Here is a 57,671-nt window from a genome sequence, read left to right on the forward strand (position 1 = left end):
GGCTGGCGAATGGCGGCCGGCGGGGCGATGGCGGCATTCTCCCGGCCGGTAAGGGCGGGCGCGGGACGCCGACATATCGACGACGCTTTACGGGCGACAGGGTTTCAGTAATAATTGCGCACATACCGGACGTCCGTCTCGCCGCACTATCGGCCTGGGCGTTTTCCCGGCAGGTCGTTTCGAAGCATCCAGGTCGCGCCGCCGTCACTACGACCGAACACAAAAGGGCGCGCGCTTATGCGAAGCGGTTACGACCGTTTCTCGTGTTCCAAGCATCCATTTATTCCTGATACCGGGTCGCCAAGCCCCCGGTCTGCTTAGTCGCACATGAATACCCAAGAGGCGAAACTCGTCCTCGAGACCGCGTTGATTTGCGCGCAAGAGCCGCTGAAAGTCGGCGATCTGCGTAAGCTTTTCAATGACACCGTGTCTGGCGATACGGTGCGCGCGCTACTCGAGGAAATCCGCGTGCAATGGGATGGCCGAGGTGTGGAATTGGTGGCTCTGGCCACCGGCTGGCGTTTCCAGAGCCGTCCGCGCATGCGTGAATATCTCGACCGCCTCAATCCGGAAAAGCCGCCGAAGTACTCGCGGGCTGTGATGGAGACGCTGGCGATCATTGCATACCGTCAACCGGTGACGCGTGGCGATATTGAAGAAATTCGCGGCGTGACGGTCAATACACAGATCATCAAGCAGCTTGAAGATCGTGGCTGGATCGAAGTGATCGGCCATCGCGACGTGCCGGGACGCCCCGGTCTGTACGCGACAACCAAGGATTTCCTGGACGATCTCGGCTTGCGGGCACTCGACGCTCTGCCGCCGCTGGAAGACCCGGCCGCGCAGGCGCAAATCGATTTGCTCGCGCAACAGAACATCGAATTCGGCGAACGTGCCGAAGGCGAAGACAGCAACAACGAGGCGACCTCGGACGATGCGCCGGTCGCCGACGCCGAAGCGCTGGCCCGGTTGGCCGAAGCGCGTGCCGACGATCTGCCGCTCGCCCAAGGCGTGCCGGAAGATCAGCGGCCGGTGTCGGAGGCGGCGCAGGCACTCACCGACGACGCACTGCTCGACGCCGTCATTGCCGAGGGCGACGACGGTGTTTTGCCGGTATCGACGGAACTCGCGGGCGTTGAGCACGTCAGTGAGCAGAGCAATGTGCACGTCGTTGGGCACGTCGTTGGGCACGTCGATGGGCACGTCGATGAGTCGGTCGATGCGCTGGACAGCGATCCGGTCGATGCCGAACAAATCGCCGCTGTTGAGCAGAACGAGGAATATTCCGAAGACTCGGAACCTGCGGCACCGGTCGACAACGATCCGCCGCAAGATATGCAGCACGTGACGACGCAGGCGGCCGATCCCGCCGCGCCGGCAACGCAAGATGTGGCCCCGCACGCTGCCGACACGGCGGCGAACGAAGCCGCATCCGGGCAGCCCTTGCCCGGAGCGGACGAGGACGACGACGAAAACGGCGGGGACGACAAGAATCTCGTCACCGGTACCTGAGGCTCCGGCGCATCGCGCCGGGTTCGCACAGGGCCGTTAGCGACAAAAACGAAGCCGCGGCATTGGTTTGCCGCGCATTCATGGTGCGAACACGGATCAGGGCAGCGATAGTTGCCTGCCCGCCACGATCCCGTTTTCCAATGAGGTTGTGTTGAAACAAAACGAAGAATCCCAGGACCTGCACGCACGCGATGCCGGTGCCGAAGCACGCGCGCCGGAAGGCGAGGGCGGCGATGATAAGGCGTCGCGCCGCGGTTTGCGCCGTGGTCCGCGTAGTCTGATCGCCCGCCGTCGTGCGGCCCAGCAAGCCAAGCGAGAAGGCGATGAAGGTGGCCCGGGCGAAGCCGACTCGGCCGACGCCCCGCATGGCGACGCGCCGCAAGCGCAAGAAGCGGCCGCCGATGGCGCCGCGTCTGCCGCTCAAGGCCGCGGCCGCAGTGGCAACGGCACCAGCACTCGCAAGCCGCGCGCCAAGCGCGATAGCACGGGCCAAGGGTCGCAAGGTACGCCCGCTGGTAACGCTGCCAATGGCGGCAATGCGGGCGCTGCCGGTAACGGCGGCAGTGCCGGTGCTGGCGCAGGTGCAGGCAAACCTCAAGGCGCAAGCAAGGGCCGCGGCCGCAAGGCGACCGGCGGTGCCGGTGCCGGCCCCCGTGGCGGAAAAGCTGGCGACGACGACCTGTTCGCATTCGTGACGTCGGGCGGTTTCGATAGCGAAGAAGCCGAAGGCGACGCCAAGCGTGGCGGTGCCCGCAAGTCGGCCGATCGCCGCGTGCTGTCGCCGGACGACGAAGCCCCCAAGCTGCACAAGGTGCTCGCCGAAGCGGGTATGGGCTCGCGCCGCGAGATGGAAGAATTGATTCTTGCCGGCCGCGTGTCGGTCAATGCCGAGCCGGCACACATCGGCCAGCGCATTCTGCCGACCGATCAGGTCCGTATCAACGGCAAGCTCGTCAAGCGCCGGATCACCAGCAAGCCCCCGCGCGTGCTGCTGTATCACAAGCCGTCGGGCGAGATCGTCAGCCATGCCGATCCGGAAGGCCGTGCGTCGGTGTTCGACCGTCTGCCGCCGATGAAGACCGCGAAGTGGCTGGCCGTGGGCCGTCTCGACTTCAATACGGAAGGTCTGCTGATCCTGACGACGTCGGGCGATCTGGCCAACCGTTTCATGCATCCGCGTTATGGCATCGAGCGTGAATACGCCGTGCGTACCGTCGGTCAATTGAGCGAGTCGTCGCGTCAGCAATTGCTGCGTGGCATCGAACTCGACGACGGTAAGGCCAACTTCCTGCGCTTGCAGGATGGCGGCGGCGAAGGCTCGAATCACTGGTATCACGTGGCGCTGACCGAAGGGCGTAACCGCGAAGTGCGTCGTATGTTCGACGCGGCGGGGCTGATGGTGAGCCGTCTTATCCGTACGCGTTACGGCCCGCTCACGCTGCCGCGCGGTCTCAAGCGTGGCCGTTACGAAGAGTTGGACGACGCTCAAGTGCGCTCGCTCTTCGCTGCCGTCGGCATGAAGGTGCCGGGTGCCAGCGAAGCCGAAAAGGGTGGCAAGGGTACGCGTGGTGGGGCAGGTGCACCGAAAGAGCCGCGTCGTCAGCCGGACCCGATGCAGACCGCGCTTGGCGTGTTCACGCGCGAGCAGGGCTATGGTCAGGCACGTCGTCCGCGTGCCAATCCGCTCACCACATTTGTGGGTCCGAGCGGTGGTTTCCCGGCGCCGGCAGCGTCGCCGCGCGGTGAAGGCCGCCGCTTTGGTGGTGGCAATTCGTCGGGTGGCGGTTTCGGCGGTCAGTCGCGCGGCGGCAATTCCGCTGGCGGCGGTGGTTTCGGTGGCCAGTCGCGCGGCGGAAATTCTGCGGGCGGCGGTGGTTTTGGCGGTCAATCGCGCAGCGGCAATTCTGCGGGTGGTGGCGGTTTCGGCGGCCAATCCCGTGGCGGTAGCGGCGGCGGTCGTGGCGGTAATGCCAACGGCAATCGCAGCGGCGGCGGCAATCGTGCCGGCGGCGGTGGCGGCCAGGGCAACACGGGCGGCAACCGGGGCAATCGCGGCGGCAACCGCTCGCGCTGATGCCGCAAGGCGGGCCCGGTACGGTGGCTTGGATGCGCAGCATTCGCGACACCCCGGGCGCCCGTCTGATGCCATGGACAGCGGCCGACTTATTGCATTGCAGCGGCGTTGTGCAGAAGCCCGTCCCACGGGCATTTGCCATGCCAAGCGTTGCAAAATGGCCAAAAACCATATAAAATCAGTGAATAAGCTGGTTGGCGTGCCGGACTTTCTGTTGCGGCGCGCACCTCATGCGCAATGAGGATGTAAGAAATGGGCGTTTCGCCCATTTTTTTTTGCCGCGAGCGTTTTGCGCGGCCGATACCGCCGCGTTGGGGAGTGGGTGTGTCGACACAGGCACGCCGGCCCGGACGGTCGAGGCAGGTATCGTGCGGCGTCCCATGCGGGGCGCGCAGATATAGTCGGGCGCTGATGCGCACGAGTTTTTCTAGGGTGAGCAAAGTTGCAATTGCCAGAACTGATCGAGACCACGGTCGAAGGCCTGGGTTACGAGCTGGTCGATCTTGAACGCGCCGGCGGCGGTTTGCTGCGCGTTTATATCGACAAGCCTGAGGGCATCGGCATCGATGACTGCGAGACGGTAAGCCGTCAGCTCTCGCACGTGCTGATGGTCGAGAACGTCAACTATGACCGACTCGAAGTGTCGTCACCGGGGCTGGATCGTCCGCTGCGAAAGCTGCGCGACTTCGAGCGTTTTGCCGGTGTTGAAGTGAGTCTCACGTTGCGTGTGCCGCTGGACGGCCGCAAGCAGTTCCGCGGCATCTTGCAGGCGCCGCAAGGCGAAAATCTGAGCCTCGAGTTCGAAGGCAAGGGCGGCCCGGCGCTGCTCGAATTTACCCTCGCGGATATTGACCGTGCGCGCCTAGTGCCGCAGATTGATTTTAGGAGTCGCAAACGATGAGTCGCGAAGTATTGCTGTTGGTCGATGCGCTCGCGCGCGAAAAGAACGTCGACAAGGATGTCGTGTTCGGCGCGCTGGAAGCAGCATTGGCTTCGGCCACCAAGAAGCGCTACACCGAAGACGTCGACATTCGCGTGCACATCGACCGTGAGTCGGGCGAGCACGAGAGCTTCCGTCGCTGGTTGGTCGTGCCCGACGAGGCCGGCCTGCAAGAGCCGGACAAGCAGATTCTGTTGTTTGAAGCCAAGGAAGACAACGACGCGATCGAACTCGGCGAATTCGTCGAGGAGCCGGTTGAGTCGGTCGAATTCGGCCGCATTGGCGCGCAAGCCGCCAAGCAAGTGATTCTGCAACGCATTCGCGATGCCGAGCGCGAGCAGATCCTGTCGGACTTCCTCGAGCGCGGCGAAAAGATCATGACCGGTACGGTCAAGCGTCTCGACAAGGGCAACCTGATTGTCGAGTCGGGCCGTGTCGAAGCGCTGCTGCGTCGCGACCAACTGATTCCGAAAGAAAACCTCCGTATCGGTGACCGCGTCCGCGCGTACATCGTGAAGGTCGATCGTACGGCCCGTGGCCCGCAGATCGAACTCTCGCGCACCGCACCGGAGTTCCTGATCGAGTTGTTCGGCATGGAAGTGCCGGAAATCGAGCAGGGCCTGCTCGAGATCAAGTCCGCCGCCCGTGACCCGGGTGTGCGCGCCAAGATCGCCGTGGTGGCCTACGACAAGCGTATCGATCCGATCGGCACGTGCGTGGGTATTCGCGGTACGCGTGTGCAGGCCGTGCGTAACGAACTGGGCGGTGAGAACGTCGATATCGTGCTGTGGTCGGAAGACCCGGCGCAATTCGTGATCGGTGCCCTGGCGCCGGCGGCGGTGCAGTCGATCGTCGTTGACGAAGAGAAGCACAGCATGGACGTCGTCGTCGACGAGAACGAGCTGGCCGTGGCGATTGGCCGCAGCGGTCAGAACGTGCGTCTCGCGTCGGAACTGACCGGCTGGCAGATCAACATCATGACGCCGGACGAATCGGCCGAGAAGCAGAACGAAGAGCGCGGTACGTTGCGCACGTTGTTCATGCAGCGTCTGGATGTGGACGAGGAAGTGGCGGACATCCTGATCGAGGAAGGTTTCTCGAGTCTGGAAGAGATCGCCTACGTGCCGCTCAACGAAATGCTCGAAATCGAGGCTTTCGATGAAGACACGGTGCATGAGTTGCGCAACCGTGCGCGCGACGCACTGCTGACGCAGGCGATTGCCACCGAGGAGAAGGTTGAGGGCGTTGCGCTCGACCTGAAGAGCCTCGACGGCATGACGCCCGAGTTGCTGGCCAAACTGGCCGAGCATGAAATTCAGACGCGCGATGATCTGGCCGAGCTGGCCGTCGACGAACTGACCGAAATGACCGGTGTCGACGAGGAAGCTGCGAAGGCTTTGATCATGAAAGCGCGAGAGCACTGGTTCCAATGATGACCTGCCCCGGCATGCATATGGAACAGTGAACTTTGAAGTTAACCGCAAGGCGCGTGGCCTTGCTTGAAGAGGTTTGAATGGCGAGCATCAACGTAGCCCAATTTGCTGAAGAACTGAAAATGCCGGCCGGCGTGTTGCTGGAGCAACTCAAAGCCGCCGGTGTGGACAAACTCAGCGCCGACGATTCGGTAACGGAAGCCGACAAGGCCCGTTTGCTGGAACACCTGCGCCGATCGCACGGCGCTGGCGACGGCGACAAAAAGAAGATCACTCTGACGCGTCGCCAGACCTCGGAAATCAAGCAAGCCGACTCGACCGGAAAGGCGCGCACGATTCAAGTCGAAGTCCGCAAGAAGCGGACGTTCGTCAAGCGCGACGATGTGGCTGAGGGCGCTGAAAACGCGGCAGTTTCGGCCGAAGACGAAGCGCTGCGCCAACGTGAGGAAGATGCACGCCGTGAGGCGGAGCGTCTTGCTGCCGAGGCTGCGGAGCTGAAGCTTCGTCAGGAACAACTCGAACGCGAAGAGGCCGAGCGCCGCGAGCGTGAAGAGAAGGAAGCGGCTGAGCGTCGTGCCCGTGAAGAAGCGGAGCGCGCTGCGGCGGCGGCCAAGGCTGCGGCTGAGCAGAAGGCCAAGGCGGAAGCGAAAGCCGAAGCCAAGGTCGATGCCGAAGCCGATCAGGCCGCTCAGGCCGAGACGGAAAAGGCTGAGCAGGCCAAGCAAGCGGCTGCTCAGGAAGCTGACAAGGCAGCGGCCGCGAAGGCGGACGCCGAGCGCGAGCAGGCCCGCAAGGCCAGCGAAGAAGCGCGTGCAGCCGCCGAGAAGGCCAGTGCTGCGGCCGACAAGGCGCGTGCCGAAGAAGAAGCGATTCGCAAGCGTCGCGCTGCGGCGGAAGCCGAAGCGCGTGCCATTCGCGAAATGCTGAACGCACCGCGTCGCGTGCTGAAGGCGCCGGAACCGGCACCTGCTGCACCGGCAGCGGCGCCGGTCGCCGCCAAGACGGAAGCCAAGGGCACGTTGCACAAGCCGGCCAAGCCGGAAGGTTCGACGTCGGCCAAGCCGGCAGACAAGAAGCCGGCGACCACGGCGGCACCGTCGACGACGACTGCGGACAAGAAGGACAAGAAGCCGGGTCAATGGCAGAAGGACGCCGATAACCGCAACAAGCGTGGCGGCATGAAGACCCGTGGCGACACGAGCGGCGGTTCGGACGGATGGCGTGGCGGTGGCCGTGGCGGCCGTCGTGGCGATCGTCATGCGCAGGACAACCAGTTCCAGGCGCCGAGCGAGCCGATCGTACGTGACGTGCACGTGCCGGAAACCATCACGGTGGGCGATCTGGCTCACAAGATGTCGGTGAAGGCCTCGGAAGTCATCAAGTTGATGATGAAGATGGGTCAGATGGTGACCATCAACCAGGTGCTGGATCAGGAAACGGCAATGATCGTGGTCGAAGAACTCGGCCACCGTGCAATTGCCGCGAAGATGGACGATCCGGAAACGCTGCTGTCGCTGGGCAATGACGCACCGGAAGGCGAAGCCTTGCCGCGTCCGCCGGTGGTGACGGTGATGGGTCACGTCGACCACGGTAAGACCTCGCTGCTGGACTACATCCGTCGCGCCAAGGTGGCGTCGGGCGAAGCCGGTGGTATTACGCAGCACATCGGTGCGTATCACGTTGAAACGCCGCGCGGTACGGTGACGTTCCTCGACACGCCGGGTCACGAGGCCTTTACGGCCATGCGTGCCCGTGGTGCTCAGGCAACGGACATCGTGATTCTGGTGGTGGCGGCCGACGACGGCGTGATGCCGCAGACGAAGGAAGCGATCGCTCACGCGAAGTCGGCCGGCGTGCCGATCGTGGTGGCGATCAACAAGATCGACAAGCCGGAAGCCAACGCCGACCGCGTGAAGCAGGAACTCGTGGCCGAGGGCGTGGTGCCGGAAGAGTACGGTGGCGATTCGCCGTTCGTGCCGGTGTCGGCGAAGACCGGTACGGGTATCGACGATCTGCTCGAGAACGTGCTGCTGCAAGCCGAAGTGCTGGAACTGAAGGCACCGGAAGCCGCCCCGGCCAAGGGTATCGTGATCGAAGCCAAGCTCGACAAGGGTAAGGGTCCGGTGGCGACGATTCTGGTGCAGTCGGGCACGCTTAAGCGTGGCGACATGGTGCTGGCGGGTCAGGCTTATGGCCGCGTGCGTGCCATGCTCGACGAAACGGGCAAGAGCGCGAAGGAAGCCGGTCCGTCGATCCCTGTGGAAATTCAGGGTCTGTCGGAAGTGCCGGGTGCCGGTGAAGAAGTGCTGGTCGTGCAAGACGAGCGCAAGGCACGTGAAATCGCCTTGTTCCGTCAGGGCAAGTTCCGCGACGTGAAGCTGGCCAAGCAGCAAGCCGCGAAGCTCGAGAACCTGTTCGAGCAGATGGCCGACGGCGAAGTCAAGACGCTGCCCCTCATCATCAAGGCAGACGTGCAGGGTTCGCAGGAAGCACTGGCGCAGTCGCTCAACAAGCTCTCGACGCCGGAAGTGCGTGTGCAGATCGTGCACGCTGCGGTGGGTGGCATCAGCGAAAGCGACGTCAACCTGGCAACGGCTTCGAAGGCGGTCATCATCGGCTTCAACACGCGTGCCGATGCACTGGCGCGCAAGCTGGCCGAGTCGAACGGTATCGACATCCGCTACTACAACATCATCTATGACGCTGTGGATGAAGTGAAGGCGGCCATGTCGGGCATGCTGGCACCGGAGAAGAAGGAAGAAATCACCGGTCTCGTCGAAGTTCGCCAGACGTTCCGCGTACCGAAGGTCGGTACGGTTGCCGGTTGTATGGTGCTCGACGGCTTCGTCAAGCGCTCGTCGAATGTCCGCGTGCTGCGCGACAACGTCGTGGTCTTCACGGGCGAGCTGGATTCGCTCAAGCGCTTCAAGGACGACGTCAAGGAAGTCAAGACGGGCTTCGAGTGCGGTTTGTCGGTGAAGAACTTCAACGACATCCAGGAAGGCGACCAACTGGAAGCGTTCGAAATCACTGAGGTTGCGCGTTCGCTGTAAGGCGCGGCGTTCAACGGATGTGGAATGGCCCACCAGGCCGGGTAACCGGTGGGGTGGGCCATTGCATTACTAGCGAGTGAGTCATGGCAAAGAAACGTAATATTCCGGGCGGCCGCAATCTGCGCATCAATGATCAGATCCAGCGCGACCTGTCCGAGCTGATCCAGCGTGAAGTGAAAGACCCGCGTATTGGTCTGGTGACGCTGCAAAGCGTGGAAGTCACGCCGGATTACGCGCACGCGAAGGTGTACTACACCACGCTGACGGGTGACCCCAAGCAGACGGGCGAAGCGCTCAACGAAGCCGCTGGTTTTCTGCGTAACATGTTGTTCAAGCGTTTGCACATTCACACGGTGCCGACGTTGCATTTCCACTTCGACCAGTCGATCGAACGTGCGATCGAAATGTCGCGCCTCATCGACACGGCCAACGCCACGCGGGCGAAGGAAGAAGAGGAAGGCGGCGCCGACGGCGAAGAAGAACAAGACACGAACGACGTTGATAGCGACGTTGATAGCGACGGAAGTAACGAAGGTCAGGACGAAGGTAAGGGCGACGGCCGCAAGTAAGCGGTGGTCTCCGTGGTCCCGGGTTCGACCGACTGAGCCCGCCGGGCTGCCGAAAGGCCGGTCCGGCGGCGCACGAAAGCCTGCTGGCGCATGACGCGCGGCGTGGCTGATTCTCCACGAATATCTCAAGCACTCCCGCATCATGACGGACCCGCGTTCGCAGGCACCCCGCCAAAAACTTCCCCGATTCGCCCTCGATGGCGTGTTGCTATTGGACAAGCCGTTGGGTCTGTCGTCGAACGACGCGCTCATCAAGGCCAAGCGCTTGCTGCAAGCGTTGAAAGCCGGGCATACCGGCACGCTCGACCCGTTGGCCACCGGCTTGCTGCCGCTGTGTTTTGGCGAAGCGACCAAGTTCTCGCAGGATTTGCTCGAAGCGGACAAGACGTATGAAGCCCGTGTCCGTCTGGGCGAGACCACCACGACGGGGGATGCTGAAGGCGAAGTGCTGCAAACCCGCGACGTGACCGTCGATGAAGCGGCCATTCGCGCCGTATTGCCGCAGTTCACTGGGCCGATTTCGCAAGTGCCGCCGATGTATTCCGCGCTCAAGCGTGATGGCAAGCCGCTGTACGAATACGCACGCGCCGGTCAGACGCTGGAGCGCGAGGCACGCCAGATCACGATTCATTCGCTCGAATTGCTGGATTGCTCGCTGCCCGGCGCCCCGGAGTTCACTTTCCGTGTGACATGCAGCAAGGGCACATACGTGCGTACGCTCGCGGAAGACATCGGGGAAGCGCTGGGTTGCGGGGCTCACCTGCGAGCACTGCGTCGGACGGCGGTGGGCCCGTTGACGCTTGACGGCGCGGTGACGCTTGAAGACCTCAACGCCATCGACCAACCACAGCGTGTGGAAAAACTCGCGCCGGTGGATGCGTTGCTCAAGACGCTGCCGACGGTATGGCTCGACGACACGCTTGCCAAGCGCTTCGGCCATGGTCAACGACTGCGGCTCGACGAGACGCGCTGCCCTCAGGCGCTGCGTGCCTGTGCCTCGACGCACGAGGAGGGTATCGAAGTGAAGGTCTATGCAGAGGCCGCCGATGACGTCGCCGCCCGCCTGCTCGGCGTCGCCCGCCTTGACAGCGAGGCACTGCTTACACCGCAGCGGTTGCTCAAGACGCAGTAATTCGATCGCAGGGGACTCGCGACCCATCTCCACGCCGTACGCAGTCGCTGGAGACGAGTAGCGAAACCCCTCGATAGGGCACCCCTAGTGGCTCCTTGTCGCGGTGACCTTGCCGCGCCTCACTCGGTATCCGTGACCTTCACGTTCTCCGCCGTCGGCCCTTTGGCCCCTTGCGCCACGTCATATTCGACAAGCATCCCGTCCACGAGCGTTTGACCCGCCACGTTGGTGAGTTTTGACGAGTGGACGAAAACAGCCTCGCTGCCGTCATCCGGTGTGATGAAGCCGAAACCTCTGTCGCTGTTAAAAAATTTGACTTTACCTCGTGCCATTTCCCGCTCCTTGAAAGGACGTGAGGACCGCGCGCTCAGAGCGTCGTCCGAGCGCCGCTCCACCAGTCCATACCGTCAAAAATCCTGCTCAGTCCCGGCTTTGCGAAACCGGGTGCCATCGCGCTTGTGGCGCTGCGGCAAAACAGACCGTCGACAACCTTGTAGTGATATCCGGCGCCGGCGAGGGCATCCATCACTTGGTCGAACGTGATTTGTTGCATGGGTAACAGGAGGTCGACGCCGTGCTGACGGTCCAAGTTGCCGAACAGGCCCCCTATGTCGAGCGACTTTGTGTTGGCGAGGCCCTGCATCTCCTTGGCGTAGGCTGCCGTCGAATATTCGGTAGACAGATAGTTGGACACTTTTGCCGCAGCGTCGCCGTACGGCGTTGCGCCATAGGCACCGTTGACCACGCCTGCGTAGCTGTTGCCCTTCGTGAGCGCTTTGAATCCCTTGTTGCCTTGGAGGCCCACTTTTTTCGTGGCGTTGCCGGCCAAGCCGGGCTTCACGCGGCCAAAGCGAGCGACCATCCGGCTATATAAGCCGCCGCCCCGAAGTCCCTGACCCGCAACCACCGCAGGCGCCCGCCGTGCCGTGCCCAATACGCCGGTGCCCAGATTGATCACACCAAACCCGAGTCCGAGATACCCCAGTACGCTCGCCAGCTCCGGATCACTCTCCTCCAGGACAATCGAGGAAATATCGAACGCACTGCCAACCGCAGCGAGCCCGGTCACGCCGATCGCAAGGGCGAGAGAACTGCCGCTGGTAAATGGCGTCGCCAGAAGGCCCAGCACGCTCGCCGCAATACGGAATTCCTGCGTGTACATGAGCGGCATCGTGTCGAGACGGCTGTACTGCGCAATCTCCACGTGCCCGCTGGGATCGTGATAGTTGATCGGGTCCCCGTGGCAATAGACGTAGGCGGCGATTCCCCCGATACCGAACGGACTCATAACGTCGGGCGACTGGAAGCGGCAATGCTCCGGGTCGTACATCCGGTAGCCGTTGCCGAGATGGTAGAACCCCACATAGTTCAGCGGTTCGCCTTTGAAGCCGAGCCACGTGACCACGCCGGGATCGACGTTCCGGTAGCCGTAGGGCGAATAGCGGTAGTACGTGATGGCCTTGGTGTCGAGGTCGATGCTGGCGAAGACGGTCCCCGCCTGATCGCGAAGTTCGAACGAACTGGTTGCCGTCGTCTTGTCGTCGATCGTCGTGGATGCCTCTTGCAGGAAGCATGACGGGCTGTCGTTCTTCAGGACGAGGGTGCGCTTGTTGAAACCGTGCTTCTTTGCATCGTCCTGCTGGCAAACGGCGTATCGCCGTTGCCCACGGTAGTGGTAAGTCTCGTTCCACTTTCCCTTGCCGGCAGAGCCCCCGCGAATTCGCCCAAGATCGTCATACGTGAAGACGAAATCGCCGTCTTTCCCGCCCGCCGTAGCGGAGCAACTCTTTGCCCGGCCGTTGCCATAGTAGGCGAGGGTGCGGTTCGACCGCTTGGTCAGCCGCCCGGCGTCATCGTTGTCGTAGGGCTTGCCGTCCAATGTGGTGAGCACACCGGGTTTGGCGTCGTAGGTGCGCGTCGTCGTCGACACCGAGAGCGCCTCCGGACGGCTGGTGCCAGTGTAGAACTCGTTGTCGCTCGACAGCACATTACCGAGCTTGTCGTAATCGAAGACCTGTTTGACGTATTGCTTGCCGCCATAACCTGCGAAACCCGCCTGCGAGCAGGACCAGGTTTTCAGGCGTTGTGAGGCGTCGTACTCGAAGTAGTCGGCGTTCGACGTCTTGTCGTCGACCTTGAGCATGATGCGGTCGATGCGGCCGTCGCCGATGCGTTGGCTTTCAATGACATGCGTCTTGACGCCGGTGCATTCGAATTTGCGCTTGATCTCGATCCCCGAACGGTTGTAGCTGTACTGCACCGTCATGGTGAGATTCTGTTTCGCGGCCTTGATCGTTTCTTTCGACAGCAGGCCGTTATCCGAATAGACGTACGTGGCTTCGCAGCTATCGTTGATGGAGCGCTCAAGCCGTCCGAAAGCGTCGTACTGGAAGGCCGTCTTCGCGCCGGTGATGTCCTCGAACGCGATGATTTGTTGCCGATGGCTGAAGTGTGTCTTTGATGCCCGCGTGCCAGCGTTGTCCGTCATGGTCTCGGTGTACCTCAGCCCGCTGGCGTCAATCTCGCTCTTGTAGCCCGTGACCGTTGCGGGACGCTCACCGGCATCGATTTGCTTGCCCCAGCGCGATGCGCCGTTGTACGTGAAGATGGCATCGGTGCCGTTGCTAATCTCTCGGGCGGGACGGCCGAGACCGTCGACCCGCTGTTCGCCCAGCGAGATCGTGCCCTTATCGTCCTCGACATAAGCCGTGACGGCGACACTGGCAAGTGTTTCGTCGGGAAAGATGTTGCTGATCTCGATGCCGTCGGTGGTCGACGTGAGCAAGCGGTCGAAGCGGTCGTAGGTAAAGGCCGTGGGAGCGCCTTTCGCAGGCGTCAGTGTCTTGAGGCGGCCTTGGCCGTCGTAGGCCATCGTGATCTTGTCTCCGGGGAGCGTTGTTCTGCTCCCGTCGATGGTCTCGGTGTTGACCGACGTCATGTTGCCGCCGGCGTCGAAGGTGGTGAGTTTCCTGAATGACGGGGCACCCGAAGCGCCGGCACTTTCAGTGAGCGTGCGTTCGGCAGCATCGTAGTTGCGCTGCGTTTCGGCGGCACCGACCAGCAGGGTTTCGCCCATGGCTTTGCTCGCGAGTGTCAGCGACTGGGTGTCGACCTCTTTCCCGCCGGCGTCCGTCTGAACTTTCTTGACGCTGCACGTGTTTTTGGCGTCGTCATAGGTCCAGTTCGTCGTCAGCATGCTGTGCTTTACGTTCGCGTAGTCGTAATCGTATTGCTCGTCGCTCGCCAGACGGCCTTGGGCATCGTAGGTGCATCGGGTCATCAGCAACCAGACCTTGCCATCGGGACTGGCCCAGCTCTCACAATCGCGCGCCAGTTCGTCTCGGATCACACGGGTGCGTTGCTTCGAAACCGTGTCGAGGGTTTCGTGCTGCCATCTCCTGCCCTTGAGCGGTGTGATGGTGTACTCGCGTTGCCCGGCAGTGACACCCGCTTGCGAGGCAGTTTCCTTGATCAGTGTGCCGACCTTGTCATAGCTGCACGTGGTCTTGACGCCCTCGCCATCGACAGATTCATCGATGCGTCCGGTTAGCGCGGAGCGTGTCTGGCTCAATGTGAACGTCGTTGCATCCGCCGTCTCGGTCGTCGTCAGGACGGTGATCTTTCGCTTGTTCTTGGCGTCGGTCTTGTAAGTGAACGAGGTCTTGATTTCCGAACCCCTGACCTTGCCGCCGCCCGCGCCGATCCGCCACGCCGAGGTTGTGCTGATCTGGCCAAACCCGGGGTCGTTGACGCTCGTCTGATAGGCGATGTCTTCGAGGTGCATCGAGCGTTCGGTCCACTTGCCGGCGCTTGGCTGTTTCAACTTAAAACCGCGGGCGTTGGTTTTGCTCTGCTGGACCAGGCTTTTGTTCAGTGTGTCGATGAGGCTCTGCGTCTGGTCCTTGGATTTCTTGTCGGCGGCGGTACTGAGTTGTTTGTCGAGACTATCGAGCAGTGCCTTGGCGGCCGCTTTGGCGATTTTCAGTTGTTCCGCGCTGACGTCGATTTCTTCGTATGACGGGTGCATCACGGTGAGTTTTCTGCCCGGCAGAAGCACGTATTCCCGGTCGACACCACTCACGGGTTTGCAGGTGAGACTGGCATAACCGTAGTACGTGAGACGTAGCGCATAGTTCTTGCCACCCTCCTGTCGATAAACAAGTTCGGATTCCACGTGCGAAGTGAAGCTCTTGGTATCGCCCGCGTAGCTCATGTCGAACGGGAGTTGAAAGGTGGCTTTCGCGTAGTCGTTGTTGGTGATCGACATCGTGACTGTCGAATCGATTCTTGTGCCCCATGTCAGCCCGCCGGAACCGAACGCGACGAAGCCGAGGCCAATCGGATTGGTGAAATCCACGACCTTCAACAGGATGCCGAAGAAGCTGGTGTCGTGATAGCTCGTCGCGTTTTCCTTGACCGTGTACGCGGCGTAGTTGTTGAAGTAGGTCCACTCGGTGATGGTGTCACCTTGAGTGGACTTGATGAGGTTGCCGCTGGCATCGTATTCGAGCGCGAGTTCGTCAACGACGACGTTGGCGATTTTCTTGATCGTTTTATGCGTCGCGGTGCCGCGCGCCTTGTCGATGCTGACGCTTTGTTCCGTGAGTACGGTGACATCGGCGGCGGTGACGGCTTCGGAGACTTGTCCGGTGTCATTGAACGAGTACACGCGCGAGAGAACGTTCTTGTTGCCTTGTGTGCAGGCGATGGTGGTCTTATTGGTGTCGTATTTGTAACTCTCGATCAAGGCGGTGACGGTCTCACCGGGCAAGGTGGTGTGCTTTACGATCTGCTTGTCGTTGAAGTCAATCAACTCGGCATGAGTTGAGGTTTCCAGCACATCTGGATCCCCTTTCTTCTCCGCCGGCAGTGACTGCTGGCGGCGCATTTCGAATTTCTTGATCGCGCCCTGATCATTTTCGAGAACGTAGATTGTCTTGGCGGTTCCGACCGCGCCTGTGACTTCAATGGTTTGCTCGAAGGCATAGCGCGTATTGGCATATGTGCAGGCGTAGCTCACTTGTTCGTCGCTACCGGGGAAAAGGGTGATGCTTTTCAGGACGGGCGCCGGGATTTTGACGCCGATATCGGCGAGCGGTGAATCTATCCAGTCTGCGTTTAGCAGACGACCGTCATCGTCATTGATGGCGACGACTCGCGGTCCGCCTCGGAACAATGTCCAGTCGAATTTCAGTGACCGGCCCGAGGGCAGGATGTAGTGAGTCGGGTATATCCATGATTTTTGAGCGCCTGCCTGCTGCCTGAGTAAATCACTAGTTCCGAATTTTTCTGAGACGCCATTCTTGTGATAGACGACCAAGGCATAACCCGGGCCCTCCACCAGAAAATCCCCGCCGTTGAATGATTCACCCGAGCGCAACTCGAAGTTAAGCGTGCGCCCGTCGCACAGCGGAAGATTCGCAAAAGTATCGTAGGGATCATCCGCTAGGCTTTCCCGAACTCTCGTGTAGATACCGCAAGGAAGAATATTGAGGTCGCCTTCGTGGGTCTTGCACGACAGACCGATATCTAGTGCCGGTGACGTACCGGCATCGGCGAAAAGACCTGCGATCGGAATTCTTAAAAGGCCCTGACCGCTTTTGGGGCTGACGACTACGTGCCGGTTCATCGACGCATAGGTTTCGAACGCCAGTTGCGCGTTGCTGCTGAAATGCTTGATCGGAGACATGTTGACGCTCCCACGAAGGCGGCGATATGCCGGAGTTGCCTTCATTGAAGCACTGCGAGGCGCGGGCAAACACTGTCAACGTTGACAGGCGACAGCCGTCAGTCGCTATGGGACGCTAACGTCAGAACGTGGGAGCGAGGGGAGGCAGGGCGGGGCGGGACGGAGGTAAGGCAAGCAAACGCTGGGAAAACAGCGTGGCGGGCGGGCGGTGTGACTACCGCCCGCATTGCCGACTTAGTTGGCGACGTTCTCGGGCTTGAGGGCGTCGATGGCGCCCAGCGCAGCACGAACGTCCATGGCGTACTTGGCGAGCGCTTTCTGCTCGTCGGTCTTCGGCTCGAACGACGGCACGCTGACCGGGTGATTGCTTTCATCGACCGCGACGAAGACCATCAGGCAGTCGGTGGTCTGACGCAGCTCGCCCCATTTCGGGTCACCTGCGTGCACCGACACATGGATGTGCATGCTCGTGCGCCCGGTGGCGACGATGCGCGCACGCAGTTCCACCAGATTGCCCACCAGAATCGGCCGGTGGAAGTGAATATTGCCCACGCTCACCGTGACGCAATAACGGCCCGACCACGTGGCGGCGCAAGCGTAGGCCACTTCATCGATCCATTTCATCAGCGAGCCCCCGTGCACCTTGCCGCCAAAGTTGACGGCAGCCGGTTCGGCCAGGAATCGGAAGGTGATCTCGGAGCGGTCGCTCTGGTTTTGCGGGGTATTCATGATTGTGCTGATTGCGTGGGGGAAATGTATCGTCGGGCGTCGCCCTTTGCAGAGCGTTCGGCCGTCAGAACGCCGATGATACTGCGAATGCGCAAAACGCGCGCCGGCGCGTCAAATTTCCTGTGTGGCACCTGCCCGGTCGGGTGAGTGCTGGGCGGTAATCGTTACCGGCCGCTTTCCCGCAGGTTTCGCCAGACGGAAAAAAACCCCGCTAACGTCAGCGGGGTTCAAGAAGTGCCCGGTAGTACAGAGCAGGGCCGGGCACTCGGGGGGAAGAAGGTTCCCGGGGGGGCGAGGTGGCTTAGTGAGCCCCCGCCGCAGCGTCGCCGCCGCCACCGCCGCGTATCGGGCGCGTAATCCACACCATCGCGATCATCAGCACGAACAACAACGCCGAGATCCAGAAGATGTCGTTCGCGCCCAGCATCGCCGACTGCTGCGTGACGATCCGGTCGATGTAGCCGTGCGCCTGCGGTGTCGACATGCCCAACTGATTGAGCGTCTGCACCGAGTCGTTGAACGTCGCATCGTACGGTGTCAGATGCTCGGTCAACTGCGCGTGGTGCAGTGTGATGCGGTTATCCCACACCGTGGTCGCAATCGATGTGCCCACCGCGCCGCACGTAATCCGCACGAAGTTCGACAGACCTGCCGCCGCCGGAATACGGTGTGCCGGCAGCCCCGACAAAATGATGGCCGTGAGCGGGATGAAGAACATCGACATCGGCACGCCCTGCAAGAACGTCGGAATCATCAGCGTGCGCGTATCCACCAGCGTGTTGAAGTGCGAACGCATCACGAAGACCAGCGCGAACAGCAGGAACGAGACTGTCACCACCCAGCGTGCATCGAGCTTTGGCAGCGTCTTGCCGATAATCGGCGACAAGATGATGGCGAATAACCCGACCGGCGCCATCACCAGCCCGGCTTCGGTTGCCGTATAGCCGAGATAGATCTGCAACCACTGCGGCAAGATCACCAGATTCCCGAAGAACAGCCCGTAACCGACCGAAATCGCCACCACGCCGCCCGTGAAGTTGACCCGCTTGAACAGCGTCAGGTCCACCACCGGATGCTTCTCGGTAATCTCCCAGATCACGAAGAAGCAGAACGCCACAAGTGCGACCAGCGCCAACGCGACAATGGTTGCCGAGTTGAACCAGTCGAGTTCCTTGCCCTTGTCGAGCATCACCTGCAACGAGCCGACCCAGATCACCAGCAAAGAGAGCCCGATCGTATCGATCGGTTTTCGCTGCGTGGGCGTTTCGCGTTTCTTGTAAATCATCCACGTCACATACGCAGCGGCAATGCCCACCGGAATGTTGATGTAGAAGATCCACGGCCAATGGTAGTTATCCGAGATCCAACCGCCCAGAATCGGCCCCATCACCGGGGCGACGAGCGTCGTCATGCCCCAGAGTGCAAGGGCCATTGAACTCTTGGCCGGCGGGTAACTCGAGAGCAGCAGCGACTGCGACAGCGGAATCATCGGGCCGGCCACGGCACCCTGCAACACACGGGCAGCGAGCAGAATTTCGAGCGTGGGCGCCATGCCGCACAGCCACGAGGCCAGCACAAACAACAGAATCGACGTGATGAACAAGCGCACCGCGCCGAAGCGCTCGGTGAGCCAGCCCGTCAACGGCACGGAAATGGCGTTGGCGACGGCGAACGACGTAATCACCCACGTGCCCTGACTCGACGACACACCGAGGTCACCGGAAATGGCAGGGATGGATACGTTGGCAATCGACGTGTCGAGCACGTTCATGAACGTGGCGAGCGACAGCGCGATCGTGCCGAGTACCAACTGGCCGCCCGAGAGCGGGCCAGGAGCGTTTTGAGTTGCCATGAGTTGTCAAAGGGGGTGGGGGCACCCCCCTCCGATTTACAGGGGACGCGCGCGAGCGGGCTGGTTGCGCGTGTCGTTGGCGGCGCCCGAAGCGCCCGAACCAGCAGCCGCGCCAGCGTTTTCAGTGATGATCTTCGCCACGATGTCGTCGGCGTCGTGCCCGACCTTGTCGTACACATCGGTCGAATACACCGGCAGCGTCGGCGCTTCACCCAGCTCCTTGCCGTCGGTGTTGCGCACGTTCACCTTCACCTGCATCGACAGGCCCACGCGCAACGGATGCTGTTGCAGTTGCTTCGGGTCCAGCGCAATACGCACCGGCAGACGTTGCACCACCTTGATCCAGTTACCCGTGGCGTTCTGTGCCGGCAGCAGCGAGAACGCGCTGCCCGTACCGGCCGAGAAGCCCGCCACGGTGCCCTTGTACTCGACCGCCGAGCCGTAGACGTCGGCCGTGAGCGTCACCGGCTGACCCACGCGCATGTGCGCAATCTGCACTTCCTTGAAGTTGGCATCCACCCAGACTTCGTTGAGCGGCACGAGTGCCATCAGCGGTGCGCCCGTTGCCACACGCTGGCCGACCTGCACCGAACGCTTGGCGACATAACCGTCCACCGGCGCCGGAATCGTCGTGCGGGCGTAGTCGAGGTACGCGGCACGCACTTGCGCGGCGGCCTGCTGCACGTTCGGGTGCGTGGTGACCGAGGTCTTGTCGGTCAGCGCCTTGTTCGACACCAACTGCGCACGGGCTTGCTCGAGCGCGGCTTGCGCCGACTTCACGGCGTCTTGGGCGTGGGCCAGTTCTTCGCGCGACACGGCGCCCGAGGCGATGGCCATCTCGCGGCGCTTCACGTCGGCCTGCGCCTTGGCCAGATCCGACTCGCGCATCGAGACCGTTGCCGCGTAGGCGTCGTTGTTCACGAAATACGTACGCACCTGACGCACGGTCTGCGCCAGATTCGCTTCCGACTTCAGCAGGGCCACGCGGGCATCGGTCTGGTCGAGCGTGACCAGCGGCTGGCCAGCCTTGACCATCTGCGTGTCATCGACCTTCACACCCGTGACGGTGCCGGAGACTTGCGGCGTGATCTGCACCACGTTGCCCGCCACGTACGCGTCGTCGGTGTCTTCGTAGTAACGCGCATAAAGCGCGTAGTAGGCGCCGTAGCCGATCGCCGCAATCGCGATCACTGCCGTCAGCGTCAGCATCATGCGGCGTCGCTTGCCGTTGTTCGGGGCCGGCGTAGCAGGCGCTTGTTGTTGGTTGTCGCTCATCATTCGCTCCGTACTAATCTCTCAATGTGCTTTTTGACGTTGTGTCTTGTGTGTCTTATGGGCTGCTGTGCGGTTCGCTGCCGGTCAGTGCGTTTGCGTTGCCGCATCGCCGTCGACGTCGGTTTTGGCCGGGCGCTCCTGCCCGACGACCAGACCGGCCGCCTGCGCGTCGAAACCACCGCCCAGTGCCTTGATCAGTCCGATCTGCTGGTCGCGGCGCGCGCCTTCGATATTCACGCGTGTCTGTTCTTGCAGGAGCAGCGACGACTCGGCCGTGAGCACCGTCACTTGCGGCGTGAGGCCCGCCTTGTAACGGTCGATGGCCAGATCGTAGGCGCGCTGCGCGGCGTTTTGGGCCACGCGCTGCGACACCATTTGTCGATCGGCGGAACGAATCGACGACATGCGGTCGGCGATATCGCCGAGGGCCTTGTTCAGCGTCGAGTCATAGTTCGCCACGGCGCTTTCATACGCGGCGTACTGACCCTTGAGGTTGGCGCGCAGGCGTCCGCCGTCGAAGATCGGCAGCGAAATCACCGGACCGGCCTGAATGTTCTGGCTGCTCGGATCGATCAGCTTGCCCAGCCCGAAGGTCGAAAAGCCAAAGGCGGCATTGAGGTTCACGTCCGGGTAGAAGCGTGCCTTGGCAACGTCCACACCCTTCAACTGGGCTTCCACACCCCAGCGGGCCGAAACCACATCGGGACGGCGGCCGAGCAGGGCGAGCGGCAGGTTGTCGGGCAGCGCCGGCGTCGGCAGTTGTGCGAGCGTCGGACGCTCGATTTCGAGACCGCGGTCCGGGCCCTTGCCGAGCAGCACGCCCAGTTGGTGGCGCGTGAGCAGGATCTGGCCATCGAGTTGGGCGAGCTGCGTTTCGATATCGGCGGTATTGCTTTCTGCCTGCTTCTGTTCGACTTGCGTGTCGAGTCCGGCGCGCACGCGGTCGCTCGTCAGCTTGCCCAGATTCTGGCGCTGCTTGCCGATGCGCTCCAGCACGTCATGCAAGGCGTATTGCTGCGCGAGCTGGTTGTACGAGCGAGCCACTGCCGTCGAGAGCGCGAGGCGCACTTCCTGATCTTCGGCCTCTTCGGCGCGCTCGGCGTTGGTTGCCTGCGCACGTGCCGAGCGGTTCTTGCCCCACAGGTCGAGTTCCCACGACAGCGTGGCGTTCAGGTCGCCCTGCGTGAACCAAGTGCCGCCGTAACCCGGCGGATAAATGGTGTTTTCCGTGAATTTCTCGCGATACACGTCGGCCTGAAAACCGACCGACGGCAGCAGCGCCGCAGCGGCGCCTTCCGTCTGGGCCTGTGCGGCCTTCAGACGTGCGGCTGCCGAGGCGAGATCGGGATTGGTCGCGAGCGCTTCGTTGATCAACGAGACGAGTTGCGGATCGCCAAAACGCTGGGCCCAGTCGGTGCCCGGCCACTGGCCGCCCTCGGAGGGCAGGCTGCGCTGGGTCTGATACTGATCGGGCGTGGAGATCTGCTTGTCGCTATGGATGCCGGCGAAATTCGCACAACCGGCAAATCCCAGCGTCACTGCCGCCAGACAAAGGGCGGAAATCGCTGAGCGGGCCCGCAGACGCGGGAGGAACGGTGAGGCCGCTTTCATCGCAAAACCTTTACGAGTGAAGTCTTCTACTGACAATAATCGGGGAATCGGGCACTTGCGAGTCCGTGCAATAGTGGACATGGCAAGCTTTATTTGAGGGGGATCCGGCGGTTATCCGCTCTCTCCGTTGGCAATGACACGCCGCAGGAGGCTCTTCAGAAAGCCCATTTCTTCGACGGAGAAGCCACGCATCAGGTGATCGGCGGCACGCACGAAGATATCCGGCATGCGGTCGGCCATCGCGTTACCCGCCTCGGTCGCACTCAGATCGACCGTGCGGCGGTCGGTCTTGCTGCGCTCGCGCACCAGCAGACCGTGCGCTTCGAGACGGTCGAGCAGCCGGGTCACGGCGCTCGCATCTATACAGTAGTCGCGCGCCAGATCGGCTGCCGTCTTGCTTTTGCCCGTGGCCACTTTATAGAGCATGGTGGCCTGCGTGCTGGTCAGCCCGTACTGCGAGGTTTCCTTCGTCAGCTCGGCCATGATCAGTTGACGCACCCGGGCCACCAAGTAGCCAAGGGAATCGTCGATGTTGTAACCGTTACGGGGCGGGTCGACGGCGGGCGCCACGTCGCTGGGCGACGTCGGCGTTGAATCGGTGAGGGAGGCGGGCGGCTCGGCCATTTTCGTGATGATGCAATAATTGACTTGTCACGATTATAGCGGGCACTTAATAAAAAGCAAGGCGATGCAATAGTTGACTAGGCATATATTTCACGCCGCACTAGAAAGAAGCCTCTAATTGGTGCGTGGCGGGAGGTTGGCGCGCGGGGAAAATTCGTGACGACGCGGTGTCAATGCGGTAAGCCGTTGTTGCATTGCAGAAATGCCATGACGTGGGACATGCGCAAGTGGTAGAATCGCGGATTCTCCAAAGGCTTTTTTCGAGCACCTTTTCATGACCCGCGCTCTCCGTAACATCGCTATCATCGCGCACGTCGACCACGGCAAAACCACGCTGGTTGACCAATTGCTGCGCCAGTCGGGCACCTTCCGCGAAAATCAGCACGTCGCTGAACGCGTGATGGACTCGAACGACATTGAAAAAGAGCGCGGCATCACGATCCTCGCCAAAAACTGCGCCGTCGAATACGAAGGCACCCACATCAACATCGTTGACACCCCGGGTCACGCGGACTTCGGTGGTGAAGTCGAGCGCGTGCTCTCGATGGTCGACAGCGTGTTGTTGCTGGTCGATGCCGTCGAAGGTCCGATGCCGCAAACCCGCTTCGTGACCCGCAAGGCCCTCGGCCTCGGTCTGAAGCCGATCGTCGTGGTCAACAAGATCGACCGTCCGGGCGCACGTCCGGATTGGGTGATCAACCAGACGTTCGATCTGATGGACAAGCTCGGTGCCACCGACGAGCAACTGGACTTCCCGGTTGTCTACGCTTCGGCACTGAATGGTTTCGCGAGCCTCGACTCGGACGTGCGTGAAGGCGATATGCGCCCGCTGTTCGATGCGATTCTCAAGAACGTGCCTGTGCGTGAAGCCGATGTCGACGCGCCGCTCCAGCTGCAAATCAGCTCGCTCGACTACTCGACGTTCGTCGGCCGTATCGGTATCGGCCGTATCACGCGCGGCAGCATCAAGCCGGGCCAGCAAGTGGCCATGCGCTTCGGCCCGGAAGGCGAAGTGCTCAAGCGCAAGATCAATCAAGTGCTGACGTTCCAAGGTCTGGAGCGCGTGATGTCGGACGGCGCGCAAGCCGGCGACATCGTGCTGATCAACGGTATTGAAGACGTGGGTATCGGCGCGACGCTGTGCGACATCGATACGCCGGAAGCGCTGCCGCTGCTGACGGTGGACGAGCCGACGCTGACCATGAACTTCTGCGTGAACACGTCGCCGCTGGCTGGCCGTGAAGGCAAGTTCGTGACGAGCCGCCAGATTCGTGACCGTCTGCACAAGGAACTGAACCACAACGTGGCGCTGCGCGTGAAAGACACGGCCGAAGACTCGGTCTTCGAAGTGTCGGGCCGTGGCGAACTCCACCTGACGATTCTCATCGAGAACATGCGTCGCGAGGGCTATGAACTGGCCGTGTCGCGTCCGCGCGTGGTGCTCAAGGAAATCGACGGCGTGAAGCACGAGCCGTACGAAATGCTGACCATCGACCTGGAAGACGATCACCAGGGCGCGGTCATGGAAGAAATCGGCCGCCGCAAGGGCGAAATGCTGGACATGGTCTCGGACGGCCGTGGCCGTACGCGTCTGGAATACCGCATTCCGGCCCGTGGCCTGATCGGCTTCCAAGGCGACTTCCTGTCGATGACCCGTGGTACGGGCCTGATGAGCCACATCTTCGATGCTTACGCACCGCTCAAGGATGGCTCGCTGGGTGAACGTCGTAACGGCGTGCTGATCTCGCAAGACGACGGCGCTGCTGTGGCCTACGCACTGTGGAAGCTGCAAGATCGCGGCCGCATGTTCGTCTCGCCGGGCGATGCGCTGTACGAAGGCATGATCATCGGTATTCACAGCCGTGATAACGACCTCGTGGTCAACCCGATCAAGGGCAAGCAGCTCACGAACGTGCGTGCGTCGGGTACCGACGAAGCCGTGCGTCTGGTGCCGCCGATCGCGATGAACCTCGAATACGCCGTGGAATTCATCGACGACGACGAACTCGTTGAAGTCACGCCGAAGACGATTCGTCTGCGCAAGCGTTATCTCAAGGAACACGAGCGCAAGCGCGCGTCGCGCGACGCGTCGTAAGGTTGTTGCCGGCGATAGGGTCGGCAGCCAGCGGGAGTCTCCTGTCCGGTTGCCGATGCCAGTCTGTTGGAAAGAAAGCCGGTGCTCAGCGCCGGCTTTTTTTATTCGGCGCGCCCGTGCGTTTTCGACTCGGCCGGTTCGCCTGAGTACGTTCCCACTTCATATCACCCCCCTCGATCTAGCTATTCGACATGACTGAGTTTGTTCGCACTGAGATTCGTGGCCGTATCGGTTTCATCACGCTCGCGCGCCCGAAGGCGCTCAACGCACTCTCGCACGACATGATTCGTGCGATCGCCAGCGCTTTGCATGTCTGGCGCGACGATCCGCAGGTGCTGGGCGTCGTGTTGCAAGGGGAAGGCGAGAAGGGTTTGTGTGCCGGCGGCGACATCCGCTATTTCCATGAAGTCGTCAGCCGCGGCGGCGAAGCGACGGCGGGCATCATGGATTTCTTCACCGACGAATACACGCTGAACTACACCATCGCCACTTATCCTAAGCCGTACATCGCGTTGATGGATGGCGTGGTGATGGGCGGGGGTATGGGGATCTCGCAAGGTGCGGCGTTGCGCATCGTCACGGAAGCCACGCGCATGGCGATGCCGGAGACGGCCATCGGCCTGTTCCCCGACGTCGGCGGCGGGTTCTTCCTCGCGAATCTTGCGGGGCACCTTGGTGAGTATCTCGGCATGACGGGCACGGTGTTCGGTGCTGTCGACGCCTGCGAGATCGGTTTGGCCGACGTGGTGATGCCGTGCGCGTCGCTGCCTGCGCTATGCGAGCAACTGGCAACGGGGGATTGGGAGGATAGCGACGCCGTGCTGAATGCGGCCCGCAATTTCGCGCGCGAAAGCTTGCCGCCGGCAGGGCTGGCTCAAGGCAAGTTGGCCGCGTTGCGCGATGTCATCGACGCGCACTTCGGGCATGCCGACGCCACGGCAATTCTGCATTCGCTGGCGCGTGAGGCGCGTTGCGAATACGCCGGCTGGGCGCAAGAAACCGAGGACCTGCTGCGTAACAAGCGCTCGCCGCTGATGGTGTGCGTCACGCTGGAGCAAGTGCGGCGTGCGCGCAAATTGTCGCTGGCGGAAGACCTGCGGGAAGAATGGCTGATGATGCGCTGCGTGTTCAATCTGGACGGGCGCACGGGGGCCGAAGGCGTTGAGGGCATTCGCGCGCTCGTGGTCGATAAGGACCACGCACCGCGCTGGCAACACGCCCGCATCGAAGACGTCAAACCGTCAGACGTTGCCCGGTTCTTCGATGGCGAGCGTGGTGGTGCCGATCACCCGTTGGCAACGCTGGGCGAGTGAAAGACGCCACACCAGACGCCACACCAAACGCCACTACATCCGGCGCCGCTTACACCGCTGCCTGACAAAACTGTTCGCCGACGGCCTGATCGAGTTTGCGGCAGATGTCGGCGATGCTGCCGACCATCACGATATGCGAGACGTCGCGATAGACACGCACATCGTCACGCCCATCAACGCGCCCATCGTCATGCGCGTCGCGCCGTGTCTGCAATTCACGCACATTGCGCGATGCCTTGACCGCTTGTGCGGCAGGGCAGGCGCGGCGCGCGGCCGAGCTGACCGCCGAGGCGATAACGCGGGGCAGGGCGGTGCTGCGAGCACGCGCCGGGACCGTGTAAGAGCGTGCGATGGCCGGTGCGGCCGCGAACGGCCCGGACAGGGCCGACAACCCATACACCGCAGAGAGACGGGCCTGTGCTGAGGCCGTAGCCGTACGAATGCGCGGTTGACCGAGGGACGTGGGCAGCAAACCAAAGAGTCGAGCCATGATGCGTTTCCTTCTTCCAATAGCGGTTGGAGAGAGGTGTCCTGTCGCATCGCTTCACAAATCGCAGGCGCAGCAGGGCACGGGCGCCGGACCCAGCCCGGCGCAAATCAGCGTTACTTGATCGTCAGGGAGTGGCGCGCGACGTGAAGTCGTTGCGCGCCTTTGGCTTACGCCTAGAGATCGTTATTGCGAATCAGACCGACCGCGATCCCTTCCAGCGCAAAATCACCACTGCCTTCGTTGACGTTGATGTTTTCGAAGTCAGGGTTCTCGGCAATCAGCTCCACGCCGCCCTTCACGCGGTGGAAGCGCTTGACCGTCACGTCGTCGCCGATACGCGCCACGACAATTTGTCCTTCGCGCGCATCCGCAGCCTTCTGCACGGCCAGCAAATCGCCGTCGAGAATGCCGGCATCGCGCATCGACATCCCGCGCACTTTCAGCAGGTAATCGGGCTGACGCGCAAACATGTTCGGATCGCACTGGAAATTGCGTTCGATATGCTCCTGCGCCAGAATCGGGCTGCCTGCGGCCACGCGCCCGACGAGCGGCAGCGAGAGTTGCATCAGCCCCATATGCGGCAGCGTGAACTGGTGCACACCGCCCGCCTCATCGAGACGTTTGAGCCGGATGCCGCGCGATTGCCCGGCGGAAAGCTCGATCACACCCTTGCGCGCCAGCGCCCGCAGATGTTCCTCGGCCGCATTGGCCGAAGAGAAGCCCAGCTCGGCGGCAATCTCTGCGCGTGTCGGCGGAAAGCCGGTGCGCTCAATGGCCTGGCGAACCAGTTCGTAGACCTGCTGTTGACGTGCGGTAAGTTTGATCATGGCATCACTGTATGGAAGCACAGGTGGCTGTATTTTTATACAGTGTTTCCAAAAGCGCAAGCGAAAACTTCAAGTACTTCATGAGCTTCGCCGTCATTTGCCCCGATTTCTGCCGCAAACCGGTGCCCCTCATCCCTCAGCACAAAATCTCTAATCCTTATTCCGGTATAAACAAAAGCCAAAATATTATTTTTAATTATTTAGCCGCCCCCCTAGACTGGCCTCCTACCACACGAAAGCAAAAAAGGAGCGAAAGTCATGAGCATTGCAGCACGGGGTTCGAAAGCTAAGAAACTGGCGACCGCACTGGGCGCTATCGCACTGTCCGTCGGCATGACGGTACAGGCACAAGCGGCAAGCTTTTCGCTGCTCAACGTGTCGTACGACCCGACGCGTGAGCTTTATGCCGATTACAACAAGGCTTTCGAAGCCCATTACAAACAGACCACGGGTGACACGGTCACGCTGAAGGCCTCGCACGGCGGTTCGGGCAAGCAAGCCCGTACGGTGCTCGATGGCGCACCGGCCGACGTGGTCACGCTCGGTATCTCTGCCGACATCGACGAACTCGCACAAGCCGGTCTGGTGAACAAAGACTGGCAGAAACGCCTGCCGGACAACGCCACGCCGTACACGTCGACCATCGTGCTGCTCGTGCGCAAGGGCAACCCCAAGAACATCAAGGACTGGGACGATCTGGCCAAGCCGGGCATCAGCGTCGTGACGCCGAACCCGAAGACCTCGGCCGGCGCCCGCTGGAACTACCTCGCCGCATGGCTGTTCGCGCTCAAGGCACCGGGCGGTAACGAACAGAAGGCGCAGGACTTCGTCAAGGCGATCTACAAGAACGTGGGCGTGCTCGACTCGGGCGCACGCGGCGCGACGACGACCTTCGTCGAGCGCGGCATCGGCGACGTGCTGATCGCGTGGGAAAACGAAGCGCTGCTGTCGGTGAAGGACCTCGGTCCGGACAAGTTCGACATCGTGGTGCCGTCCTCGTCGATTCTGACCGAGCCGCCGGTGGCCGTGGTCGACAAGAACGTCGACAAGCATGGCACGCGCAAGGTGGCCGAAGCCTATCTGCAATGGCTGTACTCGCCGCAAGGGCAGGAGATCGCCGCGAAGCACTTCTATCGTCCGCGTTCGCCGGAAATCGCCAAGAAGTACGCGTCGCAGTATCCGAAGCTCAAGCTGTACACGGTGGACGCCGATCTCGGCGGCTGGACCAAGACGCAGGCCAAGCACTTCGCTGACGGCGGCATCTTCGATCAGATCTACACCAAGAAGTAATTCAGAAAAAAAGGAACGAAGGGGACCATCGCATGAGTACCGCACTGTTTCCAATCTGGCGTAAGCCGAGTGCATTGCCGGGCTTCGGCCTGACGATGGGCTACACCGTGGCGTACCTGAGTCTGGTCGTGCTGGTGCCGTTGCTGATGGTCTTCATCAAGGCAAGCTCGCTCGATTGGGCGAGTTTTGTCACCGCCGTGAGTTCGCCGCGCGTGCTGGCGTCGTATCGCCTCACGTTCGGCATCTCGCTCGCAGCGGCGCTCCTGAACGCTGTGTTCGGTTTCATTCTGGCGTGGGTGCTGGTGCGCTACACGTTCCCCGGCAAGCGCATCGTCGATGCGCTGGTCGATCTGCCGTTCGCGTTGCCGACGTCGGTGGCGGGCATCGTGCTTGCCGCCATCTATGCGCCGAATGGCTGGATCGGCCGTTGGTTCGAGCCGCTGGGCATCAAGATCGCCTTCACGCCGCTGGGTATTTTCGTTGCGCTCACGTTCATCGGCTTGCCGTTCGTCGTGCGCACGCTGCAACCGGTGCTCGAAGAGTTCGAGCGCGAGCAGGAAGAAGCGGCGGCCTGTCTGGGCGCCTCGCGCTGGCAGACCGTGCGTCACGTGATTCTGCCGGCCGTGTTGCCGGCGCTGCTGACCGGCTTCGCACTGGCGTTTGCCCGCGCGGTCGGTGAGTACGGTTCGGTCATCTTTATCGCGGGCAACATTCCGATGGTCTCGGAAATCACCTCGCTGCTGATCGTCACCAAGCTCGAACAGTTCGACTATGCAGGCGCCGCGGCACTGGCCGTCGTCATGCTCGTGATCTCGTTCGTGCTGCTGCTCCTCATCAATACCCTGCAATGGTGGCTGCAACGCCGTCATTCGGGCCGGCGCGCCAGCGGCGCGTGATTCCAGAGAAAGATTCGATCATGTCCGATTCGCTAACTCTCCCGGCCGCCGCTGCGCATGTGCCGAAAGTGCGCAGCACCGATCCGACCGACGAGCCCAAGCTCGTCAAGGTCGTGTTGATCGGTCTGGCGCTGCTGTTTTTCGCCTTGTTTCTGGTATTGCCGCTCGCGTCGGTGTTCGTCACCGCGTTGGGCAAAGGCATTGGTGCCTATTGGGACGGCATGACCAACGACGATGCGCTCTCGGCCATCCGTCTCACGTTGTTGATTGCCGTGATTGCCGTGCCCGTGAATCTGGTGTTCGGTGTGGCGGCGTCGTGGGCGATCGCCCGCTTTGAATTCAAAGGCAAGAGCGTGCTGACCACGCTCATCGACCTGCCGTTCTCGGTCTCGCCGGTGATCGCGGGGATGACGTTCCTGCTGATCTTCGGCCGTCAGGGCCCGCTGTGGGACTGGCTCGACGCCAACAACCTGCGCATCGTATTCGCGCTGCCGGGGCTGGTGCTGGCCACGGTATTCGTGACGTTCCCGTTTGTGGCCCGCGAGCTGATTCCGCTGATGCAGGCGCAGGGCAGCGAAGAAGAAGAGGCGGCGCGCGTGTTGGGCGCCAGCGGCTGGCAGGTGTTCACGCGGGTGACGCTGCCGAAGATCAAATGGGGCCTGTTGTACGGCGTGATTCTGTGTAATGCGCGGGCGATGGGCGAGTTTGGCGCGGTGTCGGTGGTGTCCGGCCACATTCGCGGCGAAACGAACACGCTGCCGCTGCATGTGGAGATCGAATACAACGATTACCACACGGTAGGCGCGTTCGCGGCGGCATCGATTCTCGCGCTGCTGGCGTTGGCCACGCTGGGCCTGAAGCTGTGGGCCGAACGCAAGCTGGCACAGGACAAAGCCGCGCGCCGCATCGACGCGACCGCCGCCTGAATCCACCAATAAGCGATACGCAAGAACACCCACGAACACGAAGGCAGACGCGAACGCCGCCAACGCGGCCATCGCATCGAGGAGCAAGGCAAATGAGCATTCAAGTACAACAGGTTTCGAAGCGGTTCGGCGATTTCGCGGCGCTCGACGACGTGAGTCTCGAATTTCCCACGGGCGAGCTGGTGGCGTTGCTCGGGCCGTCCGGTTGCGGCAAGACCACGCTGCTGCGCATCGTGGCCGGCCTCGAGTTTGCCGATGCCGGGCGCGTCGTGCTCAACGGCGAAGACGTGGCGAGCGTGGGCACCCGCGAGCGTCAGGTCGGTTTCGTGTTCCAGCATTACGCGCTGTTCCGTCATATGACGGTGTTCGAGAATGTGGCGTTCGGCCTGCGCGTGAAGTCGCGCCGCGACCGTCCCTCGGACGCGCAGATTCGTACCAAAGTGCATGAGCTGCTCGGCCTCGTGCAACTCGACTGGCTGGCCGATCACTACCCGGCAGAACTCTCCGGCGGGCAGCGCCAGCGTATCGCGCTGGCCCGTGCGCTGGCGGTCGAACCGAAGGTGCTGCTGCTCGACGAGCCGTTCGGCGCGCTCGACGCCAAGGTGCGCAAGGAACTGCGCAGCTGGTTGCGCCGCCTGCACGACGAGCTGCACATCACGACGATTTTCGTGACGCACGATCAGGAAGAAGCACTGGAAGTGGCCGACCGCATCGTGTTGATGAACCGCGGCAAGGTCGAGCAGATCGGCGCGCCGCAAGACGTGTACGACACGCCCGAAAGTGCCTTCGTCTACGAATTCCTCGGTGCAGCAAACCGCCTGTCGGGGCAGTTGCAGACGCATGACTTCATTGCGGATGCCGGCGCGTATCGCGTGACGGTAGCCAAGGACGATCTGCCGGCACTGCCGCAGGACGGCCGTGCGATTGCCTACGTGCGTCCGCACGAACTCGCATTGCTGCCGGCGCACGATGGCGGGCCGGGCATCGACGTGTCGGTGCGCCGCGCGATTCCGCTGGGCGGCACCGTGCGTGTGGAGCTGGCAGCCCCGGGCGATGCGGTCTGGGAAGCGGAACTCACGCGCTCGGGCTGGCAGGCGTTGGGGGCAACGGCGGGCGAACCGCTGCGCGCCGTGCCGCGTCAGTTGCGCGTGTTCTCTGCGCAGGCATGAACGTACCCGGCAACGGGACGCCGGCAGCACTTGGGACAGCGCACAGAAAATCGATAAGCCGTTAAAGACAAGACGTACTAGGTAGATGTAACAGACAAGCGATAGGGCGGAGTGACACCATGAATTTCCAGCAATTGCGCTACGTGCGCGAAGCCGTACGGCAAAACCTGAACCTGACCGAAGCCGCGAGTGCGCTTTACACCTCGCAGTCGGGCGTGAGCAAGCAGATCAAGGACCTTGAAGATGAACTCGGCGTCGACGTGTTCGTTCGTCGCGGCAAGCGTCTCACGGGCCTTACCGAACCGGGCAAGGCCGTGCTGCAACTGATCGAGCGCATGCTGCTCGACGCAGAGAACCTGCGCCGCGTGGCGCGTCAGTTCGCCGATCAGGACAGTGGGCATCTGGTGGTGGCCACCACCCACACGCAGGCACGCTATGCGCTGCCGCAGGTCATCAAGCAATTCACCAGCGTGTATCCGAAGGTGCATCTGGCCCTGCGTCAGGGCAGCCCGCGCCAGATCGCGCAAATGGTCATCGACGGTGAAGCCGATATCGGCATCACCACCGAAGCGCTCGATCGCTTCCCCGATATCGTGACGTTCCCGTGCTACTCGTGGCATCACGTGGCCGTGGTGCCGAAGGACCACCCGCTGGTGGGCCGTGAGAGCGTGACGCTGGCTGACATTGCCGAATATCCGATCATCACGTACGACGGCGATTTCACCGGCCGCTCGCACGTGGACAAGGCGTTTGCCGACCAAGGTCTGGTGCCGGACATCGTGCTCACCGCACTGGATACGGACGTCATCAAGACGTACGTCGAGATCGGGCTGGGCATTGGCATCGTCGCGGCGATGGCGGTCGATCCGCGCAAGGATCAGGATCTGGCCGTGCTCGAACTCGACAACGCGTTCGAGCCGAGCACCACGCGTATCGGCCTGCGTCGCGGCGCGTTCCTGCGCTCGTATGCGTACCGCTTCATCGAGATGCTGGCACCCGCACTTAAAGAGCAGGAAATCTCGACGCAACTGCGCGAAGCGCTGGAGTTTGCGGCCTGAGATCAAAATTCCCCCGGCGCGCGTGCCCCGTGTGCCGGGGCACGCCGCCCGATGGGTTTTCCGCGATTGGGAACCTGAGCAGGATTCGATACAATCGCTGGCATGACTTTGACCTCGTTTAATCCGACCCCTCATTACACCGTGTCCGCCGGCGAATTGCCGCGCATTGTGCTGCTCGCCACGGGCGGCACGATCGCAGGCAGCGCCGCTGACGCCACGCGTACGGCCGGTTATCAGGCAGGTGCGCTCGGTGTACAGGACCTGCTCGCGGCTGTGCCGGCGCTGGGCAGCATTGCGCATATTCATGCCGAGCAAGTCGCGCAGATCGACAGCAAGGACATGAGCTGTTCGCTGTGGCAGAAGCTCGCCGCACGCCTGAACGCGTTGCTCTCGCAGCCCGACGTTGCCGGGGCCGTGATTACCCACGGCACCGATACGCTCGAAGAGACCGCGTACTACCTGCATCTGACGGTCAACAGCCGCAAGCCGGTAGTGATTACGGCCGCCATGCGTCCGGCGACGGCACTGTCTGCCGATGGTCCGCTCAATTTGCTCAATGCCGTACGTGTTGCCACCGATCCGATTTCGGCGGGGCGCGGCGTACTGGTCGCCATCAATAATCAGATTCACTGCGCGCGCGACGTTATCAAGACGAGCACGTATGCGGTGGATGCTTTCCTGTCGCCGGAAATCGGTGTGCTCGGCTGGGTGCAGGACGAGCGCGTCGCCTTCCAACGTGCTGCGCTGCAATACCACACGGTCGAAAGCGAGTTCGTCGGTCTGTCGGGTGAATTGCCGGCGGTGGAAGTGGTGTCGAGCTATGCGGGGGTTTCGCGCATTGCCGTCGACGCGCTGGTCGAGGCGGGCGTGCAGGGTATCGTGGTGGCAGGCACGGGCAACGGCTCGCTGCATTCGCTGCTGCAACAGTCACTTGCCGAGGCCGTGCAGCGGGGCGTGGCAGTGGTGCGCGCTGCGCGTGTCGGCAGTGGCCACGTGATGCATAACGGTGCGGCGCCCGACGATCAGTACGGTTTCGTGAGTGCAGGCAATCTGCATCCGTACAAGGCACGCGTGCTGCTGATGCTGGCCTTGCAGGCCGGTGTGCCGCGCGATCGCTTGCAGAGTCTGTTCGACGAGTATTGATCGCGGTGGGATCGTGACGTGATCGTCACGGCGAACACGGGCAAAAAAATACGGCGCCAGTCATGTGACTCGCGCCGTTACCGTTTCAGCGATGCGCCACTCGCGTGGTGTGACGCATTCACCTCCCCTGACTAGACCTGCTGGTCATGCTGGCAGCCTGTGGCGGCCGCTTCTTCATCTTCTCGCGAACTACCCGATGAATCACACCCCGCCCGAGGGCAGGGCGTGAGATTGGCAGACTGCGCTCAGGCAACCGTGTGGTTGGAGAGCAGTTCCAGCGCGCGCACCATACCCGAGTGATCCCAGCTTGCGCCGCCGTTGGCAGCACACGCGTTGAACAGCTCTTGGCACGTGGCCGTGTTGGGCAGCGACACGCCGAGGGCCTTCGCACTTTGCAGCGCCAGATTCAGGTCCTTCTGGTGCAGCGAGATACGGAAGCCCGGCTCGAAGTTGCGCTTGACCATGCGCTCGCCGTGCACTTCCAGAATGCGCGACGAGGCGAAGCCGCCCATCAGGGCTTCACGCACCTTGGCGGGGTCGGCACCGGCCTTCGACGCGAACAGCAGGGCTTCGCCCACGGCTTCGATGGTGAGTGCGACGACGATCTGGTTGGCAACCTTGCAGGTCTGACCGGCACCGCTCTCGCCCACGAGCGTGATGTTCTTGCCCATCAGTTCGAAGAACGGCTTCACATCGTCGAACGCGGCTTGCGAGCCACCGACCATGATCGACAGCGAGGCGGCCTTGGCGCCGACTTCGCCGCCCGAGACCGGCGCGTCGAGGTATTCGCAGCCCAGCGCCTTGATCTTCTTGGCGTATTCCTTCGTTTCGATCGGCGAGATCGAGCTCATGTCGACCACGATCTTGCCGGCCGACAGGCCTTCGGCCAGACCGTCTTCACCGAACAGCACGTTACCGACGTCGGGGGTGTCCGGCACCATCACGAAGATGATGTCGGCACGCTTGGCGACTTCCTTGGCCGACGTGCAGCACGTGGCCTGACCGTCGATCAGGTCTTGCGGGGGCGTGCGGCGCTCGTACAGGAACAGCTTGTGACCGGCGTTTTGCAGATGCTTCGCCATCGGCGCGCCCATGATGCCCAGACCAATAAAACCGAGTTGTGCCATTTCGAGACTCCTTGTTGCCAAAGTTTGAATGTTGTCGCTGCGGCTGCCGCTGCGGGTACCGGTCAGCGAGGCGGGCCGTCATTGCACGTGTGCCCGTGTCCCCGTGCTCCGGCCGCATGCCCCCTGCATGCGGCCGGCGGGGCCCTTCCTCGTCGAAACGCCGTCAGCAGCCTTGCTTGTGTCGTGCTTGTCTTTTGCTTGCTTGCGTGTTTGCTCGCGTGAAGGGGCGTCGAACTTACGCCGCTTCGCGCAGGCCCGCCGCCTTGAACCAACCCAGACCGTCGGTCGTGGTGGTGGCGGGCTTGTACTCGCAGCCGATCCAGCCGGTGTAGCCGATGCGATCGAGCAGGGCGAACAGGTAGGCGTAGTTGATCTCGCCCGTGCCCGGTTCGTTGCGGCCCGGATTGTCGGCCAGTTGCACGTGAGCGATGCGCGCCAGATTCGTCTCGATGGTCTTGGCGAGCTCACCTTCCATGCGTTGCATGTGATAGATGTCGTACTGCAAGAACAGGTTGTCCGAGCCCACGTCGTCGAAAATCTCCAGCGCCTGCTTCGTGCGGTTCACGAAGAAGCCCGGGATGTCGTACGTGTTGATCGGCTCGACCAGCAGGCGGATGCCTTCGGCCTTGAGCGCATCGGCGGCAAAGCGCAGGTTGCCGACGAGCGTTTCGCGGGCGATGTCGGTCGACAGATCGGCACCTTGCTTGCCCACGAGGCAATTCAGTTGCTTCACGCCCAGCGCCTTGGCGTAGGTGATGGCTTCGCCCACACCGTCGCGGAACTCGGCGATGCGCTCGGGGAAGATCGCGATACCGCGCTCACCCGCATCCCAGTTGCCGGCCGGCAGGTTGTGCAGCACCAGATCGAGCTGGTACTGGTTCAGTTTGTCGGCGATCTGGTCGCGATGGAACGCGTACGGAAACAGGAACTCCACGCCACGAAAACCCGCTGCGGCGGCCGCCTTGAAGCGGTCGAGGAACGGCACCTCGTTGAACAGCATGGTCAGATTGGCGGCAAATTTCGTCATTGCGCTGACTCCTCTCTTTCTTATAGGGGGTTGGTTTCGACGATTCGATTCAGGGTGATTCGGGTGATACGGGGTAATGCGGGTAACACGGGTCATGCAGGGATTGCAGGGCGCGTGCTGGGCCGATAAGGGGGTCTAGGTCTCATCGGAGGGGACGCACACGCCCCGCAAACCGTCACAGGCGGGCGGCTTACGCCGTCACTGCGCTGTTGTCTTCTTCCACGACGTCGATGATTTCTTCGAACTCATTGACGTTGTTGATTTCGGTGCCCATCGCAATGTTGGTCACGCGCTCCAGAATCACTTCCACGATCACCGGCACCGAGAACTCGGCCATCAGCTTGCGGGCCTGTTCGAAAGCGGGCTGGATGTCGTTCGGCTGATGCACGCGGATGGCCTTCACGCCGAGACCTTCGGCAACCTTCACGTGATCGACGCCGTAGCCGTTCAATTCCGGCGAGTTCACGTTTTCGAACGCGAGCTGCACGCAGTAATCCATGTCGAAGTTGCGCTGTGCCTGACGGATCAGACCCAGATACGAGTTGTTCACCACGACGTGGATGTACGGCACCTTGAACTGGGCTGCCACGGCCAGCTCTTCGATCATGAACTGGAAGTCGTAGTCACCCGAAATGGCCACCACGTCCGACGACGGCGACGCCACCTTCACACCGATCGCTGCCGGCACGGTCCAGCCCAGCGGGCCGGCCTGACCGCAGTTGACCCAGTGACGCGGCTTGTTCACGTGCAGGAACTGTGCGGCCGCAATTTGCGACAGGCCGATGGTCGAGACGTAACGCACGTCGCGGCCGAAGAAGGCGTTCATTTCCTGATACACGCGTTGCGGCTTGATCGGCACCTGATCGAAGTCGGAGCGGCGCAGCATCGTGCGCTTGCGCTTCTGGCAGTCGGCGACCCACTGCGAGCGGTCCGGCAGACGCCCGGCAGCCTTCAGTTCCTTGGCCACTTCGACGAACAGCGTGAGCGCAGCCTTCGCATCGGAGACGATGCCGTAGTCCGGGCCGAACACGCGGCCGATTTGCGTCGGCTCGATGTCGACGTGCACGAACTTGCGGCCCTTGGTGAAGACGTCGACGCTGCCGGTGTGGCGGTTGGCCCAGCGGTTGCCGATGCCCATCACGAAGTCCGAGGCGAGCATCGTCGCGTTGCCGAAGCGGTGCGACGTTTGCAGACCGACCATGCCGGCCATCAGCGGGTGATCGTCGGCGATGGTGCCCCAGCCCATGAGCGTGGGCACGACCGGCACGTTGACGGTTTCGGCGAATTCGACCAGCAGGTCGGCGGCGTCGGCGTTGATCACACCGCCACCCGACACGATCAGCGGACGCTCCGAGGCGAGCAGCATCTGGATCGCCTTTTCAGCCTGTGCGCGCGTGGCAGCGGGCTTGTAGACCGGCAGCGGCTCGTACGTATCGGGATCGAATTCGATCTCGGCGACTTGCACGTCGAACGGCAGGTCGATCAGCACCGGACCCGGACGGCCCGAGCGCATCAGGTGGAAAGCTTGCTGGAACACGCGCGGCACGAGGGCCGGCTCACGCACGGTCACGGCCCACTTGGTCACCGGCTTGGCGATCGATTCGATATCGACGGCCTGGAAATCTTCCTTGTACAGACGGGCGCGCGGTGCCTGACCCGTAATGCACAGAATGGGGATCGAGTCGGCTTGTGCCGAGTACAAGCCCGTGATCATGTCGGTGCCTGCGGGGCCCGAGGTACCGATACACACGCCGATGTTGCCGGCTTCTGCACGGGTATAGCCTTCGGCCATGTGCGACGCACCTTCGACGTGGCGCGCGAGCACGTGCTCGACGCTGCCGGCCTTGCGCAGTGCCGAATAGAACGGGTTGATTGCTGCGCCCGGCACGCCGAACGCGGTGGTGATGCCTTCCTTCTCCAGCACCCGAACGGCGGCCTCTACGGCGGTCATCTTGGCCATGTGACTCCTCCAATGTGTAATCGGTAATGATCTTGGAAGCCACTTTAAGCCGGTACGATTTGTTTGATAAGATCACAAAAGATCGTTTTTTTAATAACAAAAAGTATCGAATGGAGGCGGGATGGACCGTTACAAGCAGATCGAGACCTTCGTACAGGTGGCCGAAGCGGGCAGTCTGGCGGCGGCGGCGCTCAAGGAGGGCGTCTCGCCGGTGATTCTCGGGCGGCGTATCGACGCGCTCGAAAAGCGGCTGGGCATCAAACTCATGTACCGGTCCACGCGGCGGCTGGCGCTGTCGGAAGAGGGCGGCGCTTTTCTCGAGCGCTGCAAGCAGTTGCTGGGCGACTGGGACATGGCAGAGAACGAAATCAGCGCCGGGCGGCACGCGGTGTCGGGCCACCTGATCGTCTCGGCCCCAGCGGCGTTCGGGCGCAAGCACGTGGCGCCGCATGCGCCCACGTTTTTGCGCCAGCATCCGGAAGTGCAGATTTCATTCAACCTGACCGATCGCGTGGTGGACATCGTGCGCGAGGGTTACGACATGGGGATTCGTATCGGCGGCTCGGTCGACCCCAACTTCGTGGCGGTGAAACTGGCCCAGAACCGGCGGGTGGTGTGCGGCACGCCCGCGTACTTCGCGCGGCACGGGCGGCCCAAGACGCTGGAAGATCTGGCCAAACACAATTGTCTGGCGTTCAACCTGCAAGGCGGGCAGCAGCGCGGCTGGTATTTCAAGCGGCAGGGCAAGCTGGTCACCACCCGCGTGAACGGCAATCTCGACTGTAACGACGGCGAGTTGCTGCACCGCTGGGCGCTCGAAGGACTCGGGCTCGGCTGGCGCTCGACATGGGAAATTCAGCGCGAGTTGCTTTCGGGCGAACTGGAAACCGTGCTCGACGAATACGCCCTGCCGGATTACGACATCCTCGCCGTCTACCCCCAACAACGTTTCCAGCCCGCCCGCGTGCGACTGTTCATCGATCATTTGCGGCAGGTCTTTGCCCGGCCGAATTACTGGCTGGAGCAGGAGTAGGGGGTATTGGGTCAGCAGGCGATGCCTCAGGCGTGCGGCGACGTGCGGTGTCCCCAAGGGGTATGCGACGGGGTATAGCGTTGGTAAGTCGTTGATTCGCCTCGCACGATCCCGGCGACACGGCCGAATTGATCGGGATCGCGGGCATAGGCCAGCGTCGTAATCAGATGGGTCAGCGTATCGGCATGCTGCACGATGTTCCGGACGGCGTTGTCCCCCTGCTGATCGAGCATATCCGCGATATCCATTCGCAAGCCGTCGTAGACCATGTGATCGCGCACCATGAACTGATAACGCGGCGTGTCGGCGCGTGTGAGCACGTCTGGCGGATAGCCATATTCGCCAATGGCATCGGGGGGATGGTTGCCGATCGACGGCAACTCCTGCTGGGTCCGCAGGGCGGCAAGCATCGAAGCGTACATCCGGCGGCCATCCGGGAGCACGTCGCGGGTGGCCACGGTCGCGTGCGAAATCTCGTGAAGCAGCACGGATGCCAGCACCTCGTCGGATAGCGCGGCGAGAGCCGACGTCTCGAACCCGATCACGGGCCGCGGCAGATTGGCCGCGTACTCCGGGCGGCCAAGTACGCCGACCAGCGTTTGGGCGAGCGCCCCGTAGGCACTTTCCATGATCCCCAGCGCGGTCCCCCGGTGCTTGCTCACCGACATCAACCCCGCATGCATCTGCTCAAGCACCGGCTTGAGCGCATTCACCAAGGCTTCGGCGTTCTCCGGCGCAAAGCGTTCGAGCAGGTCTGACACCGCAGGGACGAGGTCGCTGCCGAGCGCCAGACGCGCGCCCGACAGGAGACTCTCCGCGCGCGTCAGGATGCGATCGAATTGAGACTCGAGGCGCGGGGAGTTCATTTCCCGGAGACTGCCGAGCATTTGCGTCTCACCGATCCAGCGTGCGTTCAGTTCGCTATGCAAATCCGTCTGAAACCGCCGGAATTCCTCCAGATCGCCCATCGTCATCAATTCAAGCGTTACGCCGTACGGTGGCTGCGAGCGGCCTGCCGTCCGAATCACGGGGAACCGATAGGCGGTGGTGCCGAGCAGTATCACGGCGGCATCGGCGGGGCCTTGCGGCAGCATTTCGGAATAGGGCAGTGCCGCCTTCATGAGGAATGCGCTTTCCGGGCGGTGCGGGCGTCCTTTTTGTCCTTTGCCACCGTGGTCTGACGTTTCCGGTGCCGATGGGATGCGCGAACCGCCGGGGGTCGTGGCGCGCGCCAGATACAGCTCGCATCGCCGTGCCAGATGCAATGGCTCCGAGAGCAAGTCGAGATTGACCGAGATGTCGACGCGAACGAAACCGCTTTTCGGGTAGGCGACACCAACGATCTCCGGCAGTTGAGGCAACTTGCCGGCAAACTGCTCCGGCTGCCTGACACCTGCCGTCGTCGCACGCCAGAACACATGGTCGCCTTTCAGAAAGTATTCGTCGCGCGCCCCCGGTACCGGCCACGTCACCTCGGCGATGAGTGCGGCCACATCGTTGGCGTCGACGTCGCGCCACTCCTTTGCCTCGGCATCGAACCGGCGCAACGCCGGTGGACGTGAATACAACGGCGTGACGATCAGTGACTTCGGGCCGCGTATCTTGGACAGCACGCCGCAGGCGCCGATGCCCTTGGGCAATGCGCGCCGCCGGCGCGATGTTCCGGACGATGGAGACGCTGGAGGCGGCGGGCACGCTTCGGGCACCCCGGATGCCCGCGACCCATCTACCTGCAATGCGGGGCTTAGCGTGTCGTCGCGGGCTGTGCGCGGGGTGGGTATCGGGCCGACGATTTTCCCGTGTTCGTCGCTCGCGAGCGGCGGCCCATAGGTCTTTCCGGAGTACGGATTCACCAGCCTTGCCCAGTGACCTTCGCGTCGTACGACGGCCTTGCCGTGCGCATTCCAATCGGTCAGGGCGAGCGCCGTGGCGTCGCGATCCGGTGCGGGCGGCTTGAGATGAAAGGCTTCACCCTCCGCATGCGGCACCTGCCACACGCCTGCGTGATGCACGAACGTCGCCTCGGTTTCGGCTTCGCGCGCCCAAGTGCCGGCGGCGCGCGAGACGAACTTCATGCCGCGAAGGTTATCGCTCAGCCGCCGCGCGAATGCCGGTAAATGCAGCGTGGCACGTGTCGCCAGCTCGAAACCCGGATCGACGAAGCGCAAGGCGGCCAGCCCGGTATCCGCCAGACGCAGATTGGCGATGTCGACGGCGGCAAGCACTTCCGGTGTCGCCAGCAGGTGTGGCACCACGCGCGCCGCGCCGCTTAGCCCGGCACGGCGGGTCACGCCGTGTGCCACATCGTCCAATGCGGCACGCACCAATATCCGGCTGGCCCGCCAAGTGGCTTTTTGCGCAACCACTGCTGCGCTGGCCAGCGGAATGGCCGCCGCGACATCCATGCTGCACCGCAGGGCCGCGGCGTCGATATCGCCGGCCGCCAACTGGTCGTGACATCCATAGAAGGGGACGAAGTTCAGCAACATCTCGCGAACGGCTTCGCGATGCGCTTGCGTGGTGGTCTTGTCGAAGGCGCCCGCCCGCACGGCGCCCAACCGCTCGGAAAACGCGGTGGCCAGCGCTTGCGCCACCCGGAAGTTGCCGTCGTGGGTGGGCGTCAGTGTGCGATGCATCGCAATATCGTCACGTTCGCGTTGCAGATCGGCGTAGCGGGCGCCGCTGAACAACGTTTCCGGATGCGCCGCCAACCAGTCTTCAGCATTGCCACTGAAGCGGGTGACGTTGAGCGGCGTGAAACTGATGGCGTAGTGCCGGATTTCGTCATCGAGCGTGAGTTCGATGAACACCAGTTGCGACGCTTCGACTTCGCCCGGCGGCCTCACATGCTTGGTTATCTGGCCGACGACGCTAAAGGCGTCAAACCCGGTAGCCTGCGCATCGTTCAGGTTCGTTGCGTGAATGCGCGGCACGCGCAGGCGCCAGTCACCGCAGGTCCAGAAGGGCTGATCATCGGCAGACAAGGTTTGTCCTAGCGTGTCGAGCGCCGGCAGCAGCACCGTGTCACGCAAGTGCGCAACGCTCTCGTCGAGCGTCGTCGCGAAACGTTCATTCAGCGACTTGGGGTCCAGCTTCGCGTCACGGATGCGTTGCGCCAGCGCCGGGTCCGCGCGTTCGATGTCGGCCATGCAATCGTCGAGCAGCAGATGCGCCAGCGTGAATGCATCGCCGCTCGGCATGCAGCCTTCGAACGCGTCGCCCAGCACGGTTCTCAGCAGCTCCGTGACAAAGTCGATGATCGATTCGGCGGCGAGCGGTGGAAATTTTGGCCATCCGGCCGAGTAGAAGATCCGGTTCGCGTCGTCGGGGAGCATCCGGTCAAGTTCGCGTTTGAGATACGCGGCGCGATGCGGAACGAGGTCGGTCAGTGCGTCGAGCCAGCCCGGGTGGTCGTGGCCGAAGGTGTTGCGCATCTGAAGATGGAACAGGCCGATGGCGTCCTTGATGGCGATGTTGGCCAGTGCCTCGCCGTCGCGCAGGTCGACCGTGCCCGTGCCGTGGGCGAACAGCAGCAGGATGTCGGCATTCGCGTGAAAAAACGCGGTCGCCGCGTCGACCGAGGTGTCGAGTGCCGTGAGGTAAGTGGTGGTAGCCAGCGTGGCCAGTTCAGGTGCGCTCAGACGCCACGCGTCCGGCCCTGCCATGCGCATGCCGATACGCTGCAACGCCCATGGCAGGGTGCCGGCACGCCATGGTAGCTCGCCGGAATGTGCCACGAGCGCGGGGTCGACCATCGCCCCCAGCAGCCGGTAGACCCAAGGTTTGGCGTCTCCCAGATCCGCACTTTCTTCGCCGAAGACGGCATCGCCCAGACGCACCAGCAATCGATCGGTGTCGGGGGCGTCGAAAACGCGGGCCTCATCCTCTGCGGTGCACGATGCGTTGCGAAAGCCGGGATGCAGCCATGTCAGCCATTCGGTACGCACGGGTTCGGGAAGTTGATCATTCCCGGCACGCAGATCGGGAAAGAACACGATGCGCATCAGGCGGATCAGCATCTGCTGCTGAAAGGCTGGGTCCTGTTGCGAGGCCGCGTGCGAACCGTAACCCGACGCCATGCCAAGGCGTTGCAGCAGGGCGTCGATGGCCCTGACGTCCTTGCCGAAGGCGTCCGTGGCTGTGCGGTTGAAGTTCGATGCGTCCCACGGCGAAACGCCGGTAATTTCCTGCGGGTCGAGGGCCTGATAGAGCGAGAACAGAAACGATGCCCGGGTGTTGCCGGGCTGCGCGCCGTTGCCGAACGTCGCGACGAAATCGGCGAAGGGCGGCCCGTCGAGAAAGGCGCTCAGGTCGCCCGACGTGAGCCAGGTGTCGTCGAGCGGGGCGGGTGACGATACCGCTGGCGATTCGGAATCGATGGCGGGGTGTTGCGGCGACACGGGGGACGTGCTCGTCACGCCGGGTGTGGCCGTCGTCACAACCTCGCCGGACCCGCCGGTCATCACCTCCGTGGCGCGCGGCATTGACGATGCGTCGCGCGAGGGGCGGGCGCGGGCGGCCACCCCCGGCGGGCAGGCGGCCATCAGCAGGGCCGCACCCATCAGCAACGTCTTCCACGACATCTCGCCCGGCCGGTCAGCCGAGGTATCCGATGGAGCGTTTGGTGATGTCACGCCGGACACCGCATGGGCCTTGGCCGGTACGTTTCCGGTGTCGGTAGTACCCCGCGCGTACCGGAAGTCTCCACGCCATTGCTGGGTGCGGCGGAAATGATCCACCCGCTGCATGTTTTCGCTGCCTGACACGGGTTGGGCGCGCTGCGGGCGCTGCGGCGGTGGCGTCCCCGAATTGGGAGAACGTCCTGCCGGACGCATCGCACAAGAAGATGCCTTGGACATATGACCTCGCATGAAGCGTGGTGCACTGGAACGGCCGATCCGGCCAGCACCCACGAAGTCATCATGTGAAGTTTGTTCTCCCGGCGGTTAGGCAAATGGCGGCGTCACGCTGGGATTTGGCAGATCGGCGCATCAATGCCCGCAGCGCCTTGTCCGATCCAAGAAATGACGTTGCGCGATGACACGCATGATGCCGCGCTGAGTGCCGGCCGGATGGACCGGCGGGCACTATCAACCGAGAGTCATCATGCCAAAGCCGTCGTTTTACATGGAAAGCCATCCCCGCCCACCGAGACGTACCCATCCACATGCGGGCGGGACTGCCGACGCGCTTCGCCATCTCGGGCAACGCCGCGAGGCCCAAGTCTGGACGGCAAGTTTGCAATGGGTGAAGCCGGTTCCTACGGGGCATGGGCCTGCGCCACTGGCATCACCCGCCTCACCGTCCCCAGCCCCGTCCCCATCGACGCATGTTCGGGCCACCGCTGAGGCGGCCGGCACGGGGGGATGGAAGACGTTACTCATGGGCGCGGCACTGCTGAGTGTTGCGTGTCCGGTGGTGATGGCACGCAGCATGCCTAGTTATCGCGGCAGTGCCCGATCGCGCGACGGGGCGTCGGTCAACAGCGATCTCGACATGAACATACGCCAGAGGTACGTGCCTCCCACAGTGCCGTCAGTGTTCGTCTCAAGCTCGCTTGGCGAGAGGCTCGGCGTTGCGACGGCGCTCACACGAGCGCCTCAATTGCCGCAGGCGGTCCAAGCACCGCAAGATCGCCTTGTGCTACGGGGGCCTCGTGCGGCGGCCAACGCCAACGACACTGTCGCGACGACAGATGCGGAGTCGTTGCTGAGTCAAGACTGGCTCAGCAGCGGCAACCTGACTGACTTTTTAGATGGCCCGCCATTCGCTGCGTTTCTGACGGAATTCTGCGGCGAGGCGTTGCCAGGCGAAGGGGTGGACCGGCTGAAAACGCGCGAGTCTGCGTTGCTCGCGCTACACGGTTGCCTGCGCCCCGCCAAGGCAGCCCATCGTTCGCCATGGGATTCGGCGAACTTCATTACGACGGCGTACGACGTGTTGGTCACCCGCGCCGGCATTTCGTTGGGATATGGCGCGCGTGCGACGTCTTTGCAAGACGACCCGGCATTTCTTCAGGCGACCTTCGTCCGCGTGCTGACGGCAATGATCTGGCCGGCACGTGGCGGCGATTCAGCGACGATTCCGCCGTCGTTGCGCAAGCAGTGGTTGACTTGGCTGCATCCCGATCATCAGAACCAGACCTGCGCGATCGAACGCGATGCCGGAAATGGCGAAAGTACGTTTGCCGTGGGCGTGCCCGATACCCACCTGCTACGGGCGCGCTTGGGGGACTGGGTGTTTGGCAGCGAGCGCTGGGAACTTGGCGATGCGCGGTCGTGGGTATACCGGCTGGTGGGCGCATTGATCGACCCGACGCTGGGTCTGCACGACGGCATGGGCAAGATGCGGGTGGGCGATTTGCCATGGGCGCTCACGCGCATCGGCATGACGATGGCGGGGCCGGACGCTTGGCAGATGTCGCCGCCGGAGTTGACGGCGTTGGCCGCGACGGCTTACCAAAGTGCGATCGAGAGTGCACACGACAACGGCACGGCCATCGAAGCGTTTTTCCATGTCAATGCGGAGCCGATTCTGCTTCACGCGCACGCGCAGGGACTCGTCGATCTGCGCGACGAGAATTTGCACGTTGCGACTGCCATGAAGACCGCCATCGAAGCGTTTGACCAGCGCATGCATCTGGTTTTCGGTGCGCCGGCGGCGAATGGCATCGAAGCCTTGCGCGGTGAGTTGCCAACACGCACGGCGTTGCTGTCGCGCGAGCTTGCCCGGCAACTGCCGGAAGACGAGTCGGTGTACTTCGCCGTTGACGAAGGGCCGCCGAGTATTCAGAACAGCGGTTCGCGGCTGCTTGTGAAGGCGGGCGCGACATTGCTCCGGGCGATGCGTGGCGACTGCGTCAAGCCCGGCGACCCCATCGCCATGGAAGACCTGATTCTCGATGGCTGCATGGACGATATCAACCGTATCGACGCCGAACTGGGCGAGCGGCTACGCAATGCTGGGCTTGACTCCGATGGGCTCACAGAACGCTTCAACACCGAGTTTGCCGCTGGCGTAGACCATGTCAGGGACACGATTTTGCTGCCCGCGCTTGAAGGGCTCGTGCGGGCACTGGCCCCGGACGACTTCCGGCACTGGACGTGCGGCGAGTGGCGGATCCGTGTGCCCAGCGTGAAGACGATCGTGCCTTCGGCCGCTGCGGGTTCCAATACGAGGCGGCATTTTGTCGGCGAGCGCCAGACGGACGTTGTTGACAGGGAGGCGACGAACGTCGTGTTCGTCGATGCCACGATGGCTGGGACCACGCGGCACTTCGCAGTGACGTTGTCGACGCTGAAGATCGAGGGCTATGACGGACGCACCGAAGCGTGGCTGCGGGCTTCGCCTGAAACGCTGTTCGGTCAGGGGGAAGGGGCGCCGAAACTCTCGCCAAGCAATATCGCGACGTATCGCACGATCACACCTGCGGCGGGCAAGCCGCACGAGTCACCGACGCGCGCGGTGACCCGGGCGTTCGGTGACCGGATGACGGCGTTCCGGGACGGTGCCTACGGCAAGACCCCAACGGAAGCGCATCGGGAAGCCGTCCGGCGCGCGTTGCTTGGATTCATCCCGTTCTACAACTGCGTCGACGATGTGACGTCGGGAAGTTACCGCATTGCGATGTTCGACTGCGGCATCGACGTTGCCAACGCCATTCCACTGGTGCACGCGGCGGTGATGGCGGAGAAGGCGGTGTTGCAGGTCGGCCGGACGCTGGTGGGTGCCGTACTCGACGACGTTTCGCAGAATGTCGTGCGCCGCGCTGGAGTGGCGGGCGGATTTACCCGCGTGTTGTCCGACCCGGCGGTGTCAGCCGCGATCGACGTTGCCAATACGCAGTTCAAGCACACGGGCGTTGCGCTCGCGCGCTTCTTCGATCCCGGTGTGGAACTCGGTGTGCGGGGCATGCTTCGCCTGCCGGGGTTCGGGCGACGTTGGTTGACGCGAATCGGCAGTCTGCCGCTCCTTTCGCGCGTCGCTGATCGCTGGGCACACGAAGCCCATACCGGCGCCGTCTTTCTGCCTCGCGACGGGGTTTGGTCTGTGCCGTCTGCGCAGGCGGACGAGTTTCGTGCCAATGGCGGGACGCTTGAGCTCGCCCGTCTGGGCGAACGCGAGCACGTCGTGGTGCGTCGTGACAGGGAGGGGGTACGGCTCGCCAATCCGCATACGGGGAAGATGTATGGCCCGTGGCTTGCGATGGATGACGCGGGGCGGCTGACATCAGGCTCGCCAGCGGTCAGGCCGGCAAATGCACGACGTGAAGCCGGGCCGGCAGATATCCGGGGGCAATCCGCAGCGTGTAGTGCACGGGTCAGGCGCTCCCCAGCGTCAAGCGCATGCGACGTCTTGCAGGGGCCGTCGCGCTTGCGGATGCGAATTCCGCAAGCCCCCAACCCACTTATGTTTCGCAGGCGCGATCTCAACGGCATATGGCAAGCGGTCGATCTCAATGACGTCGCCGTGCGTGTGAAGCGGGTCGACTGGCCTGACGGGATCACGCATGACGACTATTGGCTTGATGGTGACGACATCATGTGGCGCACGATGCTCGATGGGGAGTTGATTCAGTGCAAGGTCGACTCCCTGAGCCATGACCTTGAGCCGTTGGGGATGGCGTACCCGGACAATGGATATGCACGGGTCAGTTTTTACGTCGAGCTGGACAAAATCCGCGACACCGAGCATGCAAACCGACGTGCGATGCTGAGTGAGAAGATGCTTGAGAATCGCGACAAACCCAATCGTCCGTGGTTTAAAGATGAGTCCGTCGAGATCCAGATGGCGCTCCCCTACGCAGAGGGTGTGGATGCTTCAGGGCGGAGATTCGGCGTGGTCATGACCCGCGACCGAGCGTACCGGTTCGACATTCCGGAGAGCAACGGTAACGCGGTCAACATCGTCTTGAAACGCATGATGCCACCGGACGCTACGCGGTTTGGGCTCACACAACGCATGACGGATGGCACCTTGAGCGCGCGCGAATTCGATGGGCAGCCCATGTTGAAGAGTTTGCGCGACATCGGGGCGCCAGAGCTCATGGTTCGTATTGACAACATGTTCACGCGAGCGGGCGAGATACTCAGCGATGCACGTGCAGCCTTGAATTCGGGGCTGTCCAACGATGTTCGTTACGTGCTCGAGCGTTTTGTGCCCGGTCAGGCGCAGGAACTTGCCGAAGCGTTACGTCGCGACTTGGTGCGCGTGGACGCCGGGTTGCAGGCAGTGTCGGCGGCACGTCTGGACGTGATCGGCGTGATCGAACATACCGACGGCTCAATGGCGGAGACGTTGAGCGGGGTGCTAGAGCATCTCGATCTGATACCTCACCTGGGGCGTCCGGTCATTGTTTTCGATACCTCGTCCATCATTGGATACTCAACCGAGGTACTGGCGTCGACGTTGCTGCATGAATTGAGCCACGCCATATTGCGAACAAGGGATTCGCGGGTGATTGGTGGATCGAGCCTCTACCCTGAATTCAAGCCGGCCTTGTCGGCACATCGGGCGATTGAGCAAGTCGAGGGGATGAGCGACATCGTTGCGCAAGGCGAGCACTCGTGGGACGACCTCATGCGCAACACCAATACGCCCCGATATCAGTTACTTGCGCGGGACCGCATCGTCTACGATGGACTGGTGCCGGAAGTCAGCGCGTTGCTCGGGCAAAATGGGCAGGGCGCGGTCCAACGGGTGTTGGGGCATGCTGCCTCGCTCGAGCATCTCATTGGCATATTGGCCTACACGCATAGGGCGGGGCAACGCGTGCGCATCAACGATTTTCTCGACGGCGCCGACACTTATCAACGCTACACACCGGGGCACACCCCGTGGAATCGCCAGACCGTGCCCGACTGACGCTTCGCGGTGACCTTCCAGTCATGTCCGGCTGGCGGGAACGGCGGGCTTGATGGGAATGCGGCGGTTTCCGGTTGGTTTCCAGTTGGTTTACCGCCCGTTCTTGAACAGTCACCCGAAAGTCGCTATAATCGCGAGTTCTGCAACCTTGCTGCACTGATCTGACGCTCAGGCGGCTAATTCCAAAAGGAGCTACATATGCGTCACTACGAAGTCGTATTTATTGTTCACCCCGATCAAAGCGAGCAAGTGCCTGCGATGATCGAACGCTATCGCGGCATGGTGACGGCCAAGGCTGGTCAGATCCATCGCGTCGAAGACTGGGGCCGTCGTCAACTGGCTTACATGATCGAGAAGCTGGCTAAGGCTCACTACGTTTGCATGAACATCGAGTGCGACCAGGAAACCCTGGACGAACTGGAACATGCATTCAAGTTCAACGACGCCGTTCTGCGCCACCTCGTGGTTCGCATGAAGAAGGCCGAGACCGCACCGTCGCCGATGATGAAGGAAGTGGCCCGCGAAGAAGCCAAGAAGGCTGCCGCGACGCCCGTCACGGAAGCTGCCGCTTCGTAATTAGCGCCCCGGAACGCATCAGGGCGCCATTGGAACCATCGACCGCGTGAATCGCTTACGGCTAGAAGCCAGCATCGTCGAAATCGGCACGCTGCGCTATACCCCAGCCGGGCTTCCCGTGATCGACGTGACACTGGCCCATGCGGGAGCGACCGAAGAAGCGGGCATTGCCCGCCAGGTCGAGTTCTCGATTCCGGCAGTTGCGATCGGTCCCATCAGTGCCAAAGTGATGGCATTGGGACTCGAGAAACCGGCTCATTGGGCTGGGTTCCTCGCCAAGAAGCATCGCAATAGCCGAACCCTGGTGTTTCACATCACAGCATTGCAAGAGTTTGAAAAGGATTGTTGAACATGCCGCGTCCTAACGGTAAAAACAAGAAGTTTGATCGCCGCCGCCAACAGCAAAACCCGCTGTTCAAGCGCAAGAAGTTCTGCCGCTTCACCGTTGCCGGTGTCGAGCAGATCGATTACAAGGATGTCGAAACGCTGAAGGACTTCATCGGCGACAACGGCAAGATCACCCCGGCTCGCCTGACGGGCACCAAGGCGCACTACCAGCGCCAACTCGATACGGCTATCAAGCGCGCGCGTTTCCTGGCGCTGCTGCCGTACACCGATCTGCACGGTGCTTAATCGCCAGTCGACGAAGGAGAATAGATAATGCAAGTGATTCTGCTGGAAAAAGTCGTCAACCTGGGTAACCTGGGCGACATCGTGAAGGTCAAGGATGGTTTCGCACGTAACTTCCTGATCCCGAACAAGAAGGCTCGCCGTGCCACGAAGGACGCGATCGCCGAATTCGAAGTTCGCCGCGCCGAACTGGAAAAGGCTGCTGCTGAGAAGCTGGCCGGTGCACAAGCCGAAGGCGAAAAGCTGTCGGGTCTGACCGTGCAAATCTCGCAGAAGTCGGGTGTTGACGGCCGTCTGTTCGGTTCGGTCACCAACCACGACATCGCTGACGCCCTGGCTGCTCAAGGCTTCAAGATCGAGAAGATGCAAGTGCGTCTGCCGAATGGCCCGCTGAAGACCGTGGGTGATTTCCCGGTTCAGGTCGCGCTGCACACCGACGTCGTCGTCGATGTGACCGTCTCGGTCCTGGGCGAGCACGCCTAAGTATTACGCGTCAGCTTCCCGACGCGTTGAAAAGACGGAAGCCGGTCCGCCGGCTTCCGTTTTTTTATGTCCGTCTGTTCTGTCCGTGCAGTTTTCGTTGCTGCACAAAGATCACCGCTGTGATTGCCCGTCTGATCTCGCTCCCGCCGACCGCCTTCCGGTTGCGCGCTCCGTTCCACGTTCGTTACGTTCGATAGCTCCGACTTATGCTGCCTCCCGGGAAACTGCTGGACAAATCTCGTTCGGGAAAATCGTCGCGCAAGCGAGAATTTTCCGGTCAGGATCGCGACAATGGCGGATCGCACGAGCACGGTATAATGCCCGGCATGAACGCGCCCGATCCCCAGCTCGACTCTCTGAAGGTGCCGCCGCACTCCATCGAAGCGGAACAATCCGTGCTCGGTGGGTTGCTGCTCGATAACGGCGCCTGGGATCGCATCGGCGACTTTCTTTCCGAATGGGACTTCTACCGCTTTGACCACCGGCTGATTTATCAGCATATCGGCCGGCTCATCGCGAGCGATCGTCCTGCCGACGTGATTACCGTCTTTGAATCGCTCTCGAGCGCAGGCAAGGGCGAAGACGTGGGCGGTCTGGCTTACCTGAACGCCCTCGCGCAGAACACGCCGAGTGCGGCGAACATTCGCCGTTACGCCGAAATCGTGCGTGACCGTGCGGTGCTTCGCAAACTGGTGACGGTTGCCGACGAGATCGCGTCCGACGCTTTCAATCCGCAAGGCAAGGAAGTGCGGCAGATGCTCGATGCGGCCGAGGCGAAGGTGTTCGCCATCGCCGAAGAAGGCTCGCGCAGTGCCACCGGCTTCCTCGAACTGCAACCGCTGCTCACGCAAGTGGTGGAGCGCATCGACGAGTTGTACCACCGCGAAGGCGGCAGTGACATCACCGGCATTCCGACCGGTTTCGTCGATCTCGATCGCATGACCTCGGGCTTCAACGGCGGCGATCTGATCATCGTGGCTGGCCGTCCGTCGATGGGTAAGACGACCTTCTCGATGAACATCGGCGAACATATCGCCGTGGAAGAAGGGCTGCCCGTCGCCGTGTTCTCGATGGAAATGCCGGGAACGCAGCTGGCCATGCGTATGTTGGGTTCGGTCGGACGCCTCGATCAGCATCGTTTGCGTACCGGTAAGCTGGTCGATGAAGACTGGCCGAAGCTCACGCACGCGATGCAGAAGATGAACGAGACGCAGCTTTTCGTCGACGAGACGCCTGCGCTCAACCCGATGGAACTGCGCGCACGTGCGCGTCGTCTGGCGCGTCAGTGCGGCAAGCTCGGGCTGATCATCATCGATTACTTGCAGCTCATGAGCGGTTCGGGCAACGGTGAGAACCGGGCGACTGAAATTTCCGAAATTTCGCGTTCGCTCAAAGGCCTCGCCAAAGAACTGAACGTCCCCGTGATCGCGCTCTCGCAGCTCAACCGAAGTCTCGAACAACGCCCGAACAAGCGCCCGGTCATGTCCGACCTGCGTGAATCGGGCGCCATCGAACAGGATGCCGACATTATCCTGTTCATCTATCGCGACGAAGTGTATAACCCCGATACGCCCGACAAGGGCACCGCCGAGATCATCATCGCCAAGCAGCGTAATGGTCCTATCGGTGCGGTTCGCCTGGCGTTCATCGGTGCGTACACCAAGTTCGACAATCTGGCCGGCCCCCAATACTGACGCGAAATTACTGCCTGTTTGAGAAGGCGTGCGGTGGCGCACGCCCGCAACAGGGTAGAATGTGACGTTTTTGTGTCGACCAGTCCCCACTCAATACCCGGAGTTTCCCAATAATGTTCGGTCGCTTCATGCCCACCGAGGGCAAGTTCTTTGACCTGTTCAACCAGCACGCGGAGTGCATGATTGCCGGCAGCCGAGAGCTTGCCGCCATGCTCAACGACCTGCCGAACGCAGAGTCCCGTACCGTCGCCGTGCAGAACAGCGAGAAGAAGGCGGATCGCATCACGCACGAGACAATCGACCTGATGCACAAGACGTTCATCACGCCGTTTGATCGTGATGAGATCCATAAGCTGATCAGTACCATGGACGACATCCTGGATCTGATGGAAGACGTGGCGACGGCCGTCTGGATGTACGACATCAAGAGCGTGCCCACCGAGGCACGTCAGCTCGGCGAGATCTGCGTGAAATGCTGCGAGCGCGTGCAAAGCGCCGTGGCATTGCTCAACGACATGGATCGTGCCCGCGACATCCTGAAGTTGTGCGAAGAAATCGACGGTCTCGAATCGGAAGCCGACCGCCTGCTGCGTGGTTCGCTCTCGAAGCTGTTCCGCGAAGAAGCCGATGTGAAAGAGCTGATCAAGCAGAAGGCTGTGTCGGAATTGCTCGAGTCGGTGACCGACAAGTGCGAAGACGTTGCCAACATCATCGAAGGCATTGTGTTGGAAAACGCCTGAGCGGAGACGATTGATGGCAACGCTTCACATCAGCCTCTGGCTGGTCGGACTATTGGTCGCGCTGGCGCTTCTGTTCGACTTCATGAACGGCTTCCACGACGCCGCTAACTCGATCGCTACGGTGGTCTCGACGGGCGTGTTGAAGCCGCATCAGGCGGTGGCTTTCGCCGCCATGTTCAACATCATCGCGCTGTTCGTCTTTCACCTGAAAGTCGCGGCGACGGTGGGTAAGGGCACGGTCCATCCGGAGATCGTCGATCACTATGTGATCTTCGGTGCACTGGTCGGGGCGATCGCCTGGAACATCATCACCTGGTACTACGGTATTCCGTCGAGCTCCTCCCACGCCCTGATCGGTGGTCTGGTCGGCGCGGCAGTGGCCAAGGCGGGCACCGGTTCGCTCGTCGCGAGCGGTCTGCTGCAAACGGTCGCGTTTATTTTCGTGTCGCCGCTGCTCGGCTTCGTGCTTGGCTCGTTCTTCATGCTGCTGGTGTCGTGGCTGTTCTTCCGAACGCCACCGGCACGGGTCGACCGCTGGTTCCGTCGCCTGCAACTGGTTTCGGCCGGTATGTATAGCCTCGGGCACGGCGGTAACGATGCGCAGAAGACCATCGGCATTATCTGGATGCTGCTGATCGCTGCTGGCATGTGGCCGCAAGAAGCGGCTGAACCGCCCCTGTGGGTGATCGTCGGCTGCTATCTGGCCATCGGTCTGGGAACGATGTTCGGCGGCTGGCGTATCGTGCGCACGATGGGGCAGAAGATCACGAAGCTCAAACCGGTCGGCGGTTTCTGCGCCGAGACGGGCGGGGCGTTCACGCTGTTCTTCGCTTCGTGGCTCGGCGTGCCGGTCTCGACGACGCACACGATTACCGGCGCCATCGTCGGTGTCGGCGCCACGCGTAAGCTCTCGGCCGTGCGCTGGGGGGTGGCAGGTAACATCGTGTGGGCTTGGGTGCTTACCATTCCGGCGTCGGCATTCATTGCCGCCATCGCTTGGTGGGTCGGCAAGCAGATCCTGTAAGCGCGGTGACTGCAAAACAAAAAAGCGGCTTCGGCCGCTTTTTTGTTGCCTGTCGTCTGCTGCGTGGGCGGCATTGCGATGACCTATCGGCATCATCGCGACAATCAATTTCAATAGCTAATTGCAATTGATTATCATTTGTCCATAGCGTTTAATTGCATGGCAAAGGAGGCCAACATGACCACGATGATCCAACGTTCGCTGCGTATTCGCCCGCTGGCCACCTTGATGGGTGTCGCCATCAACGTCGGTGGTGCTGCAACGCTGCTTGCGCATTTGCACTGATCTGGCAAGACAAGGCCGAACGGGGTGCAATACCTCGTCGGCCAGACGTCGTTACATCGAGCTGTTGGCGAAACGGGCGATGGGATCGTCGTCCTGAGCGGGCGGCGTGGCCAGATTGGCCGTGCGGTTCGGTGGAGTCGTTTGTGGCGCCGCCTGCGGAGCCACTTGCGGTGTATCGAGCGGCGAGGGTGTCGCTGAAGTCAGCGGCCGGTTCGGTGCGGTATTCATCGGCACAGCGGGCAAGGGTGCGGCTGCTGGGGCCGGGGCCTGCGCTGCCACCGTATCCGGTGCGGTACGGTTCACGTAAGTCGTATTGCCTGCGGGCGCCTTGTTGGCCGCCACACGCCGGACACCATCGATACGGCGTGCCCAGTACGGGATATGCAGGCTTTCCAGCCGTACCGTCCCGCCGGTATTCGGCGCGTGCACGAATTTCCCCTGACCGACATAGATACCCACGTGCGAGTGGGCACGTCCCGTCGTATTGAAGAAAATGAGGTCGCCGGAGGCGAGGTCGTCGCGTTCGAGCGGCGTACCGATGCTGCTCATGTCTGCGGTCGTGCGCGGCAGATTCACGCCGGCCGCACGCGCGACGACATAGCGAACCAGACCGCTGCAATCGAAACCAGAATCTGGGGTATTGCCGCCGTAACGGTAAGGAATGCCGACGAGACTCATCGCCTCGATCGTGATTTCTTCCTGCCCGGCGCTACGCTCGGGGCCCATCGTGCGGTTGCCGTAGTTCGCGTTGCTGCCTTGGCGAACATTGGGACCGGAGGAGCAGGCGGCGACCAGTACGGTCACGGCCAGCGCGGCGACGCAACGTCCCGACAGCCACGCCAGTGACGGCAGCGTAGGCACACGCGGCAATGACGGATGTGCCGGGTGTGCGGCGGTGGCGCGATGAGTGCGGAAGGGGCGCTGGATTCGCATGCGCCGAGTTTACGACGCTTACCGGGCGAATGCATCGCATAAGTGCCGAAATCCGGACTTTTTGTGGCGTCGAGGTCACAAAACAGGCAATTCCCGGGCGATTTTGTCAGCGCAACGTCATGAATGCTGCGTTTGGACTGCGAGACGACGGGGCCTTCGACAATTTTTCAGTGCCCATAAAAAACGGCGCCCGAAGGCGCCGTCATCGCTGCGAGTGAAGCTTCGCCAGCGTTACAGAATTTCCGCTGCGTAATCGGCCAGACGCGAACGCTCACCGCGAGCGAGCGTCACGTGACCGCTGTGACCCCAGCCCTTGAAGCGGTCCACGACGTAGGTCAGACCGGAGCTGCCTTCGGTCAGGTACGGCGTGTCGATCTGTGCGATGTTGCCCAGACAGATCAGCTTGGTGCCGGGACCCGCGCGCGTCACAAGCGTCTTCATCTGCTTGGGCGTCAGGTTCTGCGCCTCGTCGATGATGACGAACTTGTTCACGAACGTGCGGCCGCGCATGAAGTTCATGCTCTTGACCTTGAGTCGCGAGCGAATCAGTTCCTGCGTGGCTGCGCGGCCCCATTCACCGGCGGAGTCGTCGGTCTTTTGCAGCACTTCGAGGTTGTCGTCGAATGCGCCCATCCACGGTTGCATCTTCTCTTCCTCGGTACCCGGCAGGAAGCCGATATCTTCACCGACGGGCACGGTTGCGCGCGTGATGATGATCTCGTTGTAGCGCTTCTCGTCGAGTGTCTGCGCCAGACCGGCGGCGAGCGCCAGCAGCGTTTTGCCGGTGCCTGCCTGACCCAGCAGCGTGATGAAGTCGATTTCCGGATTCATCAGCAGGTTCAGCGCAAAGTTCTGCTCGCGGTTGCGCGCCGTGATACCCCACACGTTGTTCTTGTGGTGGCCGTAGTCGCGCAGCGTCTGCAACAACGCCGTCTTGCCGTTGATCTCGCGCACCTGAGCGTAGAACGGCGCTTCGCCGTTATTCGTCTCGAGATACACGAACTGGTTGATGAGGAAGCTCGTGCACGACGGCCCGGTGATGCGATAGAACGTGGTGCCGGTGCGGTTGTCCTGCCAGCTTTCCATGCCCTTGCCGTGCTTCGTCCAGAAGTCCGGCGGCAGGGACATCACGCCCGAGTAGAGCAGATCGCTGTCCTCGAGCACCTTGTCGTTGAAGTAGTCCTCCGCCGGCAGACCGAGCGCATGCGCCTTGACGCGCATGTTGATGTCTTTCGACACCAGCACGACCTGACGATCGCGGAACTTGTCCTGCAAGGCACGTACGACGCCCAGAATCTGGTTGTCGGCCTTGCCCTGCGGCAGCCCTTCGAGCGGCGGCGGTTCGGGCAGGTCGGTCTGGAAGTACAGGCGGCCGGTGGCGTCCTTGTTGCCAAGGCGCGAGAGCGGAATGCCCTCGGACATCGACTTCGTGCCGCTCTCGGCGACCAGCCCGTCGAGCGTGCGGCTGACCTGACGCGCATTGCGCGCCACTTCCGACATGCCCTTCTTGTGATTGTCGAGCTCTTCCAACGTCATCATCGGCAGATAGACGTCGTGCTCTTCAAAGCGGAACAGGCTGCTCGGGTCGTGCATGAGCACATTCGTGTCGAGCACGAAGAGCTTGGCCGGTTCCTGATCTTTCACGCGCGCGCGTTTGGTGCCGTTGGTCGGCGCGGGCGCCTTCACCGCCTTGAGCGGCGTATTCGCGCCTGACGGGTCGGCCACAGGTGCCGAACGCGGCGAGCGTGCAACAGCGGGTGGCGACTGAGGTGCAGTCTGCGCCACGGGTGACGTCGTGGGGACGACCTTCAATTCGGCCGTACCAGCCGCACCAGACGATTCGCCCAGTGCATGTTGTTCAGACGAGGGGATCGGTTTCTTGGCCTCCGTGCGCGAAGGTTTGAGGCGAGTGGGGAATTGTTCCGGGGCAAGCAGCGTGCCCGGTTTGGTCGGCGCCGATGGCAATGGCATAGATTTCCCGTTCAAGAAAACACAACACTACTCGGCCGGGACAGACCGCAATACATCACATCCCGGCAACAAAAAAGCCGCCTGCCCGGACGCACCGGAGAGGCGGCTTGGCTGAAGGCGCCGCCGTGGCAACGCCTGCAATAGTCTCGTTCAATGCGCTTGATCATTACGACCGACTATAACGTCTCTGACGGTGCTTGTATAGCGTCGAATCACCTGACTGGCGGCGCCGTCGGCGCTTTGGCAACACGTGCGTGAATAGCGCTCGGACGCTGACGCTCAGGTCGGCCGGACGCCGCCCGGCACCGCTTCATCAACGCTTAGCTAACGCTTAGTCAACGCTGCATCAGCGCCGCATCGTCACTGCGCCGATGCGCCTTTTTCGCCCTCAGAGCGCCTTGACGGCAGCAAGCACGTCGCTGACGTGGTCCGGCACGCGCACGCCACGCCATTCCAGACGCAGCACGCCCTTTTCGTCGATCACGAACGTACTGCGCTCGATCCCCATATGTTCTTTGCCATACAGTTTTTTCAGCTTGATGACACCGAACAGCTTGCACACCGCTTCGTCGCCGTCGGAGATCAGCGGGAAGGGCAGTTCGAGCTTGCGCTGGAAGTTTTCAT

At 62.2% G+C, this 57,671-nt stretch carries 40 protein-coding genes and 1 pseudogene (1 of these 41 only partly in view); 24 read left to right on the top strand and 17 right to left on the bottom strand.

Translation table 11 applies throughout. The annotated features are described in order from the left end of the window. Window positions 1-327 precede the first annotated feature (327 nt). Window positions 328-1,512, top strand: a complete 1,185-nt coding sequence (gene scpB, locus PIN31009_RS17985; RefSeq protein WP_150791179.1) for an SMC-Scp complex subunit ScpB — start codon at window positions 328-330, stop codon at window positions 1,510-1,512. 256 nt (window positions 1,513-1,768) lie between these two features. Next, a complete protein-coding gene (locus tag PIN31009_RS17990; RefSeq protein WP_425495500.1) occupies window positions 1,769-3,586 on the top strand; it encodes a pseudouridine synthase in 1,818 nt (605 codons plus the stop codon). A gap of 89 nt (window positions 3,587-3,675) precedes the next feature. Here the strand turns inward: PIN31009_RS17990 and PIN31009_RS17995 are convergent, their stop codons facing one another. Beyond that, entirely contained in the window at window positions 3,676-4,026 is a 351-nt protein-coding gene (locus PIN31009_RS17995; protein WP_150686449.1) for a hypothetical protein, read from the bottom strand. 2 nt (window positions 4,027-4,028) lie between these two features. On the opposite strand from PIN31009_RS17995, the gene rimP reads away from it, so the two are divergent. The 5 genes and pseudogenes from rimP to truB all read left to right on the top strand — a co-directional run bounded on the left by rimP (window position 4,029) and on the right by truB (window position 10,713). Further along, the gene (gene rimP, locus PIN31009_RS18000) at window positions 4,029-4,487 is read left to right on the top strand and encodes a ribosome maturation factor RimP (protein ID WP_058379070.1); all 459 of its coding nucleotides are present in this window, start codon (window positions 4,029-4,031) and stop codon (window positions 4,485-4,487) included. Next, window positions 4,484-5,959 (top strand): transcription termination factor NusA, encoded by a 1,476-nt coding sequence (gene nusA, locus PIN31009_RS18005; RefSeq protein WP_058379069.1) that lies wholly within the window; start codon window positions 4,484-4,486, stop codon window positions 5,957-5,959. Before rimP ends, nusA begins: the two co-directional genes overlap by 4 nt. 80 nt (window positions 5,960-6,039) lie before the next feature. Then, the gene (gene infB / locus PIN31009_RS18010; protein ID WP_150686450.1) at window positions 6,040-9,012 is read left to right on the top strand and encodes a translation initiation factor IF-2; all 2,973 of its coding nucleotides are present in this window, start codon (window positions 6,040-6,042) and stop codon (window positions 9,010-9,012) included. A gap of 83 nt (window positions 9,013-9,095) precedes the next feature. Beyond that, window positions 9,096-9,464 (top strand): annotated as a pseudogene (gene rbfA / locus PIN31009_RS18015) (30S ribosome-binding factor RbfA); the annotation flags it as partial. 259 nt (window positions 9,465-9,723) lie between these two features. Next, window positions 9,724-10,713 carry a tRNA pseudouridine(55) synthase TruB gene (gene truB, locus PIN31009_RS18020; RefSeq protein ID WP_150791181.1) on the top strand — a complete coding sequence of 330 codons (990 nt, stop codon included), beginning with the start codon at window positions 9,724-9,726 and terminating at the stop codon, window positions 10,711-10,713. Between the two features lie 119 nt (window positions 10,714-10,832). Here truB and PIN31009_RS18025 read toward each other — a convergent pair whose 3' ends face one another. The 7 genes from PIN31009_RS18025 to PIN31009_RS18055 all read right to left on the bottom strand — a co-directional run bounded on the left by PIN31009_RS18025 (window position 10,833) and on the right by PIN31009_RS18055 (window position 22,493). Then, entirely contained in the window at window positions 10,833-11,045 is a 213-nt protein-coding gene (locus PIN31009_RS18025; RefSeq protein ID WP_150791182.1) for a cold-shock protein, read from the bottom strand. 35 nt (window positions 11,046-11,080) lie between these two features. Continuing rightward, window positions 11,081-16,402: an RHS repeat-associated core domain-containing protein gene (locus tag PIN31009_RS18030; RefSeq protein WP_174997268.1), complete on the bottom strand. Its 5,322-nt coding sequence runs from the start codon at window positions 16,400-16,402 to the stop codon at window positions 11,081-11,083. Window positions 16,403-16,636: 234 nt separating this feature from the next. Further along, window positions 16,637-17,131, bottom strand: coding sequence for an acyl-CoA thioesterase (locus PIN31009_RS18035; protein WP_058379063.1), 495 nt, complete (start codon window positions 17,129-17,131; stop codon window positions 16,637-16,639). 301 nt (window positions 17,132-17,432) lie between these two features. Further along, window positions 17,433-18,983 (bottom strand): DHA2 family efflux MFS transporter permease subunit, encoded by a 1,551-nt coding sequence (locus PIN31009_RS18040; RefSeq protein ID WP_150686455.1) that lies wholly within the window; start codon window positions 18,981-18,983, stop codon window positions 17,433-17,435. Window positions 18,984-19,019: 36 nt separating this feature from the next. After that, window positions 19,020-20,258 (bottom strand): HlyD/EmrA/EmrK family protein, encoded by a 1,239-nt coding sequence (locus tag PIN31009_RS18045; protein WP_150686456.1) that lies wholly within the window; start codon window positions 20,256-20,258, stop codon window positions 19,020-19,022. An 84-nt stretch (window positions 20,259-20,342) separates the two neighbouring features. After that, window positions 20,343-21,869 carry an efflux transporter outer membrane subunit gene (locus PIN31009_RS18050; RefSeq protein ID WP_150791184.1) on the bottom strand — a complete coding sequence of 509 codons (1,527 nt, stop codon included), beginning with the start codon at window positions 21,867-21,869 and terminating at the stop codon, window positions 20,343-20,345. Window positions 21,870-21,980: 111 nt separating this feature from the next. Further along, window positions 21,981-22,493 (bottom strand): MarR family winged helix-turn-helix transcriptional regulator, encoded by a 513-nt coding sequence (locus PIN31009_RS18055; protein ID WP_150686458.1) that lies wholly within the window; start codon window positions 22,491-22,493, stop codon window positions 21,981-21,983. Window positions 22,494-22,767: 274 nt separating this feature from the next. On the opposite strand from PIN31009_RS18055, the gene typA reads away from it, so the two are divergent. Together typA and PIN31009_RS18065 are read left to right on the top strand one after the other, a co-directional pair. Further along, window positions 22,768-24,588 (top strand): translational GTPase TypA, encoded by a 1,821-nt coding sequence (typA, locus tag PIN31009_RS18060; RefSeq protein WP_087688860.1) that lies wholly within the window; start codon window positions 22,768-22,770, stop codon window positions 24,586-24,588. A 191-nt stretch (window positions 24,589-24,779) separates the two neighbouring features. After that, complete coding sequence (locus tag PIN31009_RS18065; RefSeq protein WP_150791185.1) at window positions 24,780-25,901, top strand: enoyl-CoA hydratase/isomerase family protein; 1,122 nt, start codon at window positions 24,780-24,782, stop codon at window positions 25,899-25,901. A 49-nt stretch (window positions 25,902-25,950) separates the two neighbouring features. Here the strand turns inward: PIN31009_RS18065 and PIN31009_RS18070 are convergent, their stop codons facing one another. After that, the gene (locus tag PIN31009_RS18070; RefSeq protein ID WP_150791186.1) at window positions 25,951-26,391 is read right to left on the bottom strand and encodes a hypothetical protein; all 441 of its coding nucleotides are present in this window, start codon (window positions 26,389-26,391) and stop codon (window positions 25,951-25,953) included. Between the two features lie 173 nt (window positions 26,392-26,564). Beyond that, window positions 26,565-27,218 (bottom strand): transcriptional repressor LexA, encoded by a 654-nt coding sequence (gene lexA / locus PIN31009_RS18075; RefSeq protein WP_058379055.1) that lies wholly within the window; start codon window positions 27,216-27,218, stop codon window positions 26,565-26,567. A gap of 258 nt (window positions 27,219-27,476) precedes the next feature. On the opposite strand from lexA, the gene PIN31009_RS18080 reads away from it, so the two are divergent. The 6 genes from PIN31009_RS18080 to PIN31009_RS18105 all read left to right on the top strand — a co-directional run bounded on the left by PIN31009_RS18080 (window position 27,477) and on the right by PIN31009_RS18105 (window position 33,700). After that, the gene (locus PIN31009_RS18080) at window positions 27,477-28,508 is read left to right on the top strand and encodes a sulfate ABC transporter substrate-binding protein (protein ID WP_087688857.1); all 1,032 of its coding nucleotides are present in this window, start codon (window positions 27,477-27,479) and stop codon (window positions 28,506-28,508) included. Window positions 28,509-28,540: 32 nt separating this feature from the next. Further along, window positions 28,541-29,404, top strand: coding sequence for a sulfate ABC transporter permease subunit CysT (gene cysT / locus PIN31009_RS18085; protein WP_058379053.1), 864 nt, complete (start codon window positions 28,541-28,543; stop codon window positions 29,402-29,404). 20 nt (window positions 29,405-29,424) lie between these two features. Continuing rightward, complete coding sequence (gene cysW / locus PIN31009_RS18090; protein ID WP_150791187.1) at window positions 29,425-30,330, top strand: sulfate ABC transporter permease subunit CysW; 906 nt, start codon at window positions 29,425-29,427, stop codon at window positions 30,328-30,330. A gap of 92 nt (window positions 30,331-30,422) precedes the next feature. Beyond that, on the top strand, window positions 30,423-31,499 hold the full coding sequence (locus PIN31009_RS18095; RefSeq protein ID WP_058379052.1) for a sulfate/molybdate ABC transporter ATP-binding protein: 1,077 nt from the start codon (window positions 30,423-30,425) through the stop codon (window positions 31,497-31,499). 119 nt (window positions 31,500-31,618) lie between these two features. Continuing rightward, window positions 31,619-32,557 carry a CysB family HTH-type transcriptional regulator gene (locus PIN31009_RS18100; protein WP_058379051.1) on the top strand — a complete coding sequence of 313 codons (939 nt, stop codon included), beginning with the start codon at window positions 31,619-31,621 and terminating at the stop codon, window positions 32,555-32,557. Window positions 32,558-32,659: 102 nt separating this feature from the next. Then, entirely contained in the window at window positions 32,660-33,700 is a 1,041-nt protein-coding gene (locus PIN31009_RS18105) for an asparaginase (RefSeq protein WP_150791188.1), read from the top strand. 245 nt (window positions 33,701-33,945) lie between these two features. Here PIN31009_RS18105 and glxR read toward each other — a convergent pair whose 3' ends face one another. The 3 genes from glxR to gcl form a co-directional block, all read right to left on the bottom strand. Continuing rightward, window positions 33,946-34,848 (bottom strand): 2-hydroxy-3-oxopropionate reductase, encoded by a 903-nt coding sequence (glxR, locus tag PIN31009_RS18110; RefSeq protein WP_281355880.1) that lies wholly within the window; start codon window positions 34,846-34,848, stop codon window positions 33,946-33,948. Between the two features lie 214 nt (window positions 34,849-35,062). After that, complete coding sequence (gene hyi, locus PIN31009_RS18115; RefSeq protein WP_150791190.1) at window positions 35,063-35,854, bottom strand: hydroxypyruvate isomerase; 792 nt, start codon at window positions 35,852-35,854, stop codon at window positions 35,063-35,065. 190 nt (window positions 35,855-36,044) lie between these two features. Then, window positions 36,045-37,814, bottom strand: a complete 1,770-nt coding sequence (gene gcl / locus PIN31009_RS18120) for a glyoxylate carboligase (protein WP_087688852.1) — start codon at window positions 37,812-37,814, stop codon at window positions 36,045-36,047. A 121-nt stretch (window positions 37,815-37,935) separates the two neighbouring features. Here gcl and PIN31009_RS18125 point away from each other — a divergent pair, with 121 nt between their 5' ends. Then, window positions 37,936-38,847 carry a LysR family transcriptional regulator gene (locus PIN31009_RS18125; protein ID WP_058379046.1) on the top strand — a complete coding sequence of 304 codons (912 nt, stop codon included), beginning with the start codon at window positions 37,936-37,938 and terminating at the stop codon, window positions 38,845-38,847. A 26-nt stretch (window positions 38,848-38,873) separates the two neighbouring features. On the opposite strand, the gene PIN31009_RS18130 is transcribed toward PIN31009_RS18125, so the two are convergent. After that, a complete protein-coding gene (locus PIN31009_RS18130) occupies window positions 38,874-43,481 on the bottom strand; it encodes a hypothetical protein (RefSeq protein WP_150791191.1) in 4,608 nt (1,535 codons plus the stop codon). A 1,183-nt stretch (window positions 43,482-44,664) separates the two neighbouring features. Here PIN31009_RS18130 and PIN31009_RS18135 point away from each other — a divergent pair. The 8 genes from PIN31009_RS18135 (at window position 44,665) to PIN31009_RS18170 (ending at window position 53,858) form a co-directional block, all read left to right on the top strand. Next, complete coding sequence (locus tag PIN31009_RS18135; RefSeq protein WP_174997272.1) at window positions 44,665-48,711, top strand: hypothetical protein; 4,047 nt, start codon at window positions 44,665-44,667, stop codon at window positions 48,709-48,711. 198 nt (window positions 48,712-48,909) lie between these two features. Beyond that, complete coding sequence (rpsF, locus tag PIN31009_RS18140) at window positions 48,910-49,287, top strand: 30S ribosomal protein S6 (RefSeq protein ID WP_087688849.1); 378 nt, start codon at window positions 48,910-48,912, stop codon at window positions 49,285-49,287. 46 nt (window positions 49,288-49,333) lie between these two features. Further along, on the top strand, window positions 49,334-49,636 hold the full coding sequence (gene priB, locus PIN31009_RS18145) for a primosomal replication protein N (protein ID WP_150686467.1): 303 nt from the start codon (window positions 49,334-49,336) through the stop codon (window positions 49,634-49,636). Window positions 49,637-49,638: 2 nt separating this feature from the next. Then, complete coding sequence (gene rpsR / locus PIN31009_RS18150; RefSeq protein WP_010803800.1) at window positions 49,639-49,920, top strand: 30S ribosomal protein S18; 282 nt, start codon at window positions 49,639-49,641, stop codon at window positions 49,918-49,920. A gap of 27 nt (window positions 49,921-49,947) precedes the next feature. Further along, entirely contained in the window at window positions 49,948-50,400 is a 453-nt protein-coding gene (rplI, locus tag PIN31009_RS18155) for a 50S ribosomal protein L9 (protein ID WP_150686468.1), read from the top strand. A 326-nt stretch (window positions 50,401-50,726) separates the two neighbouring features. Then, the gene (locus PIN31009_RS18160) at window positions 50,727-52,094 is read left to right on the top strand and encodes a replicative DNA helicase (RefSeq protein ID WP_150686557.1); all 1,368 of its coding nucleotides are present in this window, start codon (window positions 50,727-50,729) and stop codon (window positions 52,092-52,094) included. Between the two features lie 113 nt (window positions 52,095-52,207). Beyond that, a complete protein-coding gene (locus PIN31009_RS18165) occupies window positions 52,208-52,834 on the top strand; it encodes a DUF47 domain-containing protein (RefSeq protein ID WP_058379040.1) in 627 nt (208 codons plus the stop codon). Between the two features lie 13 nt (window positions 52,835-52,847). After that, window positions 52,848-53,858, top strand: coding sequence for an inorganic phosphate transporter (locus tag PIN31009_RS18170; protein ID WP_058379039.1), 1,011 nt, complete (start codon window positions 52,848-52,850; stop codon window positions 53,856-53,858). Between the two features lie 336 nt (window positions 53,859-54,194). Here PIN31009_RS18170 and PIN31009_RS28475 read toward each other — a convergent pair whose 3' ends face one another. The 3 genes from PIN31009_RS28475 to PIN31009_RS18185 all read right to left on the bottom strand — a co-directional run. Next, on the bottom strand, window positions 54,195-55,076 hold the full coding sequence (locus PIN31009_RS28475) for a C40 family peptidase (protein WP_150791193.1): 882 nt from the start codon (window positions 55,074-55,076) through the stop codon (window positions 54,195-54,197). Between the two features lie 231 nt (window positions 55,077-55,307). Further along, on the bottom strand, window positions 55,308-57,047 hold the full coding sequence (locus PIN31009_RS18180) for a PhoH family protein (protein WP_150791194.1): 1,740 nt from the start codon (window positions 57,045-57,047) through the stop codon (window positions 55,308-55,310). A 388-nt stretch (window positions 57,048-57,435) separates the two neighbouring features. Beyond that, window positions 57,436-57,671: the 3' portion of a peroxiredoxin gene (locus PIN31009_RS18185; RefSeq protein WP_058379037.1), read on the bottom strand. The gene runs 226 nt beyond the window's last position; only the last 236 of its 462 coding nucleotides appear in the window; its start codon lies beyond the right edge, outside the window; its stop codon occupies window positions 57,436-57,438.

Origin of the sequence: Pandoraea iniqua, assembly GCF_902459685.1 — a bacterium.
GTDB lineage: Bacteria > Pseudomonadota > Gammaproteobacteria > Burkholderiales > Burkholderiaceae > Pandoraea > Pandoraea iniqua.

What these genes read in the sequence shown, in the direction of transcription:
- scpB (WP_150791179.1), top strand. Translation starts at nt 328, where the DNA reads ATGAATACCCAAGAGGCGAAACTCGTCCTCGAGACCGCGTTGATTTGC.
- lexA (WP_058379055.1), bottom strand. Translation starts at nt 27,218, where the DNA reads ATGATCAAACTTACCGCACGTCAACAGCAGGTCTACGAACTGGTTCGC.
- PIN31009_RS18025 (WP_150791182.1), bottom strand. Translation starts at nt 11,045, where the DNA reads ATGGCACGAGGTAAAGTCAAATTTTTTAACAGCGACAGAGGTTTCGGC.
- gcl (WP_087688852.1), bottom strand. Translation starts at nt 37,814, where the DNA reads ATGGCCAAGATGACCGCCGTAGAGGCCGCCGTTCGGGTGCTGGAGAAG.
- PIN31009_RS18040 (WP_150686455.1), bottom strand. Translation starts at nt 18,983, where the DNA reads ATGGCAACTCAAAACGCTCCTGGCCCGCTCTCGGGCGGCCAGTTGGTA.
- cysT (WP_058379053.1), top strand. Translation starts at nt 28,541, where the DNA reads ATGAGTACCGCACTGTTTCCAATCTGGCGTAAGCCGAGTGCATTGCCG.
- PIN31009_RS18125 (WP_058379046.1), top strand. Translation starts at nt 37,936, where the DNA reads ATGGACCGTTACAAGCAGATCGAGACCTTCGTACAGGTGGCCGAAGCG.
- PIN31009_RS18160 (WP_150686557.1), top strand. Translation starts at nt 50,727, where the DNA reads ATGAACGCGCCCGATCCCCAGCTCGACTCTCTGAAGGTGCCGCCGCAC.
- PIN31009_RS18045 (WP_150686456.1), bottom strand. Translation starts at nt 20,258, where the DNA reads ATGAGCGACAACCAACAACAAGCGCCTGCTACGCCGGCCCCGAACAAC.
- PIN31009_RS18105 (WP_150791188.1), top strand. Translation starts at nt 32,660, where the DNA reads ATGACTTTGACCTCGTTTAATCCGACCCCTCATTACACCGTGTCCGCC.
- nusA (WP_058379069.1), top strand. Translation starts at nt 4,484, where the DNA reads ATGAGTCGCGAAGTATTGCTGTTGGTCGATGCGCTCGCGCGCGAAAAG.
- hyi (WP_150791190.1), bottom strand. Translation starts at nt 35,854, where the DNA reads ATGACGAAATTTGCCGCCAATCTGACCATGCTGTTCAACGAGGTGCCG.
- PIN31009_RS18035 (WP_058379063.1), bottom strand. Translation starts at nt 17,131, where the DNA reads ATGAATACCCCGCAAAACCAGAGCGACCGCTCCGAGATCACCTTCCGA.
- PIN31009_RS18030 (WP_174997268.1), bottom strand. Translation starts at nt 16,402, where the DNA reads ATGTCTCCGATCAAGCATTTCAGCAGCAACGCGCAACTGGCGTTCGAA.
- rpsR (WP_010803800.1), top strand. Translation starts at nt 49,639, where the DNA reads ATGCCGCGTCCTAACGGTAAAAACAAGAAGTTTGATCGCCGCCGCCAA.
- cysW (WP_150791187.1), top strand. Translation starts at nt 29,425, where the DNA reads ATGTCCGATTCGCTAACTCTCCCGGCCGCCGCTGCGCATGTGCCGAAA.
- rpsF (WP_087688849.1), top strand. Translation starts at nt 48,910, where the DNA reads ATGCGTCACTACGAAGTCGTATTTATTGTTCACCCCGATCAAAGCGAG.
- rplI (WP_150686468.1), top strand. Translation starts at nt 49,948, where the DNA reads ATGCAAGTGATTCTGCTGGAAAAAGTCGTCAACCTGGGTAACCTGGGC.
- PIN31009_RS18165 (WP_058379040.1), top strand. Translation starts at nt 52,208, where the DNA reads ATGTTCGGTCGCTTCATGCCCACCGAGGGCAAGTTCTTTGACCTGTTC.
- PIN31009_RS18095 (WP_058379052.1), top strand. Translation starts at nt 30,423, where the DNA reads ATGAGCATTCAAGTACAACAGGTTTCGAAGCGGTTCGGCGATTTCGCG.
- truB (WP_150791181.1), top strand. Translation starts at nt 9,724, where the DNA reads ATGACGGACCCGCGTTCGCAGGCACCCCGCCAAAAACTTCCCCGATTC.
- infB (WP_150686450.1), top strand. Translation starts at nt 6,040, where the DNA reads ATGGCGAGCATCAACGTAGCCCAATTTGCTGAAGAACTGAAAATGCCG.
- PIN31009_RS18170 (WP_058379039.1), top strand. Translation starts at nt 52,848, where the DNA reads ATGGCAACGCTTCACATCAGCCTCTGGCTGGTCGGACTATTGGTCGCG.
- PIN31009_RS18050 (WP_150791184.1), bottom strand. Translation starts at nt 21,869, where the DNA reads ATGAAAGCGGCCTCACCGTTCCTCCCGCGTCTGCGGGCCCGCTCAGCG.
- PIN31009_RS18080 (WP_087688857.1), top strand. Translation starts at nt 27,477, where the DNA reads ATGAGCATTGCAGCACGGGGTTCGAAAGCTAAGAAACTGGCGACCGCA.
- PIN31009_RS18180 (WP_150791194.1), bottom strand. Translation starts at nt 57,047, where the DNA reads ATGCCATTGCCATCGGCGCCGACCAAACCGGGCACGCTGCTTGCCCCG.
- PIN31009_RS18100 (WP_058379051.1), top strand. Translation starts at nt 31,619, where the DNA reads ATGAATTTCCAGCAATTGCGCTACGTGCGCGAAGCCGTACGGCAAAAC.
- PIN31009_RS18055 (WP_150686458.1), bottom strand. Translation starts at nt 22,493, where the DNA reads ATGGCCGAGCCGCCCGCCTCCCTCACCGATTCAACGCCGACGTCGCCC.
- PIN31009_RS28475 (WP_150791193.1), bottom strand. Translation starts at nt 55,076, where the DNA reads ATGCGAATCCAGCGCCCCTTCCGCACTCATCGCGCCACCGCCGCACAC.
- PIN31009_RS18070 (WP_150791186.1), bottom strand. Translation starts at nt 26,391, where the DNA reads ATGGCTCGACTCTTTGGTTTGCTGCCCACGTCCCTCGGTCAACCGCGC.
- PIN31009_RS18065 (WP_150791185.1), top strand. Translation starts at nt 24,780, where the DNA reads ATGACTGAGTTTGTTCGCACTGAGATTCGTGGCCGTATCGGTTTCATC.
- typA (WP_087688860.1), top strand. Translation starts at nt 22,768, where the DNA reads ATGACCCGCGCTCTCCGTAACATCGCTATCATCGCGCACGTCGACCAC.